Origin of the sequence: Nocardia sp. CDC159 (assembly GCF_023740735.1) — a bacterium.
Classification (GTDB): domain Bacteria; phylum Actinomycetota; class Actinomycetes; order Mycobacteriales; family Mycobacteriaceae; genus Nocardia; species Nocardia pulmonis.
The window spans coordinates 56,177-113,847 of sequence record NZ_JAMRXH010000014.1 but is presented as its reverse complement, the minus strand read 5'-3'; the positions used below and the strand labels follow the sequence as shown (position 1 = coordinate 113,847).

Genomic DNA, 57,671 nt, shown 5'->3' with positions numbered 1-57,671 from the left:
TACGGTCAGGAGGCCAATGAGCGCACCTGGCGGCTCGCCAAGATGAACACCGCGATCCACGGCATCGCCGCCGATCTGTCCACGCGCTGGGCCGATACCTTCTACGAGGACAAGCATCCTGATCTCAAGGCTGACTACGTCCTGGCCAATCCCCCATTCAACATGTCGGACTGGTACCGCCGTACTGACGACCCCCGCTGGCGTTTCGGCACTCCACCCGCTGGAAACGCGAACTTCGCCTGGATACAGCACATAGTCTCCAAGCTTGGTGTCCGCGGCACCGCCGGCGTCGTTCTTGCGAACGGCTCCATGTCTTCAAAGCAGTCGGGCGAGGGGGAGATCCGAACTGCGCTTCTCGACGCAGATCTCGTGGCCTGCATGGTCGCCCTCCCGCCGCAACTGTTCCGGACTACGCAGATCCCTGCGTGCCTTTGGTTCTTCGCCAAAGATAAGAGCGGAAAGAGCGGTCATACCGATCGACAAGGGCAAGTTCTTTTCATCGATGCCCGGAATATGGGATCGATGGTGGACCGCACCGAGCGCATCCTCACCCCCGGGGACATCGCCAGGATAGGCAATGCGTATCACGCCTGGCGTGGCACCAAGAGTGCCCATGAAGCCAGCCTCCAGTATTCCGACGAACTTGGCTTCTGCTACTCCGCTTCGCGCGAGGAACTGCGGCAGCACGATGACATCCTCACCCCTGGGCGCTACGTCGGCGCTGCCGAAACTGCTCCTGCGGACGAAGTGCCTTTGGTAGGCAAAATCGAGCGGCTCACTGGCGAATTACTTGCTCACTTCGAAGAGTCGACACGGCTTGACAAGGTTATCCGCGAGGAGTTGAGGCGGCTTCATGCATAAAGGTGCGAAGACCTTCAAATCGCTCATGCAACAGGGGATTATTGAAATAGGAGATGGGTACCGAGCGAAGCTTGAAGAGCTTGGCGGCGATGGACCCATTTTTCTTAGGGCGGGAAGTCTTACCACCCAGGGATTCTCGTGGGACGGAAATGACAGGTTCCGTGACGATCTCGCCGTAAAAGTAAAGTCGAAAATGGCGCGACGCGGCGATGTTGTAATCACGACGAAGGGGAACAGCACCGGGCGAACTGGATACGTGGATACCGATGCGCCTGAATTTGTGTATTCTCCGCATCTAAGTTACTGGCGAAGTCTGCGATGGGATATTATCCGTCCTGGATATTTGCGGTATTGGGCAAAGTGTGATGAGTTTCTTAATCAGTTGCGTGCCATGGCGCACGGCACCGATATGGCTCCATACCTCAGCCTGGCCGATCAGGCCAGGCTCAATATTTCCATACCGGAAATAAATACCCAACTTGGAATCGAATCGGTCCTCGGCGCTCTTGACGATAAGATCGCGCTCAATCGGAGATTAGCGCACGTATCTCATGATCTGTCGGCCAGCATGTTTGACGATTTCGTCCAGAACGATCTTGAGGCTACTGTCATGCGCCTGGGAGACGTAGCGGGTGTAAACCTAAGGAAGGTTCGACCAAAAGAGGGCGGATTTCTGCGATACATTGATATTTCAAGTGTTTCGGTTGACAATATTGAATGGCCGGAGCGTTCACGGTGGGAGAGTGCTCCAGGACGTGCGCGGCGTGGAGTCTCGCCCGGAGACACTATCTGGTCGACTGTACGACCGAATCGCAAATCGCGAGCTCTAATTCTCGATGATGACCCTGAGATCGTAGTGTCGACGGGATTCGCCGTACTGACCCCTCAGAAAGTTGGTCCCGCCTTCCTTTATGAGGCGTCTCGACGGGAGGAGTTCGTGCGCTACCTGGAAAGCGTCGCAGAGGGCTCTGCCTATCCGGCTGTTCGAGCCGATCGATTTTTAGGTGCACCGGTTTCGGTATTGTCACCGGTGCCTATGGAAAAGTTCGAGAGAGTGGCTATGACTCTTCAGAGGAGGGTTCACGTCGCGCACTCAGAATCGCGAACTCTAGCTCAATTGAGGGACACATTGATGCCCGGGCTCCTGTCGGGTGCGATTCGCGTTCGGGACGCGGAAAAAGTTGTAGAGGAAGCGATATGAGCAAGTATGACGAGGTCAACCTTGAGCACGATGTGCTCGATATCCTCGGTGAGCTTTCATGGGAGCCCCTGGAGGGGAAGTACATCGCCAAGGGTTCGGATGAGCGGGAGTCATGGGAGGAGTTGATCATTCCGCACCGGCTCCGGGAGGCGATCGAGCAGATCAATCCCGACTTGCCGGATGCCTCAGTTCAGGAGGCCGTTGATCGCGTCCTATCGCCGGAGTCAACGAGTTTGGAAGCCGAGAACGCGCGGATCCATGGCTATCTCACCGACGGTATCCGCATCAGCTATCTCGACGAGTTCGGCGTAGAACAGAATCCGACAGTGCGACTGGTCGACCATCTCGATCCGTACCGTAATGACTTTCTCGCAGTGAATCAGGTGACGGTTCGCGACGGCGATGAGCGGTGCCGGTTCGACGTGGTGCTGTATGTCAACGGCCTGCCGTTGGCGTTCATCGAGCTGAAGAAGATGGGCGACCCGTACGCGACGGTCGAGACCGGGCACGGCCAGCTCATGCGGTACACGCGGCAGGTGTGGAAGGCGTTCCGCTGCAACGTGATCTGTCTGTCGTCGGACGGCGTGCTCGCACGCTATGGGACGGCGTTCACGCCGTACAACCACTTCGCGCCGTGGAATGTCGACGATGCGGGTAAGCCGGTTCCTCAGCCCGCTCCCACCTGGGATCAGGCGGAGTTGAGCCTTGCGCTGTACGGACTCTTCGAGCCGCGTCGGTTCATCGAGCTACTCGGTGGCTACGTCGCGTTCTCCCAGGACGACAAGGGTCGGCAGAAGCGGATTGCCAAGCCGCATCAGTATTTCGCTGTGTCGAAGGCGGTTGAAAAGACCATCGAGGCCGTGCGAAGCAACGGCAAGGCCGGCGTGGTGTGGCATACCCAGGGCTCTGGCAAGTCGATGGAGATGGAGCTGTACGCCAATCAGGTGCTTAGACACCCGGCGCTCGGGAACCCCACGATCGTCGTCATCACGGACCGTACCGACCTCGATGATCAGCTCTTCGACGGGTTCAATGCCAGTGAACTGTTACCGGAGAAACCGAGGCAGGTCACCAGTCGCGACGAGCTGCGCACCGGTCTAATCAACCGAAGAACCGGCGGCATCTACTTCACGACGTTGCAGAAGTTCAGCCGCACCAAGCAGGAAAAAGATGCTGGACGCCAGCATCCGCTGCTGTCGGACCGCCGCAATGTGATCGTCATCGTCGACGAGGCACACCGCAGCCACTACGACGACCTCGACGGATACGCCCGCCACCTTCGCGACGCGCTGCCGTACGCCACGATGATCGCGTTCACCGGGACGCCGATCTCGAAGGCCGAGCGTGACACCACGGCGGTGTTCGGTGACTACATCGACATCTACGACCTGACTCGGGCGGTGCGAGACGGTGCAACCGTACCAGTCTTTTACGAAAGTCGGCTCATCCCAGTCAGTCTCCCCTCTGGCGTCGATGCGGAAGAGCTCGACGAGGCAGCCGACAAGGCGACCGAGGGACTCGACGACGCCGAGCGGGCGAGGATGGAGCAGGCCGTCACGGCCCTCAACGCGGTATACGGCGCACCCGACCGGCTCGACAAACTCGCCGCCGACATCGTGGCGCACTGGGAGACCCGGTCGGAGGCGATGAAGGAATTCATTGGGGTATCGGGCAAGGGAATGATCGTGTGCAGCACCCGCGACATCTGCGCCGACCTCTACGAGCAAATCGTCGCGCTGCGCCCCGACTGGCACGGGGAAGGAGCGACCGAAGGAAAAATCAAGGTCGTCTACAGCACCTCCGCCGACGACAAGACGAAGAAGGAACACCTCCTGAAACACCGTCTGCGTCCGTCCGAGCACAAGACGGTGCAGCGCAGGATGAAGGAAGCCGGCGACGATCTTGAGCTGATCATTGTCAAGGACATGCTGCTGACCGGTTTCGACGCACCACCGCTGCACACCCTTTACCTCGACAGGACGATGCGTGGTGCGCAGCTCATGCAGACTCTGGCCCGGGTCAACCGCACCTACAAGAACAAGCAGGACGGGTTGATGGTCGGGTACGCACCCCTCCATGACAACCTGCTCGAGGCTCTCGCGGAGTACACCGACGAGGACCAGCACGAAAAGCCGATGGGCCGCGACACCGACATCGCACTCGCTGCCGTCCACGACACCATCGATGTGCTGTGTCGGTTGTTGTCCGGGTACCCGTGGCGGGACCAGCTCTCTGTCGGTGGACCGACGGCGTATCGGGATGCCGTGTGGGGCGCGGCCAACTACCTTCGCGATCCGCAGCATCCAGACAACCAGGTGGATGACCCCGACGAGCCCACGCTCAAGGAACGGTTTGCCCGGGAAGCCTCACGACTATCGAGGTTTTACGCCCTCTGCCGCACCAGCGGCGAATTGAACGGGCAGCGCGACGACATTGGGTTCTTCCATGAAGTGCGCGTGTGCATGGCGAAGTTCGATGCCGCCGAGCGTCAGTCCGAAGGTAGGCCGATCCCCGCTGACGTGGAGCTGATGCTCAAGCACATCACCGCGGGAGCGATCGAAGCAGGTGAGGTTACCGACCTGTTCTCCGCCGCCGGCCTGGAGCGGCCGAATCTGGCCAACCTCGACGAGTCCTACGTCAAGCATCTGCAGGCCGCACGTAACCCCGCGCTGGCGATCGAGGCGCTGCGACGGCTCGTGCAGCAGGAGATGCGCAAGGTCACCAAACACAATGTTGTGCGCCAGAAGAACTTCTCCGACCGGCTGATCGATCTGATGCGCAAGTACACCAGCCAGAACATCACTGCTGCGGAGGTCATCGCCAAGCTGATCGAGATGGCCCGGGAGATCTCGGCCGACGCCGACCGCGGCAAGCGGTTCGACCCTCCACTGGACGATGCTCAGTTGGCCTTCTACGACGCCGTCGCGGCGAAGGGCACCGTCGCCGCCTTGATGGGCCACGGGGACGCCAGTGAGGGTGAAAAGAAGCTCGCCGCTATCGCGCGCGATCTGGTGCGCACCGTTCGCAATAATCTCTCGCCGGACTGGATCGCCCGCGACGACGTACAGGCGAAGCTGCGCTCGATCATCAAGCGGCTCCTGGCGAAGCACGGCTACCCTCCCGAGGAGGAGCGCGACGCGATCGAGAAGGTCATCCAGCAGCTGGATACCTTTGCGGATGAGTGGGCTCCGGGGGCAGAGTGAGTCGCTGACCTGGGTCCGGATTGCAGGTAGACAGCACCTGAGGCAATCGACCCCAGCGGCACGCGCGGCGTCTGGCGCGCGACTCTGTTCATCGGCTACACTTGCAGCAATCGACCCCCTCCCAAGCCTCTCTACGATGCTCAAATGGGAGGGGCCTCTTTCTTTCCGGGGGGGTCTGTGAAGCCGAGCCTGTCCGTGGAGGAGCAGGTTGAGCTCCTCAGGCGACGTGGTCTCGTCGTCGAGGACGTGTCGGTGTGTTCTGAATTCCTAACCGCGAATAACTACTACAGGTTCTCCGGGTATGCGCGGTACTTCCAGCAGGCTCCACATCTGGGCGACGATGACTTCCGTCCAGGCACGACCTTTCACGAGATCCGGGCGATCTACGAAGCCGACGAAGCGCTGCGGATCACGCTCGCGGCGCCGCTCGCCTGTGTCGAGCTGTTGCTACGGACCCATACAGCACGTGTGATCGCGAATGCCCATGGCCAATGTGGGCGATACCTCGAGGAAGATTTCTACACCGACGTCGGCCAGGGTGAACGAACCGTTGAGTCGTGCTTGCGCGACATCGAGCGGAGCAAGGAGCGCCACATCCTGCGCTTCAAGACCACGGACGCGGGAGCACCAGACTTCAGCGAACTGCCCGTTTGGTCGGCCGTCGAGGCATGGTCGTTCGGCACACTGTCGAAGTGCATCGAGCGCGGGGCGCTGGGTACGCTGGCCGACACCGTCGCGACCAGTCTCGGAGTAGCCAAGGCCGGTTTTGCCTACCGGGTGAGGGCCCTGGTCTACCTCCGTAACCGCTGCGCTCATCACAGCCGACTGTGGCACCACTCCGTCATCGATGCTGGACCCACACCGAACAACGTACGCGTCAAGGCCAAGAAGCAGGCCGGACAGTTCGAGCCGCGCTCGGTGCTGGACGTTGTCGCGTCGCTCGACGACGTGCTGGTCCGCAGCGGGACTGCGAAACCCGTTCTGTCAGTGCTCATCCAGCAACATCCTCGCGACTCCCTATTCTGGCAGGGGCTCGCCCGTCCGCAGAACCCGCGCGACCATAGGGCCTGACCCATGGCATGTCTCGCAGAGAATGACATCATGGCCCTCAACCTGCGGTAGGTAAGGTCGCAAACGGGGCTGCTGCAGCCTCAACTGGGGGTCGGCGCGCAGTGTGAGAAGTATCAGGATCCTTTGTGATCATCCTTCGCCCCAAACGGGAGTGACCAGTTACCACACGCGAAACGCCCAACGGCGCACCACACGCACCGGCGCGCCGCTGGCTACACGCCCGGCACAACGCGCCCCGCGCCACGATCAACGGCGCTGCCATCACGCGCCCACGGCCGACGATTCTGGCATGTCAGCGTTGGACCGCACGAACAGCGGGCTGTTGCTCTCTAACTATCTGACCGGCGCTGGATACGCCGAGCTATCTTGGTATCGGCCGAAATCCGCAGCTCACCACGTGTGTGATTTGTTGTAGATGCTGTACGTGCCACCCCGGGGGCACTGCGAACAGCTGGTAAGCCACCGAACCCGGTATTCGCGGGCGCGGTGGTAGTGCCCTCGGTCCGCGTCATTCATCGCAGTCGTGCTGTTTCGAAGAGCCGTCGAGGACACGTTCGACGTGGGCGAGATAGTCGAGCAGGTCGCCGATTTCGGTCAGCGGGACGCCTGCTCCGGCCAGGGTGCGAACTTGGACCAGTCGCATGAGGTCGGCGGATCGGTAGCGGCGTTGGCCGGAGCTGTCCTGGCGCGGTTCCGCGACCAGGCCCTGCTGGTGGTAGTGGTGCACTGCCGGCACCGTGACACCGGCGAATGCCGCCGCCTGGTCGATGGTGAAACCGTCCCGTGTGGGGGTCGCCGAGACTTGTTGTGCCATCGTCGAATGCCTAACTTCCGGTGTCTGCTCCGCTGGCGCGTTCGATGGCTTCGATCAGCCGTTCGCGTTGGCGATTGCGCCACGATTCCCCCTCGTAGTTGCGCGCGAAGGTCTCGATGAACTCCACCGGGTCCGTTCCGACGATGTCGCGGAGCGGGGTTCGGTCCGCGGCACCCTGTTCGAACAGCTCGGCTAGGTCTTCGAACATCGAAACATCGCTTCCCGCACCGGAACTCATCAGGTACTGCTGGAAGGCGTCGACCGCCGTGCGATAGGGCTCGGCGAGCTGCTTCACGCGAGCCTGGTACAGCCGCCACCGCCGCTTCTCGCCGAGATCGCCGATCACCTTGGAAATGAACATGATTATTTGTCTCCTTCGTTGTGGAGCTGTTCGAGCCGTTCGGAAAGGAAGCCCCAGGTCTTCCAGAACTCGTCGAGATGGTCGCGTCCTCGCGCGTTGAGGGAGTACACCTTGCGCGGCGGGCCCTTTTCGGACGGGATTTTCGCCACGTCGACCAGGTCCTTCTTCTCGAGCCGGACGAGCAGGGCGTAGATGGTGCCCTCGGCGATATCGGTGAAGCCCTGCTCCCGCAGTCGCGCCGTGATCTCGTAGCCGTATGCCGACCGCACGGCCAAGATTGCCAGGACGATGCCTTCCAGCGTGCCCTTGAGGAGTTCGGTCATCTGCTTGCCCATGAATCACCTCCCATCGCTAATCAGTGTTGCTAGCTACTGGTAGATAGTAACACTTAGTAGTGGCGATGCAAGCCTCCGGCTCCGCGGTCACCTTTCCGCCCCGCCATCCGTCAATGCATCGGAACACCGATTCGGATGGAGGAACCACCGCAATGAGCGGAATCGAGGTGTATGGCACGGTCGCAGCCGGATTCGACGCTGTCCGTGCGGAATTCGCGGACGTGGTCGCCGGGGAGGGCGGTGCGCAGTTGGCCGCCTTCGTGCGGGGGCGGCGGGTGGTCGAGCTGTGGGCGGGCGACGAGGTCGGGCCGGATACGTTGACGGGGCTGCATTCGTCCACCAAGGGAGCGTCGGGACTTGTTGTGGCGCTGCTGATTCAGGACGGCGTACTCGACATCGACCGTCCGGTCGCCCACTACTGGCCGCAGTTCGGGGTGGCCGGTAAGCGCGACATCACGGTGCGCGACGTGCTTGTGCATCGGTCCGGAGTCGTCGGGGTCGACGGTGGTTTCGCCGTCGCCGAATTGGCCGACGATCGGGTCGTCGCCGAACGTGTTGCGCGACAGCGGCCTTGCTTCGCGCCTCGCACCGCGCACGGTTACGGCGGGTTCGTCACCTATGCCATCGTCGGCCGGGTGGTGCACCGGATCATCGGTGCGACGATCCAGGAGCTGTTCGAGGAACGCATCCGCGCGCCCTACGGGCTGGATGTGTATCTGGGCCTGCCAGAGGAACTGGACCACCGGTATCTGCCGATCCTGCCGTGGCGGGCGACGCCGGAGATGGAGGCGGCGTTCGAGGCCGCTGTCCCCAATCCGCACAGTCTCGCGGGCATCTCCTACAACCTCGGCCACCGCGGGTTCGGTCCCGCCGATGTCATGACCCTGCCCAACGATGCGACGTTCCGCCGTCTCGGCCAGGCATCGGGCGGTGGGGTGGGCAGCGCCACCGGGCTGGCGTCGATGTATGCCGCGGCCATCTCCGGGCTGGACGGCCGCGCACCGCTGCTGAAACCGGACACCATCGCCGAGATCGCCATGATCCATTCCGGCGGAAGGGATCTGGTGCGCGGCGACACCGCACCCTATGCGGTGGGCTTCGAGGCCAAGGCCCTGATCCACCCATTCCTCGGCGTACACGCCTTCGGCCACACCGGATCCGCGGGTTCGGACGGCTTCGCCGATCCACACAGCGGCCTCACCTACGGCTACACCCGCCGCCGAGCCGCATTCGCATTCAACGCCCCGGAGAACGCGCGGCTGGCCGCCGCACTGCACCGGGCAGCCACCGAATTCATCGGGAACGGGGAGAACTCATGAGCGCGCGGTCCATGTCGCGTCGACGCACCCGGTTGGCCATGGCCGCCCGATGGCTTCCCGGCACGGTGCTGCTGGCCGAAACCGCGGTGGGCGCGTACTGGGATCTCGCGCGGGTCGCGACCGTGCGGGAGGTCCTCGACCAGCTGGGATATCCGAGGTACTTCGCCACCATCCTGGGCACGGCCAAGCTGGCCGCGATCGCCGCGCTGCTCGCACCGGGATATCCCCGGACGAAGGAATGGGCCTACGCCGGACTGGTTTTCGTCTACGGCGGCGCGGCGGCCTCCCATGCCGCGGCGGGAGACGGGCCCGACAAATGGGCGACACCTTTGGTTTTCGTCGCCAGCGCACTGGCCGCTCGCGAATTGCGAAGGCCGTAGGTCGCCGCGGGACAATCGTCGGCGAATACTTGTGGAGAGGTAAAACGTGAACGAGCTCGATGTGCTGGCCGAGCGGTTCGAGAACCATCGCGATCATCTGCGGGCCGTCGCCTATCGGATGCTCGGGTCGATCACCGAGGCCGAGGATGCGGTGCAGGAGGCGTGGCTGCGGTTGGCGGGGGCCGATGCCGCGGGGATCGACAATCTCGGCGGTTGGCTGACGACGGTGGTCGGGCGGGTATGCCTGGACATGTTGCGCTCGCGCCGATCTCGTTCCGAGGAACCGCTGGAGCCGGGTCATCTGCCCGATCCGGTTGTCATCCGCGACGGGGAAGCGGGGCCGGAACAGCAGGCGCTGCTCGCCGATTCGATCGGTATGGCTTTGCTCGTGGTGCTGGAGTCGCTGACTCCCGCGCAGCGGCTGGCATTTGTCCTGCACGATATGTTCGCCCTGCCCTTCGAGCAGATCGCGCCGATCGTGGACCGCACGCCGCAGACCGCCAAGAAGTTGGCCAGTCAGGCGCGCCGCCGCGTCCGCGGCGAGGCGGCGCTGCCCGATCCGGACCTGCCGCGGCAGCGCCGCATGGTCGAGGCGTTTCTGGCCGCCGCGCGCGACGGCGACTTCGATGCCCTGCTGACCCTGCTCGATCCGGATGTGGTGCTTCGTGCCGACGCCGGTGCGGCGGTGCCGGGCGGGATGCGGGTGCTGCGCGGCGCGGCCGTCGTGGCGGGGCAGGCCGAGACCTTCCGGCGCATGGCTCGGCGCTGCGTCAGCCATCCCGTGCTGGTCAATGGCGTTGCCGGGCGGGTCAATACGGCGGACGGCGCGCTGGTGTCGCTCATGAGCTTCACCGTCGTCGGCGAGCGGATCACCGCCATCGACATTCTGTCCGATCCGGACCGCCTCGCCCGGCTCGACCTCGGCGAGATCGTCGGCTGACGGTGCTGGCCCGGACTACAGCCGGGCCAGCTCCCGCTCCAGGTCGTCCAGCCCCAGCGACCCCATCGACAGCGCCGCCATATGCCATGCCTTCAAATCGAATTCGGCTCCCTTGGCGGCCTCGGCCGCGGCGCGGCCGCGCAGCCAGGCGCGCTCGCCGAGTTTGTAGCCGATGGCCTGGGCGGGCCAGCCGAGGTAGCGGACGATCTCGCTGTCCAGCAGGGGGCCGGGCAGGCCGCAGTAGGTGCCGAAGAATTCGCGGGCGGGGCCTGGCAGCATGGTTTCGCCGGGGCGGAAGGGGGAGTGTGCCGGGAATTCGAGTTCCAGGTGCATGCCGATGTCGAGGACGACGCGCAGGGCGCGCAGCATCTGGACGTTCAGGTAGCCGAGCCGATGGCCCGGGTCGGTGAGGTAGCCGAGCTCGTCCATCAGCCGCTCGGCGTACAGCGCCCAGCCCTCCACGTTCGCACTCACCATGCCCAGGCTCACCTGGTACTTCGACAGCTTGTCCGCACAGTAGGTCCACTGGCCGAACTGCAGGTGGTGGCCCGGCACGCCCTCGTGATACCAGGTCGACACGTGCTCCCACTCCGGGAACCGGGTGCGGCCGAAGGCCGGGAGCCAGGTGCGGCCGGGGCGGGAGAAGTCCAGCGACGGCGGGGTGTAGTACGGCGCGGAGGCCGATCCGGGCGGCGCGATCTTCGACTCCACCCGCTCGAGCGGTTCGGCGAGATCGAAATGGGTCCCGTTGAGGTCGGCGATGACGCGATCCATCAACCCCTGCAACCAGATCCGGGCCTCCTCGACCCCCTCGATGGCCGGGCCCTCGGTCGCCAGCCACTGCATCGCCTCGCCGGGTGTGGCGCCGGGCCGGACGCGCTCGGCCTCCTGACGCATCTGCTTTTCCAGGTCGTGGAACTGCTCCCACCCCCACTCGTAGGCCTCGTGCAAATCCAGGTCGGCGCCGTTCCAGTAGCGGGCCAGCAGGCGGTAGCGCCGCTCGCCGACCGCATCGGGCGTACCGGCCGTCGCGGGCAAGTAATCGGTGCGCAGCCAATCGCGAATCTCGGCGATGGCCTTGGCCGCGGCCACCGCACCGGTTTCCAGCTCAGGACGCACCGATTCCGGTGCGGGCGAGATCAATTCGCCGAACCAGCCGCCGGGGCCACCGGCCACCCACTCGTCCAGCTGCTCGATCACCGTGGTGACCTGACGCGGCGCGGCCAGCAGCCCGCGGCTCTTCCCAGCCGTGAGCGATTCGGTGTACTGCTGTACCGCCAGCGGCATGCGCGCCAACCGGGCGCCGATATTGCGCCAGTGGTCCTCGGTTTCGGTGGGCAGCATGGTGAAGATCGAGCGCAGCAGGTGCAGCGGGGATTCCATATTGCGGACCGTGCGCAGGAACTCACCCGAGTCATGGACGGCCAGTTCGGCGGTCAGGCGTTCGCGCAGCAGTGTCGCGCAGCGCTGCTCACCCGGATCGTCGCCCGGTTGGGCGGCGTCGAGTTCGGCCAGCGTCCGACGGGCCAGATCGGCCACGGCGGCCGTACCCGCGGGGGAGTAGTCGGGCAGCCGGTCGTCGGCGGGATCGCCGAGCCCCAGCTCCACCGCGACGAGCGGATTCAACTCGGCTATCGCATCGACGAACCGATCGGCAAGCTTGCGCGCGGAAGACTCGGTAATCATGAAACTCATTGTTGCCGAGGAAGTCTCGCAATGTGATCGGCAATTGATGTTCGGTTCGTCGGAAGGGTTCCGAACAATCCGCCCGGCGCGTTCACTTGCCAATCGGACTGCAAGATAATGCTGGAGGAAGTGGCGTGTCCGAATTTTCTGTACAGGGGCTGGGGATCTCGCAGCTGGTGGGGGAGTTCGGCACTCCGCTGTACGTCTACGACGGTGCGGTCATCGAGCGCACCTACGCCGAGCTGCGGGCGCGGCTGCACGAGGCGATCGACATCTTCTACTCGCTCAAGCCGAATCCGAACGTCAGCATCGTGCGGCTGCTGCACCGCGCGGGCGCGCTGGCCGAGGTCTGCTCCCCGGGCGAGCTGGCCAGTGCGCTGCGCGCGGGCGTCGCACCGGCCGACATCCTCTACACCGGGCCGGGGAAGAGCCGCGTCGATCTGCGCCACCTGGTCGATCTCGACATCCGGGCGGTGATCTGCGAATCCTTCGAGGAGTTGGCCGAACTCGACGAGCTGGCCGCCGCGGCCGGGCGGCGACCGCGGGTGCTGGTGCGGGTCAATCCGGCCTTCGGCGTGCGGGGCGGCCGGCTGACGATGGCCGGTAAGCCCCGCGAATTCGGCATCGACGAGGAACAGGTGCTGGCCGCCACCGATCTCGTCGCGCGCCACCCCCATCTGCGCGTCATCGGAATCCACTGCTTCACCGGCACCCGCATCCTGGATGCCGGTGTCGTGGTGGACAACACCCGCCGCATCCTCGATCTCGCCATCAAGGTGAGCGAACAGCTCGGGATCGAACCGGAGCTGGTCGATATCGGCGGCGGGATCGGGATTCCCTACTTCCCCAACGAGCGCGCGGTCGACCTCGACGCCCTCGCCGCCGGCGTGAACGCCGCGGTCGCGGAGTTCCTGCTGCGATATCCGCGGGTGCGAATCGCCGTGGAGCCGGGGCGTTTCCTGGTCGGGCCCGCCGGTACCTACGCCATTGCCGCCCGTTCGGTGAAGATCTCGCGCGGGCAGCGCTTCGTCATCACCGACGGCGGCACCCATCAACACATGTCGGCCGTCGGCACCGGCACCTACCTCAAGCGCAACTTCCCGATGGCGCTGCTGAGCGATCCGGACCGGGAACCGGCCGGGCCGTGCACGGTCACGGGTCTGCTGCTCACCCCGACCGACATCATCGGCAAGGATGTGGAACTGCCCGAGATCGCCACCGGCGAGGTGCTCGGAGTCTTCCAGTCCGGCGCCTACGGGCCCAGCGCGTCGATCACCTACATGAACGGGCGCGGCTATCCGGCCGAGGTGCTGGTGCACCAGGGCCGGGCGCATCTGATCCGCTCGCGCGACACCGAGGACGACCTGTTCACCCGCCAGCATCTGGTGAACTTCGACGAGGATCCGCTCGTGGCCGAGGTGTACGCCGAGATCAGGCGGATGGCCGGGGGCGAATCCGGTGCGGAGGTCGGCGAGATCTCCCGTGACACACTGCTGTTCGACGATCTGGCCCTGGACTCGCTGTCGATCGTGGAACTGCTGACCCGGCTCGAGGACCGATTCGGGGTGGTCGTCGATCCCCACGAACTCGATCCCGGCACGGTCCGCACGGTCGGGTCGATCACCGACTTCGTCCTCGCGTATCGGCGCGAATCATGAACCACGCGCGGCTGTTACACGAACTGCTGGACGAGCGTGCCCGCACGAGTCCGGACGCCGTCGCCGTCACCGCGGCCGAAATATCGCTGACGCAGGCCGAATTGCGGCAGGCCAGCCTGCGATTGGCCGGATGGCTGACCGCGCTGGGGGTGCGTCGCGGCGATCGGGTCGCGGTACGACTACCGTCGTCGGTGCTGGTTCCTGCTGTGCTGTACGCCGTTTCACGGATCGGCGCGGCATTCTGCGTACTGCACGAACAGGTGCGCGCGCCGGCGCTCGAGCATGTGCTGAGCGATCTCGAACCGGTGGTTTTCCTCACCGGCGATCGAGATGTGCTACCGCACAGCGGAACTGCGGTGCACGGTGCCGGCGACATCGCCCGCGCGGCGGCCGAGCACCCGCCCGCGACCGATGTGACACCCGTGCGGGGCACCGATCCGGTATGCCTGATCTACACCTCGGGCAGCACATCGCGCCCGAAGGCGGTGCTCACCGAGCAGCGCCAGCTGATGTTCGCGGTGCGGGCGATCCATGCCGAAATCGGTTACACCCCGGCCGATATCGTCTTCGTCCCGCTGCCGCTGGCCTTCGACTACGGCCTGTACCAGCTGTTCCTCGGCGCGCTCGGCGGGGCGCACATCCACCTCGGCGCACCCGCCGAGGGCGGTGCCGCGCTGCTGCGGGGGGTGGAACGGGCGCGGGCGACCGTGCTGGCCGCGACGCCCCCGATCGCGGAGACGCTGGTCTGGCTGTTGGACCGGGCGCGGACCCGGCCGGACGCGCTGCGGCTGATCACCACCACCGGTGCGGCCCTGTCCGCGCCCACCGCGCGGGCCCTGCGGGCGGCGCTGCCCGGCGTGCGGTTGCAGATCATGTACGGCCTCACCGAATGCAAGCGGGTGTCCATCATGCCGCCGGACGAGGATCTGCGGCGGCCGGGCGCGTCCGGGCGGGCGCTGCCCGGAACCGAGGTGATTGTGGCCGGTCCGGACGGCGCGGCACTGCCGATCGGCGAGATCGGCGAATTCGTGGTGCGCGGTCCGCATGTGATGGCCGGTTATTGGCGGCGTGCCGCGCTGACCGAGCAGACCTTCGGCACCGCGCCCGACGGCGAGAGATTCCTGCGCACCGGCGATTTCGGTTGGTTGGACGCCGACGGTTATCTGTATGTCGACGGCCGTCGCGACGATGTGTACAAGGAGCGCGGCCACCGGGTCAGCGTGCTCGAGATCGAGGCGGCCGCGCGGGCGGTGCCCGAGGTGCGCTCGGCGGTGGTGGTGCCGCCGGGGGCGGGCGGGAGCGCCGTGCTCGTGGTGTCCGGTCCGGTCGTCCCGGCCGCGTTGCTCGTGCGGTTGCGTGCGCTGATCGAGCCGTACAAGGTGCCGCGCGAATGCGTCGTGCTCGACGAACTGCCACTGACGCCGAATCGGAAGGTGGATCGGCGGGCGGTCGCCGAGCTGGTCCGATCCCGGCAGCGGGAATTCGTCCAGCCCTGAAAATTTCGAGCCCCTATTCGAAGCCCGCGACACGCGAGGAATCGGGTGATCGCCCGCACCGAGGATGTTACCCGTGCTAATTTCACGCCCGTGGCTGCCATGAACCGCCGTAGGCCGGTCCTCTCGGCGGCGGCATCGGTGCTCGTCGCGGCGCTTTCGGTCACGGCGTGCGGCTCCGATACCGCATCGAGGGATTCGGGTTCCCCGTCCAGTGCTGTGGCACAGGACAATACGAAACTGTTTCGCGAGATCTACACCGAGCTCGTGAACACCGATACGTCGCATTCCACCGGCAGCACCACGGTCGCCGCGAATGCGGTGAAGAAGCGCCTGCTCGATGCCGGATTCGCCGATTCCGATGTGCAGATCTTCGAACCGGCGGACCGCAAGGGCAATCTCGTGCTGCGGTTCACCGGCTCCGGACAGCGTAAACCGATGCTGCTCATGGGCCATCTCGACGTGGTCGAGGCCAAGCGCGAGGACGGGTGGTCGACCGATCCCTACAAGCTCACCGAGCAGGACGGCTACTACGTCGCCCGCGGCACCGCCGACGACAAGGCCATGGTGGCCGCGCTGGTCTCGGGCCTGATCCAGCTGAAGCGGGAGGGTTTCCGGCCCAATCGCGATCTCGTGCTGGCCCTGACCGCCGACGAGGAGGCGGGCGACCACAACGGCGCGCAGTGGTTGATGGCCAACAAATTCGATCTGGTGAACGCCGAATACGGCCTCAACGAGGGCGGCGACTCCCTGCTGGTCGACGGCAAACCCGCGTTGCAGAGCGTCCAGGTGGCCGAGAAGACCTATGGCATCTACACCGTGGAGGTGAAGGCGAAGGGCGGGCACAGTTCGGTCCCGACGCCGGAGAATGCCATCTACACCCTCTCGAACGCCCTGAATCGCATTGTGGGACTGCGCTTCCCGGCCTCGGTCAGCGACGCGACCCGCGATTTCTTCGCCCAGCTGGCCAGCAAGCGCAGCGGGCCGGAGGCCGACGACATGCGCGCGGTCGCGGCGGGCAATCCTGGTCCGGAAGTGCTGGACCGGCTCTCGGCGGTGCCGGAGTACAACGCCCAGCTCCGCAGCACCTGCGTGGCGACGATGCTGAAGGCCGGCGAGGCGGAGAACGCGCTGCCGCAGACGGCCAGGGCCACGGTCAACTGCCGCATTCTCCCGCAGGACGATCCGGACGATATCGACCGCCGGTTCCGGGCGGCCCTGGGCGATGTCACGGGCGTGAACATCGCCCGGGAGCTGAATCCGGCGGGCGGCATCTCACCGGTCACCGGCGATGTCATGGGCGCGGTCACGGCATTGACGAAGGAGATGTTCCCGACCGCGGCGGTGAGCACCATGATGTCCACGGGTGCGACCGACAGCAGTTACGCCCGCAGCAAGGGGATTCCGATGTACGGGATCAGCGGGCTGTTCATGGAGCAGTCCGACGCCGAGCGCATGCACGGCGTGAACGAACGGGTCCCGATCTCCTGGCTCGACACCAGCCGGGAGTTCATCTACCGCCTGATCAAGCAGCTCTCGCAATAACTTTCGCTTACAGAGCGCCGCGGATGGTGTCGCGCAGCCAGCGCTGCGCCGGATCGGCGTCCAGACGCGCATGCCAGAACAACCGCACCTCGACCTCGGGCAGTTCCGCCGGAATCGAGAACCAGCGCAGGCCCAGGCCGCTGCCGTACCGTTCGGCCAACCGGCGCGGGACGAGCCCGACGTGATCGCTCGTAGCCACCAGCAGCACGGCGACCGCGTGGGTGGGCACGACCGCGGCGACGCGGCGAACCAGGCCCGCGGCCTCGAGGACGTCGTCGAGCGGTCCGCGGGTGCGTCCCCGGCGCGAGGACGAGACGTGCGGATAACGGCACAGCTGAGCCAGGGTGGGCTGGCGGTGCTTGCCCAGCGGGCTGTCGGCGCGGACGATGCCGACCACCTGTTCGCGATACAGCAGGGTCGTGCGAATGTCGGGGGCCGCGATCTCGCCCGCCCCGATGTCCAGGTCGATCGAGCCGTCGCGCAGTGCCTCGATGCTCTCGGTGCCCTCGGTGACGAAGCGCAGCGTCACGCCCGGCGCCACCGCGGCCGTGGCCTCGACCGCCGCCGCCGCGAGCGTCGCGGCGATGCCGTCGTTGATGCGAATCGTGAAGGTGCGCCGCAGGTCCGCGATGCGGAGCTCGCGGTCGGCGCTGATCAACGCCGCCGCCTCGTCTAGCAGTGAGCGCACTCGCGGCGCGGTGCGCAGTGCGAACGGCGTCGGGGCCATGCCGCGACCGGCGCGCACCAGGATCGGATCGTTCATGGCGCGCCGCAGTCGGCCCAGGGCCCGGCTGGTCGCGGGAATGGACAGTTGCAGCCGCTCGGCCGCGGCGGTGACGCCGCCCTCGGCGAGCAGTGCGTCGAAGACGCGCAGCAGGTTCAGGTCGAGCTCGGACATAGTTGCATAATATGCAAGTATTCATTAACAAAGTTGCGTGGCGCGGAGTAAGCCCACGTCCCTAGCGTCATGGCATGCCAACGAAAACGCTCCTTCACGATCGCGCCGCGCCGCCGATCTCGTATCGCCCCCTGCTCGCGACCATGTGCGCCTGCGTCGCGCTCGTGGTCGGGATGGTCGCCGCGATCAACCTCGCCGTCCCGATGCTCGCCGCCGACGCCCTGCGCCCGTCCGCCTCGGCGCTGGTGTGGATCGTGGACACCTATGTGATCTGCTTCGCCTGCCTGGTGATTCCCGGCGGCGCCGCCGGGGATCGCTTCGGGCGCAAGGGGATTCTGCTCACCGGGCTGCTGCTGTTCGCGGCGGGCGCGCTGCTGTCGGCGGCGGCGCCGAATGTGGCCGTGCTGCTCGCCGGGCGGGCCGTCACCGGTATCGGCGCCGCCGCCGTGCTGCCCAATACCCTGGCCGTCCTGCTGCACGCCGTGCCCGGGGAACGCCGGGCCGGGGCGATCGCGGTCTGGGCATCGATGACCGGAATCGGCGGTGTCGTGGGCAATGTCGGTGGCGGAGCGGTGCTGTCGGGCGGCTCGTGGCGCTGGCTGTTCGTCGCCGCCGTGCCGATCGCACTGGCGCTCGTCGCGCTCGTGGCGTGGATCGCGCCGGTGTCGCCGCGGCACGACCACGGCCTCGATCTGCTGGGCACGCTGCTGCTCATCGGTGCGTCGGTGGCACTGCTGTTCGGCATTGTGCAGGGGCCGGAGGCGGGTTGGGCCAGTGCTGCGGTGATCGGCGGATTCCTCTGCGCGGTGGTGCTTTTCGCGGCGTGGACGCTGGTCGAACTGCGGTCTCCGCATCCGCTGCTGGACCCACGGCTGTTGCGCCTGCCCGAGCTGCGCGGCGCCTGCCTCGGGATGACGGCGATCTTCTTCGGCATGTTCGCGCTGTTCTATGTCAACGCGTCGTTTCTGCAGTACGCCAAGGGATTCGGGGTACTGGCGACGGGCCTGGGGATCGTGCCGCTGACCGTTCCGATCGTTCTCGGCGCACGGCATGTCGGACGGCTGTCCGCACGCATCGGCCTCGACGCCACCGTCGCGCTGGCGTTCGCCTTCGTCGGCTGCGGCCTGCTGGGTCTGTCCACCGGCGGCGCGCGAACACCCTATCCGGCCTACGCGGCCTGGCTGGTCGTCACGGGAATCGGTGTGACCCTGGCACTTCCGACGCTGTCCGGCGCCATCGCCACCGCGCTGCCCCCGGCGCGGGCCGGGGTCGGGGCCGGATTGCAGGCCACCACCCGCGAATTCGGCAGCGCCCTGGGCGTCGCGGTCATCGGCACCATCCTCACCGCTCGCTTCGTCGCCGCGCTGCCGCCCGACATTCGGGCCGACGGCGATCCGCACACCGTCGCCCAGGCGCTGGCCGCCGCGCCGGACCGCGCCGATGCCGTTGTCGCGGCCTTCGTTTCGGCCACCGAGGGCGCGCTGCGGGTGATGGGCGTGGCCGTGCTCGTCCTGGGCGCGCTCGTGGTGGGTCAGTCGCTGCTGCCGCGAGCGCGGCGGTAGGTCAGGCGGCCAGTCGCAGCAGGGCGTAGTGCGCGGTGCCGCCGGGACCGGTGTGGGTGCGGAACAGATCGGCGAGCTGATGTACCAGCAGCAGGCCGCGGCCGCCGAACTGGCCGGGCTGGGGTGGGTGGCGGCCCGCCAGCGGGTCGGTGATGTGGCCGGTGTCGCGGGTCTCGCAGACCAGATGGTCGCCGTGGCGGTACAGGCGCAGCAGGCAGATACCGTCGGCGTGCTCGAGGCTGTTCGTCACCAGCTCGGTCACGATGAGCTCGAGATCGGGGACACGGGCGGGGTCGAGGCCGAGGCGCAGCGCGAGATCGGCGGCCCTGTGCCGGGTCTCGCTCACCTCGGCCGGGGCGGCCGCGACGAAAACCGGTGGCGCGTCGGGCTCGAACAGCGGTTGGTTGTAGCGGTCTACCACCGCGGCGGGCGCGTACTGCGCACTGTCGTAACGCTGCTCGCCTTCCCACACCTCCGGATGGGTCTCGCGGGCGTCGGCCACCGCGACCGGATCCAGCCGGGAGGTGTCGTAGGGGCAGACGATCGTGACGTCGCGCCCGACGAATGCGAAATTGATCAGCGCCTCGTGCTGTGCGCACGCCGGATATTCCAGCTCGCTGCGCCCGGCCCAGATCGGCTCGCCCACGATCCGCACGTGCCGGTCGGGGTGGGCGTCGGCGAACTCGCGCAGCACCCCGGCGATGATCCGGCCGGGATTGCGCCCGGCCTCGCTCATATCGATGAGGGTGATGTGCTCGGCCGCCCCGCCGAGCGCCGACCGCAACAGCCGTAATCGGTCGGGGGGCACCGCGACGGCCACCGGCCCGTCCCCCTCGGTGACGAACGGTACGAGCCCGTCGAGATACTCCGTATCTGTCCGGTAGAACAGGGCCGGATGAACGAACGAACGGGTCATACCGCTTCCTCTACTACCTGCACTTCCGATAACTCCAGGAGCTCCACCAGTCGGGAGACCCCGGGCCACCGGGTCCGCAGCACCAGATCGGCATCGCGGTCGGCGGCGTATTCGGCCAGATCGAGCAGGCTGTTGTGATCCAGAAATTGCAGGTCCAACGCGTCGATCAGCAAACGATCGCCCGTGGGCGCCGGTTGGGCCCGGCGCAGCGTTGTGCGGAACAGCGCCCGGCTGGACGCGTCCAGCTCACCGCCGAGGACGGCGGAGTGCGCGGCGGAGCCGAACAACCGGAAGTCGGTGGTGGTATTGGCATTCGGATGCAGGCACGCCAGCTGGGCCAGCGCCACCGGGCGCACCTCGCGGCGCCGATAGGCGCACATGGCCGAAAACGGTTGCGTCGCCATGTAGCGGTCCACCAGATGTTCGTAGCGGGTGAACGCGGCCAGCTGTGCGGGCGTGCGGACCAGGGCGGTGGCGTCGGCGGCTACCCGCAGACCGGTGAAACCGGCGGCCAGTGCTGCCTCGGTGGCCGCGGCATAGGTGCACACCTGGTCGATGGGATCGACGACGGTGCCGGACGGATAGAGGGCGTCCACCGACAGCACCCGGGTGCCGCCCTCGCGCGACGCGGCCGCCCAGCCGTCGATATCGGCCAGGTCGTCGGCGGTCGCCTCCGAGGCGACGTACCAGACCTGACAGCCCAGACGCAGCCCCTCGCCGAGGAACTCACGCGCGCGCTCGCGGAACTCCTCGGGACGATCGAAGGCCCAGCAGACATGGTCGTGGGCCCCCATTCCCTGCGCCCGCTGGATCAGCCCCGACCTTCGCACGGCACCGAGTCTAACCCTCGGACGCGATGCTGTCCGAGGGGCATTGCCGCAGGTCCACGGGCGTGCCGGTGGTACGCCGGAACAAAGTCAGCCCGCCGCCTGGGCGCGCAGCGCGTCGAAGAACCACCAGGCCCCCACCGCCGCAACGGGAATCCCGATCACCACATTGCCGACCACCGCCCCGATGGCACCTGCCGCGGCGGCGGTGACCAGGCAGCCGCCCAGAAAGCCGGGCACCGCGAGGACGCCGATGGTCGGCACGGCCGCTGCCGCCCCAACCAGCGCGCCGCCCGCGATACAGCCGATCACCGCGCCGACGGCGGTGCCGAGCAGGGTGCCCAGTGCGACGCCGAGGCCGAGCTGGGTCGCGAAGTTCATGACCGAGGTGTTGAACGCGGGCGACTGCGGATCGATGGCGATCTCGCCGGCGCGCGGATTCGGCGCGAGGACGGCGTGTTTCGGATCGGTGTCGGGGGTGAGGGTGACGGTGGTGGCGTCGATCGCCGCGCCGATCGGGTAAACCGCGTCGTCGCGCCGATAGCTCAGCGGCACCGACACCGCCGTCGCGCCGGATGGATCGAGCAGTTCCAGGCGGCCGTCGCGGGCGACGAAACCGCCCTTGTCCACGGTGAGTACCACGGACCGGTCGGCCAGGCGCAGCGAATAGCCGATCGACTCCGGCGCCGGATCGGCGGCCGCCCGCCCGGCGGCTCCGCCCACCGCCGCCACCGCGCAGGTCGTTATCACCGCGAACGTCAGGGCCCTCATCATCACGATCACTTTCTCTCGGCGAGACGGCACGAGCGTGCCGTGGGTGAAGGTCGGCGCGGGGATGGGCGAAGTTCCGGCAGTGAGGCGGATCACCGCGCCGCCGCGCAGCCGCTGAAACGCGCGGGCGGTCGCGTCAGCGTCGCGTCAGGGCCCGGGCCGACATTGCTCAACCATGGCCGGGAACTATGAACAACTGCTGGCATCGCCCGCGGCCGATCCGGTCGCCGAATCCGAGCGATCGGGATCGGTCGCCACCGACCCGCGATTTCCCTTGCTACGAAGCGATATTCGCGACGCCGGACTGCTGGACTCGCGGCGACGCCACTATCTGATCAAGATCTCGGTCAATCTCGCGCTGCTGACGGCCTGCTGGACCGCGTTCGCCGCGCTCGGCCCCTCGTGGTGGCAGCTGGCCCTCGCGCCCGCGCTGGCCTTCTGCTTCGTACAGATCGGACTGGTCGGTCACGATATCGGCCATCGTCAGCTCACCCGGGACCGGCGCACGATGGACGTGCTCGGCTATCTGCACTGGAATCTGCTGCTGGGCGCGAGTTTCGACTGGTGGGTCAACCATCACGATCGCCACCACAGCGAACCCAACCACCTCGACCGCGATCCGGATATCGTGCGCCGCAAGGCGATTTTCGCGGCGGAACAGGCCGCCCGGCCGATGAGCGCCGCGCGGCGGGTGATCATTCGATACCAGGACAAGATCTTCTTCCCGATGGCGGCGCTGGAATCGCTGGGGCTGCGGGTGCTGAGCATTCGCGCCATCGCCAGCGGTTCGGTGCGGCGGCCGTGGACCGAGGGCGCCCTGCTCGGGCTGCATCTGGCGGGCTATCTCACCGCCGTATTCCTGGTCTTGCGACCGGGGCAGGCGGTGGCGTTCATCGTGGTGCACCATCTGGTGACCGGGCTGTACAGCGGTTCGATCTTCGCGCCGAATCACAAGGGCATGCCGGTGCGTTCGGATGCCGAGCGGCTGGACTGGATGACCCGCCAGGTGGTGACCGCCCGCAATATCCGCGGCGGCCGCATCGTGGACTATCTGTACGGCGGCCTGAACTACCAGATCGAACATCACCTGTTCCCGTCCATGCCGCAGCCCAATCTGCGCCTGGCCCGGCCGGTGGTGCGGGCACACTGCCGGGCCGCGGGCCTGGACTACTACGAAACCTCGGTCGTGCGCGCCTATGCCGAGATCCGCACGCATCTATGGCGTGTGAGTCGCCAGGCCCGGGCGCGCGACTGATCCGGCGGAGGCGAGCTCCTCGGTGAGCCCGTGGCGACGGTGCCAGCGGGCCAACGGGCCCGGGGCCCACCAGTTCCACGAGCCCGCCAGCCGCATCACCGCGGGTACCAACAGGATTCGAATCAGGAACGCGTCCAGCAGCACGGTCACCACCAGCCCCACGCCCAGCGCGCGCATGAACGAGACCTGTGCCGTCGTGATGGCCGCGAAGACGATGGCCATGACGGTGGCCGCCGCGGTGACGATCCGGCCGGTGCGGGCCAGGCCGAGGGCGACCGCGCGCCGATTGTCCCCGGTGGCGAGCCATTCCTCGCGCATGCGCGACAGCACGAAGATCTCGTAGTCCATCGACAGCCCGTAGGCGATGCAGAGCAGCAGCGGCGGCATGGTGGCATTGGTGTGCCCGGTGGCGACGGTGCCGAGCCCGCCCAGGTGCCCGTCCTGGAAGATCCACACCATCGCGCCGAGCGCGGCGGTGAGCGACAGCAGATTCATCAGCAATGCCTTGATCGGCAGCAGCACGCTGCCGGTGAACAGGAACATCAGCACACAGGTGGCGAATGCGATCAGGGCGAGGATGATCGGCACGCGGTCGGTGACACCGCGCACATTGTCCAGATCGCGCTGCGCCAGCCCACCGAACAGCGTCTCGGCCGGGGCGGCAACGTCTTTCAGTGCGCGCAGCTGCCCCTTGGCCGCGTCGGAGAATGGATCGAGCGTGGTGCCGACGCTCAGATAGACCGCGTCGCCGCGCCGGGCCGAATCCACGGTCGCGGTGCCGAGCCGTGCTCCGCCGGAATAGATTCCGTCCGGCGCGGCCACACCCGTCACCCGCGGTACCCGCGACAGCCGCGCGGCGTAGGCGCTCACCGCGTCGTCCCCGGGCGCGGACGGCAGCACGATGTAGACGGTGCCCTGACTGTCCTGCCCGGGGAATTGGCCGCGCAGGATGTCGCCGGTCTGGCGCGACCAGGCCGAGGTCGGCAGGTTGCGATCGTCGGGATAGCCCAGCTTCGCCCCGAGGAACGGCAGACCGACCAAGACGAACAGCGCGGTCACCGCCAGCACGGTCGAAACGGCGTGGCGCATAGCGAAATTCGCGGTGCGATACCAGCGGGTGGTCGCGGGCGCGCGGGGCGCGGTCGCCTGCCCGATTCGATCGCCGAGCAGCACGATCAGCACGGGCGCCAGCACCAGCGCGCCGACGAGACTGCAGGCGACCCCCGCGATACCGGCGTAGGCCAGCGAGCGCAGGAAGTACATGGGGAGCACGAGCATGCTCGCCACCACACAGCCCAGCGTCAGCGCGGAGTAGACCACGGTGCGGCCCGCGGTCGTCAGGGTGCGGATCAGCGCCCGCTCGCCCGGCGCTCCGGCGGCCCGTTCCTCGCGGTAGCGGTTGAGGATGAACAGGGTGTAGTCGACGGCCAGCGCCAGGCACAGCGCCGTCGCCAAATTCACGGCGAACACCGCGACATCGGTGTAGGCGTGGAGAATTCGCAGGGCCGCGGCCGTGCCGACGATGGCGAACGCGGCCACCGCCAGCGGCACCAGGGCCGCGATCAACCCGCCGAAGATCCAGATCAGGGCGAGAAAGGTGAACGGGGTGGCGATGATCTCCAGCCTGATCAGATCGATCTGGGACTGGCGATTGATCTCGTACTGCGCCAGCGCCTGACCGCCCGCGTGCACCGTCACGCCGTGCGCGGCGCCGACCAGCGGTGCGGCGAGTTCGTGGGCGCGCGCGGGCGCCTGCCGATCGTCACCGGTGACCCGCGCGGCCACCAGGGCGGTGCGATGGTCCGCGCCGACCAGGACGGGGGCGACCGTGGCGGGGGCGCTCCAGTACGAAACCACCTGTGTCGCATGTGCTGAGGCACGCAATGCCTCGACCACCGCCAGCCCGCGGGCCCGAGCCGCGGGGCTGTCGGCACCCGCGTCGGAGCTCACCGTGAACACCAGCGAGGATCCGCCCGCCCCGAACGTCTCGTCCAAAACCCGGGCGGCGCGGGCGGATTCCGAGCCCGGCACGTCGTACCCGCCCGCGGGCAGCATGGTGCTCACCGGCAGGCCGTACGCCCCGGCGGCCACCACGAATACCGCCAGCCACGCCAGCACCCGGCGCGGAGCGCGCAGAACCAGGTCAGCGATCCGAGCCAGCAACACAAACGCCTCCGATCCGGTTGGGCGGCACATGCTTCGAGGAATGGTCAGTGGTGCGCGCCGAGCAGGTCCGCGACCGGGTGGGAGCGGCGCCGCAGCGCCCGGGCGCCGCGGCGGCGCGCCTCGGCGAGGCGACCCGAACCGGTGACATCGCGGGCGATGGCGCGGGCGTCGCGGGCCAGATCGGGCAGCTGTCCGGACGGGACGCGATAGCCGAGGAAGTACAGTCCGGGCGCGTGCCCGAGGGGGCGGCCCCCGTGCGTCAGCGGTCGGCCGCCCACCTCGGCCAGCACGCCCAGATGGCCCACCAGCCCGACCAGGTCCGGGCGCTGGCCGGTGGCCGCGATCACCGCGTCGGGGCGGATGGTCGTCCCATCGGCGAGCACCACCATGTCGCGGGCGAAAGCCGTGACCGCCGAGACGATCCCGATCGCACCGCCGCTCACCGCCGAGACCAGGCCGCGGTCGATCGTGCCCGCGGTGTGCCCGGTGCGTGCCAGCGCGGTGGCGATCCCGTGGCGCGGGGGTGCGAAGCCCAGTGCCGTGAGATCGCCCCACTGCAGGCGATGCAGGAGCAGGCTGGCCCGGTCGACGAGGGGTTCCGGCAGTGGCCAGTGCTTGGCGGCCTGGCTCAGCAGCGAGGTCAGCGGGCTGAGCCGAAACAGCAACGGCGGATTGCGGATCGCCATCCGCACCCGGGCGGCGCCGGAGCGGGCCAGTTCGACGGCGATATCGATGCCCGACGGCCCGCAGCCCACCACCAACACGTCGCGATCGCGGTAGGGTCGCGGTCCCCGATAGTCGCGGGCGTGGGTGAGTTGCCGTGTGTAGGTCTCCCGTCCGGGCCAGTTCGGCAGGTGCGGCCGCTGGTGCAGTCCGGTCGCCACCACCACGTGCGCGGTCCGGATGGCACCGGAGCTGGTGCGCACGGTCCAGTGGTCGCCGGTGCGGTCTATGCGCTCGGCCACCGTGCCGTAGCGCACATCCGGGTCGAGTGCGCGCACGTAGCGCCCGGCGTAGTCGAGGAAGTCCGCGCGGCCGGGCCACGGCCCGTATGCCGCGGGAAGTCGCATTCCCGGAAGCGAACTCAGTGGCCGCCAGGAATTCATCCGCAGCGACGGGTAGTAGCCGTGCCAGGTGTGGAACGGCCGATCGGACCGTTCGAGTATCAGCGGGCGCACCCCGGCCTCGGTCAGGGTCCAGGCCGCCGCGAGCCCGGCCGGACCGGCACCGATCACCACGGGGGTTTGCGGGTCGGTCATCCCGACATGACAGCGTGGAGATCTGAAATTCCGCTGACGCACGCGTGTCGTTGCTGGTCGATAGCCGTCCAAGGGTATCAACACCGCTGGCAAATGATTTTGATCGGAAATTCCTAATATCAACCGGCCACGCACAATTCGCAACGGTGTGTCGCTCGGAAATCGTACTTCTGCTGCTAGGGTCTAGCGCGACCTCGAACTCGTCGAACCTCCATGCACATCTGCGAAGGAAGGTTGAATGTTCACGATGCGTAAAAGGCGGCATCGGCACGGTTTTGCATTGACCGCGGTTGCGGTCGCTCAGGTTGCACTTGCCGCCATTGCCACCGCCTCCCCCGAATGCCCCTGTGCACCGGACGGTCCCGGGGCGGCGCCCGCGGGATTCGTTTCCGACAATCCGGATATGTATACCGGCCCGGTCGACCCGTTGTTGCCGTTCCCGATTCCACCGACCGCGCCGGAGTTCGACCCGTTCTATCATCCGCCGGCCGAACGGTTCGTCGATCTGAAGCCCGGGCAGATCATTGCCGCGCGCAAGGTCAATTTGGCGGGCTGGGGCGTTTTCGGGCCGCTGGATGTCGACGCCTGGCAGCTGTCGTTCCGCTCGAACAACAGTCGCGGCGTGCCGATTCCGGCGGTGACGACGGTGGTGCGGCCGAAGATCGGACCCAACGCGCCGGATCGGAAGCTGTTCTCCTTCCAGGTGCCGGAGGACTCCCTCGCCGAGCACTGCGCGCCCTCCTACAATTTCCAGCTGGCGTCGGTCCCGGCCAACTACATGGGCCAGATCGAACCCTTCGCCGAATTCATTCAGCCGTTCCAGCAGGCGCTGCGGCAGGGCTGGGACATCAACATTCCCGATTTCCAGGGTCCCTACTCGGCTTTCGCGGCCGGTCCGCTGAGCGGGCAGATCACCCTCGACAGCATTCGTGCCGCCGAGAACTTCTACCCGCTCGATCTCAACGGGCGGCACACGCCGGTGACCATGCAGGGCCATCTGGGCGGCGCCATCCCGACCCAGTTCGCCGCGGAACTGCGCCAGTCCTACGCGCCCGATCTGAATATCGTGGGCGCGGCCGTCGGCGGTCCGCCGACGGATCTGGAGGGGATGATCAACTACCACATCAACGACGGCGCGTCCCCGACCATGTTCGACGGTCTGATCGGTCTGTCCCGCGAATATCCCGAGCTGGACGACTATCTGAACAAGAATTTGGACGGCTTCGGTCAGGTGATGCGTGCCTGGCACAGCACCTGGTGCATGGGCTGGTCGAACACCATCGTGCCGATTCAGAACGTGCAGGGCTCGCTGCCGCCGAACTTCTTCCAGGAGCCGCTGGTCCGGCGGATCCTCGACGAGAACCGGATGGGCAACACCATGCCGGACATGCCGATGTACTACTACACCCCGTTCCTGGACTGGGTGGTCCCCGTCCGGATGCCGAACGAACTGGTGGACAACTACTGCCGGGAAAATCCGGATGCGAGCATCCACTATGTGCGCGACCACGCCAGTGAATCCATCACCCTGCCGTACTTCGCGCAGCCGTCGGTGGACCGCTGGCTCACCGAGCGGATGGACGGCATACCCGCTCAGCGAGGGTGTACCACGGTGGACGTCGCGACCATGGCGACACCGAACAATGCGAGCGCCGAACACGGCGGCAACTGAGTAGGTGAACGAAAACAGCCCGGCCGAGTTCGCTCGGCCGGGCCGTTTGTCATCTGGGGTACTACACCAATACCGCGCGCAGCCTATCGCTGGGCTGAATACCCAACTCGCTGTCCAGAATTCGCCGCAGATTACGGAACGCCTCCACCGCCTCGGCCCGGCGGCCCGAGCTCTTCAGCGCGATGAGCAGCATTTCCCATAGTCGCTCGTTGAACGGATCGGCGGCGATGAAGGTCTTGGAGTTGACGATCACCTTCTGGTAGTTCTCCAGGGCGATCCACGAATCCAGCAGGGCCTCGCGGGCGACGGCGCGCAGCTGATGCAGCTGATCGGCGTGCGCCGCCACCACCGGCCCATCCGAGACGTCGGCGAGGGCGTCGCCGCGCCACAGTTTCAGCGAGTCCTCCAGCATCGCCGCCACCACCGAACGGGCCGAGGTGCCCAATGCCAGCGCATGATCGACCTGCTCGGAGAATCGGTGGGCGTCCACGCAGGCGTGGTCGATATTGAGCCGATAGTTCGATGCGGCGGTTTCCAGTAGATCCGGTGCGAGATTGTTTGCGCCGAACCACTTTCGCAATCGTGCGATATGCGCGTGCAGCGCATTGACCGCATCCGTGGTTCCGGACAGTTGCAGTTCCTCGATGAGTTCGTCGCGGCGCATCCACTCACCCGGCCGAATCGCAAGAATTGCCACGATACTGCGCAACTTCCTGCCCGACAGGGGGGCCTCAACTCCGTCCAGTGCGATCTGCACCGGACCGAGCACCGAAATATTGGTTGTCGCCATACATCGCCCCATCATCCAGTACGTGCTGAAGCCGTTACTGCACCGAGACCCCTTCGCCTGCGAATGCTAGCACCGCTGGTTTTCTACGGCGTGCAACGACGACTCGCGTGTGAGTCGGAATGAACGGGCCTTGGGAGTGCGAGTCGCCCACCAATAGCTGGTTCCGGTTCCGGGCCAGCACTGCCGATTGTTACCGGTGTGATCGAGGAACCAGCTGGCGCAGCCGCCCGAATTCCATACCGAACGGGAGAGTTTGGCGTGCAAGCGCTCGTTGAAGCCCCGCTGCACCTCGGGGCGCACCTCGATGCGGGTCGCGCCGCCCCGTCGCAGCAGATGCAGGCATTTGACGATGTAGCGGATCTGCGCCTCGATCACGAACAGGATCGACTGCGCGCCGCCACCGGAGTTCGGCCCCATCACCAGGAACAGGTTGGGGAAGCCGGACACGCTCATGCCCAGATACGCCTGCACGCCGTCGCGCCAGGCCTGCTGAATGGTGATCCCGTCGCGGCCGACGATATGTTCTCGGGCGCAGCGGTTGTCGGTGTCGAAGCCGGTGGCCAGCACGATCAGGTCGGCCTCGTGCAGGACGCCGTCGGCGGTGCGGACGCCGCCCGACTCGAAGGCCGCGATCGCGGCGGTGACCAGATCGACGTCGGGCCGGGCGAGGGTCGGGTAGTAGTCGCTGGTCAGCAGGATCCGCTTACAGCCGATGGTGTAGTCGGGAATCAGCTTGGCCCGCAGGGCCGGATCGGGCACCTGCTTGCGCAGCGTCCGCAGCGCCGCCCAGCGCAACACCGGCAGCAGCCGTGGATGCAGGAATCCGGCCACCGGGATCTCGTGCGTCCAGAAGGCGATATTGCGATACAGCGCCCGCAGGCCGGGCACCCGCGTCAGCAGGCGGCGCTCCCGGTCGCCGATCGTCCGGTTGAGCTTGGGCAGCACCCAGTGCGGGGTGCGCTGGAAGACCTCGACGTGTGCGGCCTGCCCGGCGATGGCCGGAACCAGTTGTACCGCACTGGCTCCCGTGCCGATCACCGCCACCCGCTTGTCGGTCACATCGATCGAGGAGTCCCATTCGGCGGTGTGCACGATCGGACCGCTGAACCGGTCGCGCCCGGGAAACTCGGGAATGTTCGGTCGGTGCAGCGCGCCGTGGCACAGTACGACGACGCGTGGGCAGTAGAGCTCGCCGCCGCGGGTGCGCACCCACCAGCGGTCCACGGCGTCGTCGAATTCGTAGGACACCACCTCGGAGTCGAAGCGCAGATGCGGCTCGAGGGCGAAATCCTTCACCACCCGGCGGGCGTAGTCGAGGATTTCCGGCTGTTCGGCGTAGAGCTTGCTCCAGCCGGTGTGCGGGGCGAAGGAATAGGAGTACATCATCGACATGACGTCACAGGCGCAGCCGGGATAGGTGTTGGACCGCCAGGTGCCGCCGACCTCGCTCGCCTTCTCCAGGATGACGAAGTCGTCGATGCCCGCCTGCCGCAGGCCGACACCCATGCCCAGCCCGGCCAGGCCGGCGCCGACGATCAGGACATCGGGATAGCTGAAAGCCGAGTCATCGCAGTCCATATCGCGCAAGACCTTCATCGGTCACCTCGTTTCGGGGTCGTGGTGGGAGTGCGTCGGGCGGTGGATCGGGGATAAGGACGTGCAGCGCCCGCGGCAGCACGTGCAGGCCGTAGCCGGTGTGCGTGCGCGGCATCAGTTCGCCGTCGTGCTCGACCAGCAGCGGCTCGCCGTCGGTGCGTTGCAGGCGAATTCGGCCACCGCGGCCGTAGTGCACGCCGGGCAGCTCGTCGACCGCGCCGGTGAACGCCGCACGGAACAGTTCGGGCAGATCGACCGCGGCCGTGGCCACACAGACGTCGAGGCGGCCGTCGTCGAGCACCGAATGCGGCAGTAACCGGAAATCCCCGCCGCGGTGGCGCATGCCGCCGATGTTCGCGACCACGATGCGGTCCTCGACCAGTACCTGGTCGTCGACGATCACCCGGGCGGGGAACGGATCGTAGGCCGCCGCGGCGGCGACGGTCGCGCGCAACAGCAGATCGCGCCCACTGCCCGGCAGTTCGGCGGCGGCCAGCAGGGTGGCGGGCAGCAGCCCGGCCGCGGCGCCGAGCAGTACGGGCGCGTCGAATTCCTCGAGGCGGGCCAGATCGATGGCCCGCCAGGCGGGTCGGGGCACCAGGGCCGTGCGCACGACCTCCGCCCAGTCGCGTTGTCCCCAGAGTCCGCGGTAGCTGGAATTGCCGGTGCCGCCCGGCGCGATCAACAGGGCGGGCGCCTGTCCGACGAGTTCGTCCAGCGCCGCGAGCGCGGCGGCCACCTGTCCGGCGGTGCCGTCCCCGCCCACGGCGACCACCACATCCGGCCAGTCGGCCAGCACCTGTTCGACCACAACGGCCACGGTCGCCGCCGCCGCGGGCCGCGTCATGCGCACGGTGACCGTGCTGGCCTCCGCGAGCGTGCGCACGATCGCCCGCGGATTCCCGCCCGCCGCCGGATTGACGATCGCGAGGACGGTGAGCGGGCCGCTCACAGCGCGTTGGTCGCCCGCAGCAGGCTCCAGACCGCTGCGGGGGTGAGTCGTCGGTCGACGGCGAGATATTCGGGAAAGACCAGTGCCGGTTGCCATTTCAGCTTGTATTCGAGTTGGCTGCGGGACGGGTAGACGCGGTCGCCGTGGTCGGCGAGCAGCCGGATCGCGCGCGCGGTGATCCGGCTCGCGGTCGGCAGTTCGAGGGCGGGGTCAAGACCGGTGAAGGGGGTGAAGCCGAAGTGCAGCCAGGCGGCGCCCTCTCGGCGGAAGGCGCGCATGGCATTGAAGTTCACCGCCTCCATGACCCCGGGCACCGCCTCGGGAACGCGGCGGCTCAGATCGTGCAGCCAGCCGCGATGGGCGCCGTAGACCGGACTGTAGGAGACGTAGCCGACCGGTCGCCCGCCGATCGTCGCGAGGAACAGTCGCCGTAACCGCTGTGCGGGACCGCCGATCTCACCGACCAGCAAGCGCAGCGGCTTGGCGCGCGGCCCCTTCGCGCGCAGCCAGCGCTGGTCGATCTCGGCCAGCGCCGCTCGGTGCCGCGCCGCATCGACCTGTTCGATCACGAGCCCGGCCCGCTGCGCCCGGGAAATCTTGTTGCGCAGCCGTACGAAGCGCTTGCCCGCCAATTCGGTCTGATCGAGCGCCACCGCATAGGACGCGCCGATCTGGTTGACCGGCATGCCGAGATCGGCGTACAGGGCGGCATCGGCATGGGGCAACTGCACGGCCACCACCCTTTTCCGGGCGTCGGCCGCATGGCCCAGGAATCTGCGCAGCAGCTCCGCCCGCCGTTCCGGCGCGGCGAAGGGGCCGCCGAATTGGATCAGGTATCGCCCCCAGGTCCGATAGCAGATGAAGCCGCTGTGGTCACCGGCGGTGAACACCGCGTTGTCGTGATTGAGGGCCAAGAAGGCGCTCGGGTTGTCGGCATACCTCTGGAGAACATCAATGCGGGCATCCGTCCAGCGCGGCGTGACATCCGATGAAACCACCTTCGAGCGGCCCTTTCGGCGAGGTGTGCGACAGTGGCAGTAGCCTCGCAGGCGCGCCTGACGGGCGGCTGATCCGGGCGAATTGGCATGTCAGCAATAGGTCAGCAACATTTCAGTGCCGCCCGGCAGGCTCGCGGTCACGATGACGACGGCGCAGCGTACGCAGGTACTCACATATCCCAGCCAGGTGGGCGGCGAGGACATCGACAGCGGCACCTGGGTGCACGTGCTGTCCGCGCGCGCGATCTTGGAGGACTCGTTCACGAGCCTGCGGCTCAAACGCGACCTCGATCGCGGCGCGGTGCCGCTGTCGGCGGCGCCGCCGGGCGTGGTGGTCGGCCGCGTCGCGGTCGCCGACGATCGAATCGCCGCGCGGGCGCTGGCGATGGCCGCCGAGGCCGCCGCGCGCTGGCGGGCGGCCCCGGTCGCCGATCGGGTGGAATTCCTGGCCCGATCCCGGGAACTGTTGCTGGACAGGGCAGACGAGATCGTCCGGATGCTCACCCTGGAGGGACATCCGCTCGAGCTGGCGCGCTGGGAGTTCGACGGGTTCCTGCAGGCCACCGAGCGCGCCACCCGCGAATTCCTGCGCGGGCAGCTGTGCGCCGAGTACCGCACCGGCGACGGTCGCCTGCGCCTGATCCGCCGCTGCGCCGACGGGGTGGTGTGTGTGCATCCGCCCGCGAACGCGCCGATGTCGAGCGCGCTGCTGGCCGCCACCGCGGTGGTCGCGGGCAATGCGATCGTGGTGCGCGCCCCGCGCGCGGCACCGCTCGGGGTGACCTACGCGCTGCGCGAGATCGTGGCCCCGGCGTTGGCCGCGGTCGGCGCCCCGCCCGGCACGGTGAATTCGCTGTGCGCGGATCCGGAGCGGCTGCTGCGGCAGTGGCTGCAGAGCCCGAAGGTCGACGACATCATGTACTTCGGCGGCGTCGCCTCCGGCCTGGAGCTGGAAAAACGTTGCGTCGCCGCGGGGAAGAAGCCGATCCTCGAGCTGGCGGGCAACGATGTGGTGCTGGTCTGGCGCGACGCCGATCTCGACGCGGCGGCCCGCGCGGTGACCGAGAGCTTCTTCGGTTCCGGACAGCTGTGCATGATCCCGAATCAGGTGCTCGTCCATCCCGCGGTAGCCGACGAACTGCTCGCCCGGGTGGTCGCGCTGGCCGAGGCGATGCGGCCGGGATATCCGGATGCCGAGGGCGTGGTGCTGGCCCCGGTGCTGCGGCACGACCGGTTCCATGCCGTCCTCGCCGACGCCGTCGACCGCGGCGCGACCGTCGTCACGGGCGGGACCAGCATGCATTTGGACGGCTCGGCCGATGCCGCCGGATTCTTTCTGCGCCCCACCGTCCTTCGGGTCGACGGGCTGAGCGCGGCCCGCGAATTGCTCGCCGTGCGAGAGGAGACCTTCTTCCCCCTGATTCCGGTGATCGTGCCCGAACCCGGCGACGACGAGCACCTGCTGACGGCCTGCCTGGAATTCGTCGACACCAACCGCTACGGACTACGGAACTCGCTGTGGGCCACCGACTCCCGGGTCATCGACCGCTATGTGGCGAATGTGCGCAACGGCGGCCTGCTCAAGGTCAACGAATCCCATATCGCCTTCACCGCGCCGCTGCCCTCGCACGGCGGCACCGGGGTCACCGGCGGCGTCTTCGGCGAGGCCAACTATCCCGCGCTGCGCGCCTCGCATCTGCAGGGCGTCGCGATCTCCACGGGCGGTCAGCCCTACGGGTATCGGTAGGGCCGCGGTGCGAAGCCTCGACGAAGCCAGGGCGGTCTGCGAAAGGCGGCTGCCCGGACTGTATTCGGCGCTGGCCGACGTGCCGCTGCCCGAACTCGAACAGCCCGGCAATCCCGGATTGGAGCTGTTCCGCAAGTTCGGCGGTCCGGGGCTGGTGATACCCGCGGCCTACGGCGGGTGCGGCGTCGATCCGCTGGAGGCGGTGGCGGTGGTGCGCGCGCTGGCATCGGTCGCGCCGTCGCTGTCGGTCGCCACCGCCATGCACCACTTCTCGGTCGCCACCCTGTTCACCCTCGCCGACAGCCTGCGCGCCGCGGGTACCGAATGGGCCGTCCTGCAGGGCATCGCGGACCAGAATCTGCTCGTCGCTTCGGGTTTCGCCGAGGGGCGGCCCGGACAGGGCATCCTGTCGCCGACCGTGACCGCCGCTCCCGTGGCGGGCGGCTACCGCATCAGCGGCTCGAAACGCCCCTGCAGCATGGCGTCCTCGATGGATCTGCTGTCGGCCAGTGCGGCGGTGCCGGGCCGCGCCGAACCATTGATGCTGTTGATTCCGGCCGCCGCCGAGGGTATTTCGGTGCATCCGTTCTGGTCCACCCCGATCCTGGCCGGGGCCGAGAGCGAGGAGGTGCGGCTGGCGGAGGTCTTCGTCGACGAGCGGCTGGCTGTCACCGCCGGGGTGGACGCCCACGGTGTGCTCGACGAATTGCAGACCGTCGGCTTCCTGTGGTTCGAACTGCTGATCTGCGCCTGCTATCTCGGCATGGCCAGCGCACTGGTGGAGCGCGCCTTCCGGGCGGGGCGGGCGAGCCGGGAGACGCTGTCGGACTTGGGAATCCGGCTCGAGAGCGCGGCCCTGCTGCTGGAGCCGGTGGCACGGCTGCTGATCGAGGGCCGTTGCGACAACGCCGCCCTGGCCAAGACCGTGCTCGCCCGCTTCGCCGTGCAGGACGCCATCGGCGAGGCGGCCGCCCGGGCCATGGCGGCCCTCGGCGGCATGGCCTTCGTCACCACGCCGGAGGTCGCCTACCTGGCGACCGCGAGTCGCTGTCTGGCCTTCCACCCGCCCACGCGGGCGGCCTGTGGCGACGCGCTTGCCGAAAGCCTGTCCGGCGCACCATTTCTCATCGACTGAAGGGGATCCATGACGCTAGAGCAGAGCGATACCAGCGCCGAATGGGTGGCGCGGGCGTATCGCGACAACCTCAGCTCCGGCCGGGCGCGCATCGCCGAGTTGCTGGGCGGACAGGTGGAGGTCGAATCGCGGGGCGCGTGGGTCACCACGGCCGACGGCGAGGAATATCTGAACGCGGGCGGATACGGCGTCTTCATCACCGGCGCGCGGCATCCGGCCGTGGTGGCCGAGGTGCAACACCAGCTGCATAGGCACCCGATCGGCACGCGAATGTTCCTGGAGCCCACCGCGGCTCGCGCCGCCCGGATGTTGGCCGGGGTCGCCCCCGCGGGGCTGGAACGCGTGCACTTCTGCGGTTCGGGGGCGGAGGCGACCGAGACCGCCATCAAGATCGCCCGCCTGTCCGGGCACCGGCATCTGATCTCCATGCACGGCGGATATCACGGCAAGACGCTGGGTGCGCTGTCGGTGACGGCGAAAAGCCTGTTCCAGGACCCGTTTCGACCGCTGCTGCCGGATGTGACCCATATTCCCTACAACGACGTCCCCGCCCTGCACGCCGCGCTGGAGCGGTACGCGGGCACCGCGTGCGTGATCGTCGAACCGGTGCAGGGGGAGGCGGGCGTCGTCGCGCCCACGCCCGGCTATCTGCACAGTGTGCGGGTGTTGTGCTCGGAGTTCGGGGCGCTGCTGGTGGTCGACGAGATTCAGACCGGACTGGGCCGGTTGGGGGCCTGGTGGGGATCGAACCTCGAGGGCGTGCAGCCGGACATCCTGCTGTCCGGCAAGGCACTCGGCGGCGGAGTGCTGCCCGTCGCGGCGGCCATCGCGACCGAGAAGGCCTACGCGGTGCTCGATCGCGACCCGTTCCTGCACACCTCGACCTTCTCCGCCGCGCCGCTGGCCATGGCCGCGGTGTGCGGTGCCCTCACCGCCATCGAGGACGACGGCCTGGTGGAGCGGTCCGCCCAGCTGGGAGCCGAATTGCTCTGCGCGATCGACGATATCGCCCACGATGCGCTGGGTGTGCAGATCCGCGAGGTGCGCGGGCGGGGGCTGCTGATCGGCATCGAATTCGTGGATCCGGCGCTGGCGGGCGAGCTACTCATCGAACTGGTCCGCCACCACGTCATCCCCAGCCATTCGCTCAATTGCGAACGGGTGCTGCGGCTCACGCCTCCGGCGGTGCTGGATCGGGCCGAGGTGGGCTTTCTGCTGGAGCGCTTCACCCAGGCGGTGACGGCGCTGGCCGAACGTTACCCACACAGCGAGAGGTGAGCGAATGCGTGCAGTCCAGCTGACGGTCGGATCCGCCACCTGCGTGGCGGCCGACGCCTATGCGCGAATCGCCGAATTCGAGCGCTATCCGGAGCTGGTGGCCGAGGTGCGCTCGGTGGTGGTTCACGAAACCCGCGACGGCGCACCGCTGTCCAGCGACTGGGAGGTGTGCTTCCGCAACGGGCCGCTGCGCTGGTCGGAGGTGGACTACTTCCAGCCCGAGCAGCGCCGCATCGTCTTCGAGCAGACGACCGGCGACTTCGACGTCTTCCGCGGTACCTGGCGGGTGGACAGTGTAGGGACGGGTTGTGCCGTGCACTTCGAGGCCGCCTTCGATTTCGGCATTCCGAGCCTGGCGGGCATCCTCGAGCCGGTCGCGGAGAAGGTGCTCAAGGAGGGCATCGCGCTGGCGCTGTTCCAACTGCTCGGCGACGCGCGGGTGGTCGACGATCCCGCCGTGGCCGCCGCGGTCACGGCCAAACTGGCGAGCCAGCCGCTATGACGCTCTCGGTGGAGGCGATCGGCCGGGCCGTCGGCAGCACCGCCGAACTGGCGACCTGGGCGCGCACCGTGCGCTACGAGAACATTCCCGCGACCACCCTCGCCCTGGCGCGCAGCCAGCTCATCTCGACTCTGGCGACCGTGCGGGCCTCGCTGTCGCATCCGCTCGGGCGCGCCCTGGTCGCGACGTTCGGCGCCCCGCTGCGCGGCGAACCCAAACAGTCCGCGGCCGCGCTGGCGGGCCTGGCCACCTGCCTGGACTTCGACGATGTGTCCTTCGTCGGACATCTGTCGGCGTCGTGTGCGACCGTGCCGGTGGCCTATGCGCGTCCGCTGGGCATGGACGGGCGCGAACTGCTGACGACCATCGTGGTGGCCAACGAATGCGCGGCCCGGCTCACGGCCGCGACGATTCTCGGGCCGTTCTTCCGGGCGCAGGCCAACACCCACTGCCACCTGGTCGGGGCGGCCACCGCACTGCTGCACGCGCGCCGGGCCCCGGCGATCGAATGGGCCTCGGCGCTAGGGCTGGCGCTGGGGATGGTGCCCACCCCGCTGCACCGCGCCGTGCTCGGCAGCGACCTCAAGCCGCTCACCGCCGCGCTGCCGGTGCGCTCGGCGCTGGACGCCTGCGATGCCGCCGCACACGGCATGCGCTGCACCACCGAACTGCTCGACGGCGGCGACGGCCTGCTGGCGCAGTTGTCCGCGGTGCCGCTGCCGGATCTGCTGGTGGCCGGGCTCGGGCGGCGCTGGCATACGGATACGGTGGGGTTCAAGCGTTTTCCCGGCAGCGCCTACGCGCAGGCGGCCTACGAATGCGCCGAACGGCTCAGCGCGCGGCTGCACGAGCGCGAGCTGTCCTCGATCCGCCGCATCGTCGTGCACGGCTGCCTGCTGACCTATCTGCTCGACCGCAAGGTGCGGCCGTTCCTGGACGGCCGCCGAACCCCGGTCGCCGCGGCCAATTTCGCGCTCGGCTACGGGCTGGCGACCATCCTGCTGACCGGCAGGCTGGGCCCCGAGGATCTGGGCCCGGGTGCGCTGGACGACGAGCGGCGCTGGCGGCTGGCCGACAAGGTGAGCGTGGAACACGACACCGCCCTCACCGAGCAGATGCTGCGGGCCACCGCCCCGCTGGGCGAGGCGCTGCGCTGGGCCGGGCCGCGCGCGGCCACCTGGCCCGAACTGCAGGCGTGGGCGGGTGAGGAGCTGCCGCGCCGGTTGGCCGAACTCGGCCTGCCCGAGGCGACTTTCGAGCAGGCGACCATGTCCATCGGCGCGCGGGTGGTGATCGAGCTGGCCGACGGGCGCCGGTTGACCGAGCAGTGCGACCGGCCGATCGGCATGACCGGCCCGGCGACCCGGCAGCATCATCAGGTGATCGCGGGCGCGAAATTCCTCGGCGTCGGTGGGGGCGCGGAGACGCTGTCGCGGCTGGAGCGCATCGAGACCCTCGATCATGAGCAAACAGTGCGCACGCTCGCTGTCGCACTGTGCCAACCCTGCGCGCGCTGAGGGGTACTGCGACACTCGCGCGAACAGCGGCTGCTTACAGAGCGTTTGGCTAACGATTGGTTAATATTTGCGAATGGCCCACCACGCCGAGCCGCCCGATCCCACACCGGGCAGTAGTGGCGACGATCAGCACCGCCGCAGCGTGCGGCGGCTGCAGCGGCATCTGTGGTGGATGCTGTCACTGGTGGTGACGGTCCTGCTCGCGGGCGGCACCGTGCATTCCTGGTTCAAGGCCGATCGGCCGGATTTTTCCGAGGCCGTCATCGGCACGGTCGCGGTGAACTCCGAACAGGTGGACGCGGCCGTGGCACAGCAGTGGAAACCGGGCGACACCTACTACCGGATTCCGACCGGCGTGCTGATGCTGTCGCTGGAATTCGTGAATCCGTACGCGGTCAAGGCGACCGGCATGATCTGGCAGCGCCTGGATGCCTCGCTGCCGCCGGATATCGTGCACGGCGTGCTGCTGCCCGAGGGTGACAATCCCCGCACCGTGACCCCGGCGTTCAATTTCGACGATCGCGGCACCCGCATCGAGGTGTGGTCGTTCAACGGCATCTTCCGCCAGCAGTTCGACTATCGCAACTATCCACTGGATCGTCAGGACGTGTGGCTGCGCATGCGGTCGGCCGATCTGCACAAGCCGGTGCAGCTCGTACCCGACTTCGAGGCATTCCCGAAGCCGTGGGAACCCGCGAAGCTGGCCGGGCTGGATCCCGGTCTGGTGCTCGGCAATTGGCATGCCGACTACACGGTCTTCAGCTTCGAGCACCGCGAATTCGGTCTGCAACACAATCGCATGGCCTATCAGGCCTCGGATCTGTATTTCAATCTCGGCATCGATCGCAGCCTGGTGGGGCCGCTGATCGGCCGCATCGTGCCGGTGTTGCTGCTGGCGCTGCTGATGTTCCTGTCGCTGTTCGTCATCACGACCGATCCCGATCGGCGCACCATATCCGGCTTCACGGCCTTCGCGATCATCGGTTTCTCGGTGTCCACCGTGCTGGTCGTCGCGGTCAACGACAATGCCGCGCGCACCGAAACCGGTTCGGCCGGAATCTCTTATATCGAATTCTGGTATTTCGCGCTGTACGCGATGACGCTGCTGGTGGCGTTCAATGCCACCATGCTGCTCACCGGTGGTCTGCGCAGATTCGTGGCGTGGCGGGAGAATCTGCTCCCGAAGCTGGTGTTCTGGCCGGTCTTCACCGGGCTGATGTTCATCGCGACGGTGGCGTTCCTCGGGCCCTGAGTCCTACTCGGGGGCCCGAGGAACCGTCGGCTACCGGCCGAGCGCCCGTGCCAGCTGGCGCTTGTTCATCTTCGACCGGCCCGGTATGCCGCGCCTGCGCGCCATATTGTAGAGCTGGTCGCGGGTCAATTCGCTCGCCGACGAACGGTTCGCGGAACGTGACCGGTGTTGTTTTCCAGCCATGTCAAACCTCCTTGTCCGACATATCCGCCGGTTCACACCGAACCGGCGGGCCCAACACTCATCAGTTGCCGACCCGGCCGCTCGGTGAGCGTCCAATCGGCGGGTAGACCCCTCACACGCCCGTCCGAACCCTCGGCCTCGATGGTGATCGTGGCCGGGCCCAGCCGTAGATCGGCGAGGACGAGTCGACCCCAGCGCTCGGGCAACAGCGGAGCGAGCGCGATTTCGCTTCCCGGGACATCGGGTTCGAGTCCCAGGAACGAGCGGACCAGCAGCAGCGGCGTGGCCGACGCCCAGGCCTGCGGGGAGCAGGAGGTGGGATACGGAATGGGCGTGCGGAATTGCTCGCGGGGGAAACCGCAGAACAATTCGGGCAACCGGCCGTCGAAGGCGAGGGCGGCGTCGAGCAGGCCCTCGCCCAGTCGTTCGGCCAGTTCGGTCGCACCGGGCAGATGCCGGTAGCGCAGCAGGCCAGCGATCGCGATGGCCGTATCGTGCGGCCAGATCGAGCCGTTGTGATAGCTCATCGGGTTGTAGGCGCCCATGCCCTTGGCCAGGGTGCGCAATCCGAAGCCGTCGCTCATGGCCGGATCGGCCAGCCACTCGATCAGCTGGGCCGCCCGGTCGTCGGGGACGATGCCGGTCCACAGGCAGTGCGCCACATTGCTGGTGAGCGCGTCCACCCGGCGCTTGTGGCCGTCCAGAGCCAGGGCGTACCAACCGGATTCGGGAATCCAGAAGGCCTCGTCGAACTGCTTGCGCAGATCGGCGGCCTGGCCGCGCAGCCGTTCGGCGGTGGCGATGTCGCCGCGGGACTCGGCGATGGCGGCGCGGGCCAGTCGCGCGGCATATACGTAGCCCTGCACCTCGCACAGCGCGATCGGCGTCTCGGCCAGATGTCCGGTGGCGTCGTTGATGGCGTCGAAGCTGTCCTTCCAACCCTGATTGGCCAGGCCCCGATCGGTCTTGCGCTGATATTCGACGAAGCCGTCGCCGTCGCGGTCGCCGAAGTGGTCGATCCAGCCGAGCGCGCGGTCGGCGGCGGGCAACAGCTCCTCGACGACCGCGGCGTCCGCTCCCCAGCGGCGGCATTCGTCGAGCAGCATGACGAACAGCGGTGTGGCGTCGACGGTCCCGTAATAGACGCTGCCGCCGAGCACCCGCTCTCCGGCCGGGCCGCGGCGCATCTCGTGCATGATCCGGCCCGGTTCCTCCTCGGTGACCGGATCGACCGTGCTGCCCTGCAGTTCGGCCAGCTGGCGCAGGGTGCCCACGGCGAGGTCGCTGTCCAGCAGCAGCGCCATCCACGAGGTGATCAGGCTGTCGCGGCCGAACAGGGTCATGAACCAGGGCGCGCCCGCGGCCACGTACGCCTGCGGTCCGCCCTGGGAATCCTCCACGCGCAACGAGCCTTCGATACGCAGCGCGCCCAGGTCGCTCTCGGTGTGGCGCAGGATGTGGGCGAGTCCGGCGTCGGAGGCGGTCAGATTGGTGGCCGAGGCGCGCCACGCCTTCATTCGCCGCGCCGGATTGTCGTCCTCGGTGATCGCCATGCGCACCGGGTGATGGCCGACGACCGGCTGGGCCAGCAGCGTGGTGCGCCATTCACCGTGCGCCGGGACCACCGCGTGCCAGGTGCACGCACCCGGCACGACCTGGGGCTCACCGGTCGCGGTGAGCAGCAGGCCGCGGCCGTTGTCGCCGTGGTCGGTGAGCCGCAGCTGCTCGCCCACGACGACGGCGTCGGCGCTGCCCAGATGCGTGCGCCCCTCCTTGACCGCGAACAGATCGGCGAAGTCGGCGTCGGCGTGCAGGCTAATGGTGAGCGCGGTGTCCTCGTTGCCGAGGTTGTGCACGGAGACGATCTCGGTCAGCCCCTCACCGATGAGCCGCCGCCGTTCGATCATCACCGTGCTGTCGGCCAGTCCCGCGCGCGGCGGCAGCCGCAGCACGAAGCGCGCCTTGAACGCCTCGCTCGCCAGCACGGTCAGCGGCTCGAGCGCATGCCCGTCGACCCGCAGCTCCCACCGCGACAGCACCCGCGCGTCCCGGTAGTACAGCCCCTGCGGCCCGCCCGGCCGGATGTCCCCGAGCGGATCGGACAGGCAGAACGTGCTCGCCTCGACCAGCGTGATGGGCTGCCCGCCCACCCCGATCGGCGGCCCGGCATTGAATATCCGCGGTGCCGTCACCGCACGCACCGACCCGAAGTCGAATCACCATCGGACAGGGTCCTGCTCATCGCATTCCTCCTCCGCGCCCACCGCAGCGGAAACCGATATGAAGTGATCCCATCGATACTCCAACACCGGCGCGCATCTGTCGAGAAAACAGCGAACTTTCCGCAAATAAGCAGCACCCATCCGGCCTCTGACCGGCTACGAACATGAGGAGAGTCCGGTACTACCGGCCGGAACTGTTCGATCCTGGGCGGCGGTCGAGCGTTGAATCCGGCATTTCGGTCTTTCCACTCGGTAGGGTCCGGGTCGAGATCGGGTTCTTCGTCACTGCTATGGGAAGGATTGCGATGCAAGGCAAGTGCGGGGTGTGGACCGGGGCGCTCGCGGTCGGGGTATTGAGCGCGACCGCGGTGGGCTACAGCGCGATGGAGGCGCCGCATTCGGTGGCGCAGGACAATGGTGACACGACGCTGAACTGCACGATCCCCAAGGGCACCGAGGTCACGTTCGAGCGTGAGGTGCCGGAGCATGAGGAGGGGGAAGAGTACTCGGGTCTGTATGTGCTGACCCTGAAGGACAACGTCGAGTTGAAGGGCGATTCCGGCTGCGGCGTCCTGGAGAAGACCGAATTCAAGGTACCGGACGAGATCGGCGAGCCCGACCTGGACAGTGACGGCCTGTGCAAATTGTCGATTCAGGATTTCGACGATCCGGACGTCAATGGCGAGCCCAAGTTCAAAAACGGCATTGGCGCGGTCCTGCTCGATCTCGGCGGCGAGAAGCCGTCGACTTTCGCGGCCGTGGCCGATACCACGGAGCACGTGCAAAAGAGTCAGCAGGACAAGAAGGCCACCATCAAAGGGGAGTTCCGTGGCTTGGAAGGCACATGTGAGGCCGGAGGACTCGGAAAAGACAACCAGAAAGTGACTCTCAGACTCGACCAAGGCACCGTCAAGTTCGAGCCGAAGAAGACCAAGAAGTAGTCGCGGGGACTTTCGGGCATGCCGCGCACCGATGGCAGCCGGGGCGTCCTGCCCCGGCTGGCCGTTTTCATGGCCCGCCATCGCCGCCGAGTCTTCGCGGGATGGCTCATCGCCGTGGTGGCCGGGCTGATCGGATTGCCGCATCTGCTGGGGTCGCTGCTGGCTCCGCCGATCGAGGTCACCGGGTCCGAATCGCGGCTCGTGAGCCGGATGCTGGCCGACGGGCTGCCGACCCTCGGGGACGAGCCGATGATCGCCGTGCTGCATTCGGACGCTCGTAAGGCGTCGGATCCGTCGTTCCGCAAAGCGATCGATGCGGGCATGGACGCGCTCGCGGACGAGCGGGCGGTCTCCGGTGTGCTGCTGTTACCTGTCGCGGGGGATCCCGGGCGGGAGATTTCGCTGCCCGAGACCTTCGAGCCGTTGCGCCCGCTGTTCCACGACGAGCACACGGCCTACGTGTACGTCGGCACGACCGGTGAGGATCGAGCCCGGCAGGAGCTTGCGCCCGCGCTGCAGGAGGCCGCGGATCGGGCGGCCCGGCGGGCGTCCGGGGGTGAGGTGCGGGCGTATCTGGTGGGGATCTCGGCCTTCGGGGAGTTGGTGCAGGAGGTCGAGATTCGCGATCTGATGCGGATCGAGCTCGTCGCGTTGCCGCTGGCGGTAGCGGTGTTGTGGTGGGGATTGCGCAGGCCGGTCGCGGCGATGGTGCCGGTGGTCGTCGCCGTGGCGTCGGTGATCACCACGCTCGGCCTGTTCGCCGCGTCCACGAGGATTTTCACCATCGACGGGATGCTGCTGGTCGGGGTGAACGCGCTGGGGCTCGGCATTGGAATCGATTACGCGCTGTTCGTGATGAACCGGTTCCGCGAGGAGCTGGTGGGCGGGGCGGAGCCATTGCGGGCGATCGCGACGGCGAGCGCGACCGCCGGGCGGACGGTGCTGTATTCGGCGCTCATCCTGATGTCGGCGTATGTGACGCTGTTCCTGGTTCGATGGCATGTCTTCCTACAGGTGGCGATCGGGTGCATGGCGGTGGTCGTCGTCGTGGCGATCGCCTCGCTCACGCTGCTGCCCGCATTGCTCTGCGCACTCGGCCCGGCGCTCGAGTGGCGGGGGCCGGGCCGCTCGCGGCCGGTGGCGGACGACGAATCGCGGCGGCTCACGCGGTGGGCGGAACATCTGATGCGCCAGCCATGGCCGTACGCCATTGCCGTGACGGCCCTGCTGCTCTGTGCCGCCCTCCCGACCGGCTCGATGCGGACGGGGATCGACCTGGAACGCGGGGCCCTGGCCGGAACCGCCTATCACACCGGCTTCACCATCGGCGAGCGCGACGTGCCCGGGACGACCGGATCGGTGTTCGTCGCCCTCGAACAACCCGAAGGGCAGCCCCTGCCCGACACCCGGGTGCTCGCGGATGCCCTGCGCGCCGACCCGGCCGTCGCGGCGGTCACCTCGATCGACAACGGCGATCGGCTCACGGCACTGCTCGTCCTCTCGAGGCACGCCATCGACACACCCGAGGTGGGAGATCTCGTGTGGCGCATACGAGATCGGATCGTGCCCGCCGCCGCACCGCCCGGTGTAGCGGTCCTCGTCGGTGGGCCGGGGGCGCATGTGGCCGACATTCTCGCCGAAACCGCCGCCAAGCTGTGGTGGGTGATTGGATGTGTGCTCGCGCTGCTGTTCGTGCTGCTGGTCGCCGTGCTGCGCAGCCTGGTGCTGCCGTTGAAGGCGATCCTCATGAGCCTGTTGGCGACCGGTGCGTCCTACGGGTTGACCGTTCTGGTGTTTCAGCGCGACGGACATCCGATCTGGCCGCAAGTGCCGTTGATCGCCTTCGTCATGCTGTTCGGGTTGTCGACGGATTACGAACTGTTCCTGGTGCGTCGGATCCAGGAGGAGTATCTGCGCACGGGGGACAATCGGCGGTCGGTCGTGATCGGGTTGCGCAGCACCGCCCGGCCGATCTCACTGGCCGCGGCGATCCTGGCCGTGGGCTACGGGAGCCTGCTCGTGTCGAGTATCAACGGTCTGCGCGAATTCGGATTCGCTGTCGCGGTCGCGCTGATCATCGATGCCACTCTCATCCGGCTCGTGCTGGTTCCCGCGCTCATGCAGATCATGGGACGGTGGAACTGGTGGCTTCCCGGCGGTAGGCCAGGCAGGCCGCCGAATGGTCGTACGCGCCCAGGAACAGAATCGTGTGAGCCGCCTCCAGGCAGCCCCGGCGCTCGGCGTGCACGTAGGCATGTACCGGTGCCGCCGAATACGGACGATCCGGTGCGGGTGCCCCGATGACGGCCGACCGGGTCAACTCGAGCGTATCAGCCAGGCGCACAACGAAATCGGGGGTATGGGTGGGGGAGAGCAGGACGGCTCGCCCGCGCCGGAAATCCTCGGGTGAGAGGCCCTGTTCGGTCATGCAGCGCTCGACGGCGGTGACGGCCTCGTCGAGGGCGTCTCCGGTGGGTCGCATTCGCCCGTGGGCACGGCCGTCCGATCCGACCGCGTCGAGTGGCAGCCAGCTCGACGGCCGCACCGGTCCGGTGGGGTCGACGGTGTGCAGACTGCCGAAACCCGCTGTGCTGGAGGAATTTCCGAGCAGCATGGCCGCGCCGCCGAAGGTCGGCGGGTAGCCGTCGACGACGCGGGCCAGCGGCGGCCGCACATCCCCCGCCACCAGTAGGACGTAGCGCACATCTCCGGTCACCAGAAAGCATTCGGCGACGGTCATGGCATGCAGCAGGCCGATGGCGCCGTGCTGCAGGTCGAAGGAGAAGACCGGGATCTGCCCGGGCGCATATGCCAGCCCGAGTCCGAGGCGCTGCTGGATCAGCGCGGCCGCCGCGGGTTCGCTGGCGTTGTCGTCGCGGAAGACTCCCGAGCTCACCAGCATGCCTACCGCGGACACATCGATTCCGGCGCGCCGCAAGCACTCTCGGGCGGCACGGGCGGCGACCTCGAGGTAGCTCGCGGTATCCGAATCGGTGTTCACCGCGGCCGCCAGGATCGACGTGGGCACGATCAAACCTCCAGACGGGAGATGGTGGCGGCGCAGAACCCACCGACGACGCCGGACGCCTGCGGAAGCATCAGGATCTTCGAGCCCTTCGGGATCCGCTGTTGCCGCAGATGTTCGTGCAGCACGAGGAAATGTGACGTCGATGCCGTATTGCCGTACTCGTGCAGGATATTGAGTACCTTCGGTCGAGTTCCGAAGGCCTTGCGGGCCAGGCGGTGGATGTAGGCGATCGCCGGAGCGCTGAACTGGTGGTAGATGCAGAAGTCGAAACCCTCGCCGCGCGCGGTGCGCCCGGACGTCTGCGCGAAGGCCACCAATCGGTCGATCACCTGCTGATAGACCGCGTCGTTCTGCATCGCGCGGGTGTCGGTGTAGAGCGCGATGCCATTGGTCCGGTCGCTGGGCATGCCGATGCAGATATCCGCCCCGGCCGCCATGGTCATCAGTTCGATGTAGTGAATCTCGTCGTCATCGTCGCCGCGGTCGTCGATTATCACGGCCATTCCGGCATCCCCGACGGTCAGCGCCGCCAGCTGGGAATCGTGGCGGGACTTTATTTCTCGCACCGCGGTCTCGGTGATGATCGTGAGCTGCTCGCCGCTGACCACCATGCCGTTGCGGACGATGCCCGCCTTGATCATGCGGTCCAGGACCAGCACACCGGTCATCATGCCCGCGGAGGCATTGCAGACATCGAAATGCCGGGCCTTGTTGGCGCCGATCGCATTTCCCAGCATCAGCGCGAAGGCCGGTGCCGCGGAGTGGATTCCGGGGCCGGTCGTTCGCGTGATGGAGGCCGAGATGATGATGTCCAATTCGTCGGCGGCGTAGTCCGAATGCCGCAGACAGTCCTCCATGGCGCGCCGCGCCAGCACGAACGACGATTCGTAATGGTCCGGACGGGAATCGTAGACGCGCCGATTCCGCACGCCGGACAGGCGTTCCAGCGGAGGGAATCCGCGGATGCGCAGCCGCGAGATCAGTTCCTTCGTGGAGACCACGGTCTCGGGGGTGTAGCGGCCGATCGATTCGAATCGGGTACGACGCACAGCCCTGCCTTCGACAACTCGGTGGTGGGTGATTCGACGAGCAGAACATCACGGCAGGCCGTCGAGCGAGCCCGCGTCGATCAGGAACGCTGCGGTAGCGTAACCGGATCCTCGTAGCTACTGGGAGGATCGACCTGGGAGTGCGGTACCGGTGGGCGCGTCGGGAGGTAGTCCGCGGGCACGCCGCCCCGCTCGATGATCTCGGCGTAGGCCCCGACGGCGTCGGTGGCCCTGCGAGTCAGGGTGCGGTCGGTGGTGACGTCGACCCGGTACAGGCCGAAACGCGGTGCGTAGGAACCCCATTCGTAGTTGTCGGTGAGGCTCCAGTAGTTGTAGCCGATGACGTCGAAGCCCGCCATGCGGGCACGCTGCAGCCAGTAGACGACGTCGCGCAGATAGTCGGCACGGCCGTAGTCGTCGGGGCGGGGGCGGCCGTTCTCGGTGGCCATGCCGTTCTCGGCGATGTAGATCTTCTTGCCGGGGAACTTGCGCGCGTAGCGCCGGATGGCGTAGTAGATGCCCTCCGCCTGCAGCGGCAGGTCCCACAGGCCGGTGGGGGCGGCCGCCACCTGGGAGCGCGGGCGGGGCCGGGTGGTGGCATCGGTCTCGGCGCCGAAATAGTAGTCGAGGGAGACGAAGTCGAGCCGATCCGCGATGAGTCCGAACATGCGGTCGTTGACGCTGGCGTCGGATTTGGCGACGAAGCCGACATTGCTGGTGACCAGGGCGTCGGCCCGCTTGGCGTGGATGTGGTCGTAGATCCGGTTGTGCGCCTCGGCGAATCGGTCCTCCATCTCGTGGAAGCGCCGATCCCACTCCGGGCCGTCGAGGGGTGGGGTGTGATGGTTCAACTCCTGCACGACATAGGCGATCGGCTCGTTGATGGTCACCCACAGTGGATTTCGCGAATCGTAGCGGTCGACCACCCGCCGCATGTTCGCCAGCCAGTTCTCGACCATGCCCGGATCGGCCCAGCCGCCGCGCTCGGCCTGCCAGCCCGGATACACCCAGTGGTCCAGGGTTATCATCGGGCGCATGCCGGAGGAGACGACGAGATCGATCACCCGGTCGTAGAAGGCGAATCCGTGCTCGTCCCACTGCTCCGGGTGCGGCTGCACCCGGGCCCACTCGAGGCCGAGCCGAAAGACCTTGATGCCCAAGGCCACTGCCGCGGCGATATCCATCGGGTAGCGGTTGTAGAAATCGATCGAGTTCCCGATCGGCTCGTGCCCGAATTCGGTGATGTACCGGGTCCAATTGCTGTCGGGGGTGTTCCCCTCGCTCTGGAATCCGGAAGTTGCTACGCCCCAGAGGAAATCACTGCCCAGCGGATCGACCCGGCTCGGCGGTTCGGAGGCCTGTGCGGGTATGGCGGCGCTCACACCTACGACCATAGCGCTGCGCAGCGCCCCGGCCAACCAAATGCCGGATGGAACGAACAATGCCGGTTTCATGGGACATGCGCGATTCGGTTTCCATCCCATCCGGAACGAACCCCGCTCCGAATGCATGGGTGGCGCTCGGCTCCGGCCGAGGCTGCCTGATGAAATGTCCGTTCTACTACGAGGAGAAGTTGGCCATGGGTCTTCTTACAGCTGTTGTCGCCCTTCTCGGTGGCGTGGTCGAGTCTTTGGTGGACGGTGTGGGAGGCCTGGCCGCCGCGCTGTTCTGACCGGACTCCGGTTCGGGGGCGGTTCCGAGCCGCCCAGCTTCGTCCGCCCCGGACCGGATTCGTGACCGATGGTCGAGATGCGTAAGGCGCTGCGAGGGGTCGATTATTCGTGTCGAGGAGTTGGGTGTCGGGGATCCGGCGTGGGGCGGCCGCGGCGCTGGTCGTGCCGACGATCGGAATGGCGGCGGGCGTGAGTCGCGCCGAGCCGGAGGCGATCGCGGTGCCCGCGCAGGGGTGTCCGGGGTTGTATGTGCTCGCGGTGCAGGGGACGGGACAGTCGGCGCCGGACGCGCCGGTATCGCTGGATTCGGGGATGTTGGCCGCGGTGCTGGAGCCGGTGCTGAGCACGGCGCGCGGGCTGGTGGCGCGGGCGTATGTGCCCTATGAGGCCGCCTTCGGCGGCGCGGTGCCGGGCGGGCTGGTGCCCTATTCGGTGTCGGTGACCGGCGGCCTGGATCATCTGCGGCAGATGGCGGCGGCGGTGGCGCGGCAGTGCCCCGGAAGCGAATTGGCGCTGGTGGGATATTCCCAAGGGGCGCATGTGGTTTCGATGTTCGCGCAGGAGGTCGGTCAGGGCCGGGCGGAGATTCCCGCCGACCGGGTCGCGGCCGTGGCCTTGATCGCCGATCCGACGCGGCGGCCGGGGGCGCCGCTGTTTCCGGGCGATCCGGGACGTCGGGTACCGGCCCCGGCGCCGGGCACGGCCGGCGCGGAAGTCGCACGGCTGCAACCATTTCCGCAACCCCGACTGGCCGGAGGCGGCATCGGCCCGGATCAGGACATCGCCGCCGATTTCGGCGCGCTGAGCGGCCGGGTGGCATCGCTGTGCATGCCGGGCGATCTCGCCTGCGACGCACCGGCGGACCTGCCGATGCTGCGCACGATCGTCAATATCGCGGGGCAGGCCGATCTCGATCCGGCCGATCCGATGGCCGCGTTCCACTCCATTCTGCGGGCGCTGCAGGACGCGGCGGTCAAGACGGCCGTCGAGGTCGCCGATCGCGATCTGGCGGGGCAGTCGCTGGGCACGCTGTCGCTGTCGTCGGGCAAGACGCTGAGCCAGCGGCTCGCCGAAATGTCCGATCCGCGAACCCAACCCGCGGATCCGCAGGCGCGGCGCACCCTGTTGAAGCTCGGGACGAGCGCGCTCAATACGGTCCTCGCGCTCACCGGCACGATGCTGACCCAGGACGAGGTCGCCTACATCGCCGCCGCCGCCGACCCGCTCGACGGATTGCACCGGCTCGCCGACATATTCGTGGCCGCGGTGCGCCGCCCGGTGCCGAAAGGCCCCGCGTTCCATCTGTTCACGCAGCTGTTCGACGCGGTCGCCCAGCTGCTCGACGACACCCTCGCGGCGCTGGATCCGGAGATCTGGGCGCGCTACCTGGATACCGGCCGCCAGCACGGCGCCTACGTATTCGCCTCCGCCGGTGAGCGTTCGGCGGTGCAGTTCGTCTCCGAGTGGTTCGCTGCCCTGGCCCGCGATCTGTCCGGCCCGCGGCTACCCGCGGCCGCTACCGACGGCGCCCCGGCCGCGAAACCGCCGATGGCACAGCCGCTCTCGACACCCGCGCCGCGTGCGGCGGAAGGTACCGGCAGCGCCGCGCCGCCGGCAGCCGGGAGCGCGACGGCCACGCTGCCCGGCCATCGCGATATCGCGTGGTGGCGATCGATCACGACCGATCGCGAACAGGACCGGTACTTCCGGTGGCTGCTGCTGTTCATCGCCACCGCCGTGGCCACCCACCTGCTGGCCTGGGTGTGGACCCCGCGCCAGCGCTTCCTCATCGGCGAAGCAACTCGTCGGCGGCGCGGCGGAACAGGCGGACGCCGTTCGAATCGCCCAGGCGCAGCGCGATATTGGCGGCGTTGAGCATGCTGTCGAGTTGGAAGGCGGCGAGTTCGGGGTCGACCTCGGTGAGTTCGCCTGCCACCACGGCGTTTTCCAGATCGTGGGCGAGCAGCTCGCGCCAGTAACCGCGCTGCCGGACCAGCGCGTCGCGCACCGGTCCGGGACGACTGTCGAATTCGGCCAGGGTGGCGGTCCAGAAGCAGCCGCCCGGGAAGACCGGTCGCTCGACGTAGGAGATCCAGTTCTCGAGCAGCGCGCGCAGCCGGGGCAGGCCCGCGGGAACATCCCGGGCGGGGTCCACGACCTCCTCGACGAACACCGCGCGCGCGGTCTCGACGGTGGCCAGCTGCAGCTGTTCCTTGGTGCGGAACAGGGTTTGGATGCCTGCCTTGCTGATGCCCAGATCGTCGGCCAGCCGCCCGAAGCTCACCCCGTCCAGCCCGTCGACCGAGGCGATGTCGACCGCCCGCCGGGTGATCGCCAGGCGCGAGCGCGCGCCGCGTCGCAGGCGGCGATCGGAGATCTCGGCCTCGGTCACGGCCGGGCCGCCACGGGTTTCGGAGCGGCCGAGCGCCGCGCGGCGACGGCGAACAGCGCCACCAGCAGCACGCTCAGCCACACGTAGGTGTCACCGATCAGGTGTTGCCAAGGGGTCCAGGAATATTCGCGATTGTTGTCGCCCGGCTCCCAGTTCTGCGGCCCGATGACGAATACCACCGTGGTGGCCAGGACCACCGCGTACCACAGCAGCGCCGAGCGCCCGGTGCGCCGCGCGGCCGCGCCCACCCCGGCCAGCATCGCCGGTGCGACCCACACCCAGTGGTGCGACCACGAGATCGGCGAGACCAGCAGTGTGAAGACCGCGTTGAACGCCAGCATCAGCGCCGGATTGTCGTTCGCCCGGCGCATGGCCGTGACGACCAGCGCCAGCACCAGCGCGCCGAGCAGCAGCCACAGCGCGGTGAACACCGGTTCGGGCACCTGGAAGCGCGCGAGCACACCCTGGATCGACTGATTGGTGTGGAAGGCCGAACCGCTGAGCCCGGAGACATTGCCCATCCCGCCGAACCAGTAGCGCGTGGATTCGTGCGGCATGACCGCGAAGGCCAACAGGGTCGCCGCGGCGCCCGTGACCGCGGCCGTGATCGCCGCGCGGTAGTCCTTGCGCACCAGGAAGTAGATGACGAAGGCGGCCGGGGTCAGCTTGATCGCGGCGGCGATGCCGATGAGCATGCCGCGCCGCCACTTCGGCCGCAACGCCAGGCAGTCCGCGGCCACCAGCACCATGAGCAGCAGGTTGACCTGGCCGAAGTCCAGGGTGGAGTGGACCGGTTCGAGCAGCAGCCCCACCGGGATCGCGCACGCCGCCGCCCACAGCACCAGTTCGGTATTGCCGTCCCAGAGCCGTCGCGCGGTCAGATAGATGGTGACCGCCAGCGCCAGCGTGGAGACCACGAAGAAGGCGAGCGCGGCCGGATGCCAGGACAGCAGCGCGAACGGACCGAGCGCCAGCGCCGCGAACGGGGGATAGATGAACGGCAGACTGATGCCCATGCTCGTCTTGGGCAGCGAGCCGTACATGTCGGCGCCGTGCCACCACGCCTGCACCCCGAGGCGATAGACCTGCAGGTCGATGAACTCTCGCTCGATCGGGGTCAGCGGCCAGCTCGGGTGGGTCAGCCAGAAGACGGCGATCGCCAGCAACAGCGGCGGGACCAGCCACAGCGGTCGACCGAGGGGACGAGCCGAGGACTTCGTCGGAGCGGAGGTGGAGACACTAACCATCCAGCACGAGATTACCGATGTTCGGCGCCCGGTCGAAGTCCGGGGCGGAAACTCCCGCGCCGATCTTACTGGGCACGAGTCCAGCTCATGATCGGGGGTGGCCCGTTTGTAGCATGAGACGCGTTATGGCTGCTACCACCCGTGAGCAGCGGCGCTCGTCGAATGCCGAGGCCCCGCTGACCCTCACCACCGCTCCGCCGCGGAGTCTGTCCTTCGCGGATCAGGCCGCCTTCTGGGTCAATCTCGGCGTGAGCCTGATCGGCTTCACCGGGGCCTTCTATGTGCTGCACCCCGCCGGGCATCCGCAACTGCCCGTGGCCGCGGCGCTCGTCGCGACCGTGCTGGGGACGATCGTGGGTACCGCGATGGTCGCGGCCGCGGGCGCCGTGGGCGCGCGCACCGGGGCGCCCGCGATGGCGAACTTCCGGGGGCTGTTCGGGACGCGGCTGTCGTATGCGCCGACCGTCGCCAATATCGTGCAGTGCATCGGATGGGCCGTCTACGAGCTGACCGTGATCGCGGGCGGGGTGCAGGCGCTGACCCACGGGCGGCTCCCGCATGCGGCGGTGATCGTCGCGGGCGGAATCCTGTGCACCGCAATGGCGATCTGGCCGCTGTCGGTGCTGCATATCCTGCGCAAGTACGTCACCGTCGCGGTCGCCGTCGCGATGCTGTATTTCACCGTCCAGTTCCTGCGGCATCCGCTGCCGCAGCCCGCCGACACCTCCTGGAGCGGATTCTTCCCGGCCGTGGACACCGCGCTCGCGGTGGCCGTGTCGTTCCTGCCGCTGGCCGCGGACTACACCCGGCACGCGCGTTCGGCGCGCGCGGCCTCGGGCGCCACGTTGCTCGGCTATTCGGCCGGGCAGATCTGGTGCTATCTGCTGGGCGTGATCGCCCTGATCCAGGTCGGCGGCGATCCGGAACGGATCTTCGACACCTTCCTGGGCGTGGCCGCCGGATGGGCGTTCTTCGCGATACTGGTGCTGCGCGAATCGGACCAGTCGTTCGCGAACGTATATTCCACGGCCATGTCGCTGCAGAATCTGCTGCCGCGGGTGGACCGACGAATTCTGGCCGCCGCCGTCGGTGTGGTGGCGACCGTGCTGGCGCTCGGCGTGCACGACTTCACCGGCTTCTCCAATTTCCTGCTCCTGATCGGCTCGGTCTTCGTGCCGCTGTGCGCGGTCATGGTGGTCGACTATTTCCTCGGCCGGGGACGGCAGGGCTGGGATCTGTCGGAGCGGGCGCCCGCGCGGCCGCTCATGCTGTTGCCGTGGCTGCTGGGGTTCGCGGTCTATCAGCTGTTCAATCCTGGTTCGGTGGCCTGGTGGGCGCGGTTGTGGGAGCGGGTGCGGGACGGGATCGGGCTGCGTCCGGACTGGTGGTCGTCGGCCTCGCTGTTCTCGTTCCTGGTCGCGGCGCTGGCGACGGCCGTGCTGGTGCGGATCGAGCGGAGGCGTGCTGCCTGAGGACGAGCCCGGTGACCTGGTCTTCGGCATGGGGACCAGCCCGATGGCCGAATCCGATTGGCCGCCACTGACACTCGCCGAGGTCGATGGCGCGGTCGAGATCGAGTGGCGTAGCCCCCGGCCGCTGTCGTCGACGGCGCGGCTGCGGCTGGCCGACGGGCGGCGGGTGGTGGTCAAACGGATGGCGCTGGCGTTGCGCGATGCCGCGGCGCTGGCCGAGGAGCACGCCTTCGCCGACCACCTGCGGTCCAGGGGTGTGCCGATACCGGCCGTGCGGTCGTGGACGCGGGCCGAATTCGCCTACGAGATGCACGATCTCGGCGTGGGGGCGGACCGCTATCGCGGCGTGTTCTCCTGGACGCCCTATCTCAGCCTCGCCCATGCCGCCTCCGCCGGTCGGATGCTGGCCCGACTGCACCGCGCGGCCGAGGGTTTCGACGCGCCCGCCCGGCCGCCCCGGCCGCTGACCGCCGCCCTGTGTACCGATCCGATCGCGACCGTGGCGACCTACGCCGCCGCCCGCCCCGCCGTCGCGGACTTCCTGGCCGAGCGGTCGTGGCGCGACGAATTGGCCTGGCCGCCAATCGATCTCGGCGACCTCGCGCCGCTGTGGACGCACAACGATTGGCACGGCACCAATCTGCTGTGGTCCGGCGACGAGATCACCGCGGTCTTCGATTTCGGCCTGGCCAATCGCACCACCGCCGTCTTCGACCTGGCCGTGGCGATCGAGCGCTTCGCGGTGGACTGGCTCGCGTTGCGCGACGGGGGCCCCGCTCGGGTGCACGCCGAACAGCTCGCGGCCTTCCTGCGCGCCTACCTCGAAACCCGCCCGCTCACCCCCGCCGAGTGCCGCGCGCTGCCGCGGCTGTTCCCGCTCGCGCATATCGCCTACGAGCTGTCGGAGATCGACTACTTCCTGGCGGTGCCACCGCGGCCGAACCGGGACAACGCCGAGCTCGCCTATCGCGAATACCTCGTCGGCCATCTGCACTGGGTCCGCACCGCCGCGGGCCGGGACTTCCTCCAGCTTCTTGGGCAATTGACCAGGTGAGCGAGCCCACACCGTCCGTTTCGATGGTGCCGTCCGGAACTTCAGACCGTCCTTCCCGGCAAATTTGTTGATCATGTCCAGATTTGCCGGACAAACCGGGCGTACGGTCGGCTCCGCTCGCATATTCTTGTCGCGGTTACCCGGAGACCTAGATCACTCGGTCGGCTGCTATGTTTGCTCGCTGCTAGTGCTCGCCGCGGGTCGAGCGGGGGACAGCTACGACAGAGGAGTATGAGGTTGGCTATCCCAGGTTCAGAACAGGGCACGACCCGAGGTGAGTCGCCCGGCCGATGGGGCGGACTGTTCCGCACCAAGTCGGTGGAGCAGTCCATCCGCGACACCGACGAACCGGACGCGAAGCTGCGCAAGGATCTGACGGCGTGGGATCTCACCATCTTCGGTGTGGCCGTGGTGGTCGGCGCGGGCATCTTCACCCTCACCGCGCGCACGGCCGGTAACGTGGCCGGGCCCTCGGTGTCGCTGGCCTTCGTCTTCGCCGCCATCGCCTGCGGCCTGACCGCGCTGTGCTACGCGGAATTCGCCTCGACCGTGCCGGTCGCGGGCAGCGCTTACACCTTCTCCTACGCGACCTTCGGTGAGCTGGCCGCCTGGATCATCGGTTGGGACCTCATCCTGGAGTTCGCGCTCGCCGCGGCCGTGGTGGCCAAGGGCTGGTCGCAGTATCTGGGCCAGGTCATCGGCACCACCCCGGTCGCGCACTTCGGATCGATCACCTTCGACTGGGGTTCGGTACTGCTGCTGGCGGTGCTCGGCGTGCTGCTGGCCGTGGGCACCAAGGTGTCCTCGCGGGTGTCGGCGGTCGCGGTGGCCATCAAGCTGGCGGTGATCGCGCTGGTGATCGTGGTGGGCCTCACCTACTTCAAGGCCGAGAACCTCTCGCCCTACATTCCGCCGTCCAAGCCGGGCGAGGGTGGTTCGGGCGTGCATCAGACGCTGTTCTCCTGGCTGACCGGCGCCGGGCACAGCACCTTCGGCTGGTACGGCCTGCTGGCCGCGGCGAGCCTGGTGTTCTTCGCGTTCATCGGCTTCGACGTGGTCGCCACCACCGCCGAGGAGACCAAGAACCCGCAGCGCAATGTCCCGCGCGGCATTCTCGGCTCGCTGCTCATCGTGACCGTGCTGTACGTGGCGGTATCGCTGGTGCTGACCGGCATGGTGCCCTACACCGAACTGCAGAGCGGCGACGCCACGCTCGCGACCGCCTTCGCGATCCACGGGGTGACCTGGGCGAAGAACATCATCTCGATCGGCGCGCTGGCCGGTCTGACGACGGTGGTCATGGTGATGTACCTGGGGCAGACCCGGGTGCTGTTCGCCATGTCGCGCGACGGGTTGCTGCCGCGCGGGCTGGCGCACACCGGCAGCAAGGGCACGCCGGTGCGGCTCACCGTCATCGTCGGCGTGATCTGCGCGCTGCTGGCCGGATTCGTGGAGTTCGGCACGCTCGAGGAGATGGTCAACATCGGCACGCTGTTCGCCTTCGTGCTGGTCTCGATCGGCGTGATCATCCTGCGCCGGACGCGGCCCGAACTGCCGCGCGGATTCCGGGTGCCGCTGGTGCCGCTGATCCCGATCCTCGCCGTGCTGGCCTGCCTGTGGCTGATGCTGAACCTCTCGGTGGAGACCTGGCTGCGGTTCGTGGTCTGGATGGCGATCGGCCTGGTGTTGTATTTCGCCTATGGCGCGCGGAAGTCGGTGCTACGCAAGGGAACTCAGTAGTATCGACGCTTACTCCGGCGCGCTCTGCGCGGGAACCTGGGGCGCTGTCTCGGCCGCCGCGTGGGCGGACCGGGCCAGCGCCCTCGCGCGATCGAGCTGCTCGATAATCGTTTCCCAGTAGGCGTATCCCGCGTCCAGCCGACCGCCGCGGTCCTGATCGTGATGGATGCGCAGCAGGGTGCGGGTGGCCTCGGCGGTGTAGGCCGCCGCGGCCAGCGGCGGCGGGACCTGGTCGGCGGAGTCGTAGAGCTGGGCGATCCGGTCGGTGAGCCAGTAGGCCTCGAAGTGTGCCTGCGCCGAGGCGTCCTCATCGCGCAGCCGGACGGCTCCCGGCCCCGCCGCGCGGGCCCGGTCGGCCAGGCTGGCCAGATCGGGCGCATCGCTGAGCGCCCGGCGCAGCTCCGCGCCCAGCAACCGGTACAGCAGGCCCGCGAGCATGGCGTGTTCCACGCCCGGGGTGTCGGCGCCGCTCAGCTCACGGCGCCATACCTGCGCCGCGACCTGCTCCACCTCGGCACGCAGAATTGCCAGTGCCGCCCGTAACTGCCCTATCGTGACCATAGGTGCTCGTTTCTCTGCCGTCCCTGACAGGTGGACAAGACGGACGACCGTCTTGCCGAAGAGCAAGGCTACCTTCTAGCAAATGCATTCCCATGGCATCGCCACCGCCGATTTTTCGGGGTGTCGCCCAAACGGAGCCGCCCCCTCCG

Annotated in this window: 46 protein-coding genes (1 of these 46 cut by a window edge); 26 read left to right on the top strand and 20 right to left on the bottom strand. The window is 67.8% G+C overall.

The window, feature by feature from the left end:
- The 4 genes from NDR87_RS27035 to NDR87_RS27020 all read left to right on the top strand — a co-directional run.
- On the top strand, nt 1-861 hold the 3' portion of the coding sequence (locus tag NDR87_RS27035) for a class I SAM-dependent DNA methyltransferase (protein ID WP_251915951.1). It extends 753 nt beyond the left edge of the window; the window shows 861 of its 1,614 coding nt (coding positions 754-1,614); its start codon lies off the left edge, out of view; it ends in the stop codon at nt 859-861.
- Nucleotides 854-2,062, top strand: a complete 1,209-nt coding sequence (locus NDR87_RS27030) for a hypothetical protein (protein ID WP_251915949.1) — start codon at nt 854-856, stop codon at nt 2,060-2,062. The genes NDR87_RS27035 and NDR87_RS27030 overlap by 8 nt, the downstream gene beginning before the upstream one ends.
- The gene (locus tag NDR87_RS27025; RefSeq protein ID WP_251915947.1) at nt 2,059-5,265 is read left to right on the top strand and encodes a type I restriction endonuclease subunit R; all 3,207 of its coding nucleotides are present in this window, start codon (nt 2,059-2,061) and stop codon (nt 5,263-5,265) included. Before NDR87_RS27030 ends, NDR87_RS27025 begins: the two co-directional genes overlap by 4 nt.
- A gap of 177 nt (nt 5,266-5,442) precedes the next feature.
- Nucleotides 5,443-6,336, top strand: coding sequence for an Abi family protein (locus NDR87_RS27020; RefSeq protein ID WP_251915945.1), 894 nt, complete (start codon nt 5,443-5,445; stop codon nt 6,334-6,336).
- Nucleotides 6,337-6,844: 508 nt separating this feature from the next.
- Here the strand turns inward: NDR87_RS27020 and NDR87_RS27015 are convergent.
- From NDR87_RS27015 to NDR87_RS27005, 3 genes are read right to left on the bottom strand one after another with little or no spacing between them, the layout of a single operon-like run.
- Nucleotides 6,845-7,150, bottom strand: coding sequence for a MerR family transcriptional regulator (locus NDR87_RS27015; protein ID WP_251915942.1), 306 nt, complete (start codon nt 7,148-7,150; stop codon nt 6,845-6,847).
- A gap of 10 nt (nt 7,151-7,160) precedes the next feature.
- Nucleotides 7,161-7,511 (bottom strand): DUF1048 domain-containing protein, encoded by a 351-nt coding sequence (locus NDR87_RS27010; RefSeq protein WP_251915940.1) that lies wholly within the window; start codon nt 7,509-7,511, stop codon nt 7,161-7,163.
- Nucleotides 7,512-7,513: 2 nt separating this feature from the next.
- Nucleotides 7,514-7,846: a PadR family transcriptional regulator gene (locus tag NDR87_RS27005; protein ID WP_251915937.1), complete on the bottom strand. Its 333-nt coding sequence runs from the start codon at nt 7,844-7,846 to the stop codon at nt 7,514-7,516.
- Nucleotides 7,847-7,998: 152 nt separating this feature from the next.
- Between NDR87_RS27005 and NDR87_RS27000 the strand changes: the two genes are divergently transcribed.
- The 3 genes from NDR87_RS27000 to NDR87_RS26990 are packed head-to-tail and all read left to right on the top strand — an operon-like array spanning nt 7,999 to nt 10,485.
- Nucleotides 7,999-9,165: a serine hydrolase gene (locus NDR87_RS27000; protein WP_251915935.1), complete on the top strand. Its 1,167-nt coding sequence runs from the start codon at nt 7,999-8,001 to the stop codon at nt 9,163-9,165.
- Nucleotides 9,162-9,545: a DoxX family protein gene (locus NDR87_RS26995; RefSeq protein WP_251915933.1), complete on the top strand. Its 384-nt coding sequence runs from the start codon at nt 9,162-9,164 to the stop codon at nt 9,543-9,545. Before NDR87_RS27000 ends, NDR87_RS26995 begins: the two co-directional genes overlap by 4 nt.
- Nucleotides 9,546-9,591: 46 nt before the next feature.
- Entirely contained in the window at nt 9,592-10,485 is an 894-nt protein-coding gene (locus NDR87_RS26990) for a sigma-70 family RNA polymerase sigma factor (RefSeq protein ID WP_251915931.1), read from the top strand.
- 15 nt (nt 10,486-10,500) lie between these two features.
- On the opposite strand, the gene NDR87_RS26985 is transcribed toward NDR87_RS26990, so the two are convergent.
- Nucleotides 10,501-12,171: a DUF885 domain-containing protein gene (locus NDR87_RS26985; RefSeq protein ID WP_251915929.1), complete on the bottom strand. Its 1,671-nt coding sequence runs from the start codon at nt 12,169-12,171 to the stop codon at nt 10,501-10,503.
- Between the two features lie 134 nt (nt 12,172-12,305).
- Between NDR87_RS26985 and lysA the strand changes: the two genes are divergently transcribed.
- The 3 genes from lysA to NDR87_RS26970 all read left to right on the top strand — a co-directional run bounded on the left by lysA (nt 12,306) and on the right by NDR87_RS26970 (nt 16,867).
- Nucleotides 12,306-13,829, top strand: a complete 1,524-nt coding sequence (lysA, locus tag NDR87_RS26980; protein WP_251915927.1) for a diaminopimelate decarboxylase — start codon at nt 12,306-12,308, stop codon at nt 13,827-13,829.
- The gene (locus NDR87_RS26975; RefSeq protein WP_251915924.1) at nt 13,826-15,325 is read left to right on the top strand and encodes a class I adenylate-forming enzyme family protein; all 1,500 of its coding nucleotides are present in this window, start codon (nt 13,826-13,828) and stop codon (nt 15,323-15,325) included. Before lysA ends, NDR87_RS26975 begins: the two co-directional genes overlap by 4 nt.
- Nucleotides 15,326-15,424: 99 nt before the next feature.
- On the top strand, nt 15,425-16,867 hold the full coding sequence (locus NDR87_RS26970) for a M20/M25/M40 family metallo-hydrolase (RefSeq protein ID WP_251916125.1): 1,443 nt from the start codon (nt 15,425-15,427) through the stop codon (nt 16,865-16,867).
- 7 nt (nt 16,868-16,874) lie between these two features.
- Here the strand turns inward: NDR87_RS26970 and NDR87_RS26965 are convergent, their stop codons facing one another.
- Complete coding sequence (locus NDR87_RS26965; RefSeq protein ID WP_251915922.1) at nt 16,875-17,765, bottom strand: LysR family transcriptional regulator; 891 nt, start codon at nt 17,763-17,765, stop codon at nt 16,875-16,877.
- Nucleotides 17,766-17,839: 74 nt separating this feature from the next.
- Here NDR87_RS26965 and NDR87_RS26960 point away from each other — a divergent pair, with 74 nt between their 5' ends.
- Nucleotides 17,840-19,327, top strand: a complete 1,488-nt coding sequence (locus NDR87_RS26960) for an MFS transporter (RefSeq protein ID WP_251915921.1) — start codon at nt 17,840-17,842, stop codon at nt 19,325-19,327.
- 1 nt (nt 19,328) lies between these two features.
- On the opposite strand, the gene NDR87_RS26955 is transcribed toward NDR87_RS26960, so the two are convergent.
- From NDR87_RS26955 to NDR87_RS26945, 3 genes are all read right to left on the bottom strand, one after another.
- Nucleotides 19,329-20,243, bottom strand: coding sequence for a sensor histidine kinase (locus NDR87_RS26955; RefSeq protein ID WP_251915919.1), 915 nt, complete (start codon nt 20,241-20,243; stop codon nt 19,329-19,331).
- Nucleotides 20,240-21,073: an MEDS domain-containing protein gene (locus NDR87_RS26950; RefSeq protein ID WP_251915917.1), complete on the bottom strand. Its 834-nt coding sequence runs from the start codon at nt 21,071-21,073 to the stop codon at nt 20,240-20,242. The genes NDR87_RS26955 and NDR87_RS26950 overlap by 4 nt, the downstream gene beginning before the upstream one ends.
- An 87-nt stretch (nt 21,074-21,160) precedes the next feature.
- Entirely contained in the window at nt 21,161-21,844 is a 684-nt protein-coding gene (locus tag NDR87_RS26945) for a hypothetical protein (RefSeq protein WP_251915915.1), read from the bottom strand.
- A gap of 172 nt (nt 21,845-22,016) precedes the next feature.
- Here NDR87_RS26945 and NDR87_RS26940 point away from each other — a divergent pair, with 172 nt between their 5' ends.
- The gene (locus tag NDR87_RS26940) at nt 22,017-23,096 is read left to right on the top strand and encodes an acyl-CoA desaturase (RefSeq protein ID WP_251915913.1); all 1,080 of its coding nucleotides are present in this window, start codon (nt 22,017-22,019) and stop codon (nt 23,094-23,096) included.
- Here NDR87_RS26940 and NDR87_RS26935 read toward each other — a convergent pair.
- Nucleotides 23,058-25,292, bottom strand: coding sequence for an MMPL family transporter (locus tag NDR87_RS26935; protein ID WP_251941233.1), 2,235 nt, complete (start codon nt 25,290-25,292; stop codon nt 23,058-23,060). The two genes, NDR87_RS26940 and NDR87_RS26935, sit on opposite strands and share 39 nt — an antisense overlap.
- 14 nt (nt 25,293-25,306) lie before the next feature.
- The gene (locus NDR87_RS26930) at nt 25,307-26,521 is read right to left on the bottom strand and encodes an NAD(P)/FAD-dependent oxidoreductase (protein ID WP_251915912.1); all 1,215 of its coding nucleotides are present in this window, start codon (nt 26,519-26,521) and stop codon (nt 25,307-25,309) included.
- 238 nt (nt 26,522-26,759) lie between these two features.
- Here NDR87_RS26930 and NDR87_RS26925 point away from each other — a divergent pair, with 238 nt between their 5' ends.
- A complete protein-coding gene (locus NDR87_RS26925; RefSeq protein ID WP_251915910.1) occupies nt 26,760-28,193 on the top strand; it encodes a lipase family protein in 1,434 nt (477 codons plus the stop codon).
- A gap of 61 nt (nt 28,194-28,254) precedes the next feature.
- On the opposite strand, the gene NDR87_RS26920 is transcribed toward NDR87_RS26925, so the two are convergent.
- The 4 genes from NDR87_RS26920 to NDR87_RS26905 all read right to left on the bottom strand — a co-directional run bounded on the left by NDR87_RS26920 (nt 28,255) and on the right by NDR87_RS26905 (nt 32,529).
- Entirely contained in the window at nt 28,255-28,983 is a 729-nt protein-coding gene (locus NDR87_RS26920) for a BTAD domain-containing putative transcriptional regulator (protein WP_251915908.1), read from the bottom strand.
- Between the two features lie 66 nt (nt 28,984-29,049).
- Nucleotides 29,050-30,579 carry an NAD(P)/FAD-dependent oxidoreductase gene (locus NDR87_RS26915; protein WP_251915907.1) on the bottom strand — a complete coding sequence of 510 codons (1,530 nt, stop codon included), beginning with the start codon at nt 30,577-30,579 and terminating at the stop codon, nt 29,050-29,052.
- Nucleotides 30,548-31,531 (bottom strand): diacylglycerol kinase family protein, encoded by a 984-nt coding sequence (locus NDR87_RS26910; RefSeq protein ID WP_251915904.1) that lies wholly within the window; start codon nt 31,529-31,531, stop codon nt 30,548-30,550. Before NDR87_RS26910 ends, NDR87_RS26915 begins: the two co-directional genes overlap by 32 nt.
- On the bottom strand, nt 31,528-32,529 hold the full coding sequence (locus NDR87_RS26905; RefSeq protein ID WP_251915902.1) for a DUF2156 domain-containing protein: 1,002 nt from the start codon (nt 32,527-32,529) through the stop codon (nt 31,528-31,530). Before NDR87_RS26905 ends, NDR87_RS26910 begins: the two co-directional genes overlap by 4 nt.
- A gap of 142 nt (nt 32,530-32,671) precedes the next feature.
- Here NDR87_RS26905 and NDR87_RS26900 point away from each other — a divergent pair, with 142 nt between their 5' ends.
- The 6 genes from NDR87_RS26900 to NDR87_RS26875 all read left to right on the top strand — a co-directional run bounded on the left by NDR87_RS26900 (nt 32,672) and on the right by NDR87_RS26875 (nt 39,960).
- The gene (locus NDR87_RS26900; protein ID WP_251915900.1) at nt 32,672-34,276 is read left to right on the top strand and encodes an aldehyde dehydrogenase; all 1,605 of its coding nucleotides are present in this window, start codon (nt 32,672-32,674) and stop codon (nt 34,274-34,276) included.
- Between the two features lie 7 nt (nt 34,277-34,283).
- Nucleotides 34,284-35,411, top strand: a complete 1,128-nt coding sequence (locus NDR87_RS26895; protein WP_251915898.1) for an acyl-CoA dehydrogenase family protein — start codon at nt 34,284-34,286, stop codon at nt 35,409-35,411.
- A 9-nt stretch (nt 35,412-35,420) separates the two neighbouring features.
- Nucleotides 35,421-36,689, top strand: coding sequence for an aspartate aminotransferase family protein (locus NDR87_RS26890; protein WP_251915896.1), 1,269 nt, complete (start codon nt 35,421-35,423; stop codon nt 36,687-36,689).
- A 4-nt stretch (nt 36,690-36,693) separates the two neighbouring features.
- Complete coding sequence (locus NDR87_RS26885; protein ID WP_251915894.1) at nt 36,694-37,191, top strand: type II toxin-antitoxin system RatA family toxin; 498 nt, start codon at nt 36,694-36,696, stop codon at nt 37,189-37,191.
- Entirely contained in the window at nt 37,188-38,708 is a 1,521-nt protein-coding gene (locus NDR87_RS26880; RefSeq protein WP_251915892.1) for an MmgE/PrpD family protein, read from the top strand. Before NDR87_RS26885 ends, NDR87_RS26880 begins: the two co-directional genes overlap by 4 nt.
- 73 nt (nt 38,709-38,781) lie before the next feature.
- Nucleotides 38,782-39,960, top strand: coding sequence for a hypothetical protein (locus NDR87_RS26875; protein WP_251915890.1), 1,179 nt, complete (start codon nt 38,782-38,784; stop codon nt 39,958-39,960).
- A 215-nt stretch (nt 39,961-40,175) separates the two neighbouring features.
- Here NDR87_RS26875 and NDR87_RS26870 read toward each other — a convergent pair whose 3' ends face one another.
- Nucleotides 40,176-42,335, bottom strand: a complete 2,160-nt coding sequence (locus tag NDR87_RS26870) for a glycogen debranching N-terminal domain-containing protein (protein ID WP_251915887.1) — start codon at nt 42,333-42,335, stop codon at nt 40,176-40,178.
- A gap of 335 nt (nt 42,336-42,670) precedes the next feature.
- On the opposite strand from NDR87_RS26870, the gene NDR87_RS26865 reads away from it, so the two are divergent.
- Both NDR87_RS26865 and NDR87_RS26860 read left to right on the top strand, forming a co-directional pair.
- Nucleotides 42,671-43,306 (top strand): hypothetical protein, encoded by a 636-nt coding sequence (locus NDR87_RS26865; RefSeq protein ID WP_251915885.1) that lies wholly within the window; start codon nt 42,671-42,673, stop codon nt 43,304-43,306.
- Between the two features lie 18 nt (nt 43,307-43,324).
- Nucleotides 43,325-45,610, top strand: coding sequence for an MMPL family transporter (locus tag NDR87_RS26860; protein ID WP_251915883.1), 2,286 nt, complete (start codon nt 43,325-43,327; stop codon nt 45,608-45,610).
- 726 nt (nt 45,611-46,336) lie between these two features.
- On the opposite strand, the gene NDR87_RS26855 is transcribed toward NDR87_RS26860, so the two are convergent.
- Together NDR87_RS26855 and NDR87_RS26850 are read right to left on the bottom strand one after the other, a co-directional pair.
- Nucleotides 46,337-47,383 carry a 3-oxoacyl-[acyl-carrier-protein] synthase III C-terminal domain-containing protein gene (locus tag NDR87_RS26855; RefSeq protein WP_251915881.1) on the bottom strand — a complete coding sequence of 349 codons (1,047 nt, stop codon included), beginning with the start codon at nt 47,381-47,383 and terminating at the stop codon, nt 46,337-46,339.
- An 80-nt stretch (nt 47,384-47,463) separates the two neighbouring features.
- On the bottom strand, nt 47,464-48,765 hold the full coding sequence (locus NDR87_RS26850) for a family 1 glycosylhydrolase (protein ID WP_251915879.1): 1,302 nt from the start codon (nt 48,763-48,765) through the stop codon (nt 47,464-47,466).
- 59 nt (nt 48,766-48,824) lie between these two features.
- Between NDR87_RS26850 and NDR87_RS26845 the strand changes: the two genes are divergently transcribed.
- Both NDR87_RS26845 and NDR87_RS26840 read left to right on the top strand, forming a co-directional pair.
- Entirely contained in the window at nt 48,825-49,055 is a 231-nt protein-coding gene (locus tag NDR87_RS26845; RefSeq protein ID WP_251915877.1) for a hypothetical protein, read from the top strand.
- Between the two features lie 124 nt (nt 49,056-49,179).
- On the top strand, nt 49,180-50,931 hold the full coding sequence (locus NDR87_RS26840) for a cutinase family protein (protein WP_251915875.1): 1,752 nt from the start codon (nt 49,180-49,182) through the stop codon (nt 50,929-50,931).
- On the opposite strand, the gene NDR87_RS26835 is transcribed toward NDR87_RS26840, so the two are convergent.
- Both NDR87_RS26835 and NDR87_RS26830 read right to left on the bottom strand, forming a co-directional pair.
- Nucleotides 50,843-51,448, bottom strand: coding sequence for a TetR/AcrR family transcriptional regulator (locus NDR87_RS26835; protein WP_251915873.1), 606 nt, complete (start codon nt 51,446-51,448; stop codon nt 50,843-50,845). The genes NDR87_RS26840 and NDR87_RS26835 overlap by 89 nt on opposite strands.
- Complete coding sequence (locus tag NDR87_RS26830; protein ID WP_251915871.1) at nt 51,445-52,695, bottom strand: glycosyltransferase 87 family protein; 1,251 nt, start codon at nt 52,693-52,695, stop codon at nt 51,445-51,447. The genes NDR87_RS26835 and NDR87_RS26830 overlap by 4 nt, the downstream gene beginning before the upstream one ends.
- A gap of 125 nt (nt 52,696-52,820) precedes the next feature.
- Here NDR87_RS26830 and NDR87_RS26825 point away from each other — a divergent pair, with 125 nt between their 5' ends.
- The 3 genes from NDR87_RS26825 to NDR87_RS26815 all read left to right on the top strand — a co-directional run bounded on the left by NDR87_RS26825 (nt 52,821) and on the right by NDR87_RS26815 (nt 56,961).
- Nucleotides 52,821-54,167, top strand: a complete 1,347-nt coding sequence (locus NDR87_RS26825) for a cytosine permease (RefSeq protein WP_251915869.1) — start codon at nt 52,821-52,823, stop codon at nt 54,165-54,167.
- Nucleotides 54,157-55,221 (top strand): phosphotransferase, encoded by a 1,065-nt coding sequence (locus tag NDR87_RS26820; protein ID WP_251915867.1) that lies wholly within the window; start codon nt 54,157-54,159, stop codon nt 55,219-55,221. Before NDR87_RS26825 ends, NDR87_RS26820 begins: the two co-directional genes overlap by 11 nt.
- Nucleotides 55,222-55,464: 243 nt before the next feature.
- Complete coding sequence (locus NDR87_RS26815; RefSeq protein WP_251916121.1) at nt 55,465-56,961, top strand: amino acid permease; 1,497 nt, start codon at nt 55,465-55,467, stop codon at nt 56,959-56,961.
- Nucleotides 56,962-56,970: 9 nt separating this feature from the next.
- On the opposite strand, the gene NDR87_RS26810 is transcribed toward NDR87_RS26815, so the two are convergent.
- Entirely contained in the window at nt 56,971-57,522 is a 552-nt protein-coding gene (locus tag NDR87_RS26810) for a hypothetical protein (RefSeq protein ID WP_251915864.1), read from the bottom strand.
- Nucleotides 57,523-57,671: the final 149 nt, after the last annotated feature.

Coding starts and splice junctions, on each gene's coding strand:
- NDR87_RS26955 (WP_251915919.1), bottom strand. CDS start 20,243: ATGACCCGTTCGTTCGTTCATCCGGCCCTGTTCTACCGGACAGATACG.
- NDR87_RS27025 (WP_251915947.1), top strand. CDS start 2,059: ATGAGCAAGTATGACGAGGTCAACCTTGAGCACGATGTGCTCGATATC.
- NDR87_RS26825 (WP_251915869.1), top strand. CDS start 52,821: ATGGCTGCTACCACCCGTGAGCAGCGGCGCTCGTCGAATGCCGAGGCC.
- NDR87_RS26860 (WP_251915883.1), top strand. CDS start 43,325: ATGCCGCGCACCGATGGCAGCCGGGGCGTCCTGCCCCGGCTGGCCGTT.
- NDR87_RS26925 (WP_251915910.1), top strand. CDS start 26,760: ATGTTCACGATGCGTAAAAGGCGGCATCGGCACGGTTTTGCATTGACC.
- NDR87_RS26985 (WP_251915929.1), bottom strand. CDS start 12,171: ATGATTACCGAGTCTTCCGCGCGCAAGCTTGCCGATCGGTTCGTCGAT.
- NDR87_RS26920 (WP_251915908.1), bottom strand. CDS start 28,983: ATGGCGACAACCAATATTTCGGTGCTCGGTCCGGTGCAGATCGCACTG.
- NDR87_RS26930 (WP_251915912.1), bottom strand. CDS start 26,521: ATGACCGACCCGCAAACCCCCGTGGTGATCGGTGCCGGTCCGGCCGGG.
- NDR87_RS26810 (WP_251915864.1), bottom strand. CDS start 57,522: ATGGTCACGATAGGGCAGTTACGGGCGGCACTGGCAATTCTGCGTGCC.
- NDR87_RS26935 (WP_251941233.1), bottom strand. CDS start 25,292: ATGTGCCGCCCAACCGGATCGGAGGCGTTTGTGTTGCTGGCTCGGATC.
- NDR87_RS26890 (WP_251915896.1), top strand. CDS start 35,421: ATGACGCTAGAGCAGAGCGATACCAGCGCCGAATGGGTGGCGCGGGCG.
- NDR87_RS26960 (WP_251915921.1), top strand. CDS start 17,840: ATGCCAACGAAAACGCTCCTTCACGATCGCGCCGCGCCGCCGATCTCG.
- NDR87_RS26995 (WP_251915933.1), top strand. CDS start 9,162: ATGAGCGCGCGGTCCATGTCGCGTCGACGCACCCGGTTGGCCATGGCC.
- NDR87_RS26830 (WP_251915871.1), bottom strand. CDS start 52,695: ATGGTTAGTGTCTCCACCTCCGCTCCGACGAAGTCCTCGGCTCGTCCC.
- NDR87_RS27015 (WP_251915942.1), bottom strand. CDS start 7,150: ATGGCACAACAAGTCTCGGCGACCCCCACACGGGACGGTTTCACCATC.
- NDR87_RS27010 (WP_251915940.1), bottom strand. CDS start 7,511: ATGTTCATTTCCAAGGTGATCGGCGATCTCGGCGAGAAGCGGCGGTGG.
- NDR87_RS27000 (WP_251915935.1), top strand. CDS start 7,999: ATGAGCGGAATCGAGGTGTATGGCACGGTCGCAGCCGGATTCGACGCT.
- NDR87_RS26865 (WP_251915885.1), top strand. CDS start 42,671: ATGCAAGGCAAGTGCGGGGTGTGGACCGGGGCGCTCGCGGTCGGGGTA.
- NDR87_RS26845 (WP_251915877.1), top strand. CDS start 48,825: ATGCCGGTTTCATGGGACATGCGCGATTCGGTTTCCATCCCATCCGGA.
- NDR87_RS26945 (WP_251915915.1), bottom strand. CDS start 21,844: ATGATGAGGGCCCTGACGTTCGCGGTGATAACGACCTGCGCGGTGGCG.
- NDR87_RS26970 (WP_251916125.1), top strand. CDS start 15,425: ATGAACCGCCGTAGGCCGGTCCTCTCGGCGGCGGCATCGGTGCTCGTC.
- NDR87_RS26880 (WP_251915892.1), top strand. CDS start 37,188: ATGACGCTCTCGGTGGAGGCGATCGGCCGGGCCGTCGGCAGCACCGCC.
- NDR87_RS26900 (WP_251915900.1), top strand. CDS start 32,672: ATGACGACGGCGCAGCGTACGCAGGTACTCACATATCCCAGCCAGGTG.
- NDR87_RS26915 (WP_251915907.1), bottom strand. CDS start 30,579: ATGAAGGTCTTGCGCGATATGGACTGCGATGACTCGGCTTTCAGCTAT.
- NDR87_RS26885 (WP_251915894.1), top strand. CDS start 36,694: ATGCGTGCAGTCCAGCTGACGGTCGGATCCGCCACCTGCGTGGCGGCC.
- NDR87_RS27030 (WP_251915949.1), top strand. CDS start 854: ATGCATAAAGGTGCGAAGACCTTCAAATCGCTCATGCAACAGGGGATT.
- NDR87_RS26940 (WP_251915913.1), top strand. CDS start 22,017: ATGGCCGGGAACTATGAACAACTGCTGGCATCGCCCGCGGCCGATCCG.
- NDR87_RS26965 (WP_251915922.1), bottom strand. CDS start 17,765: ATGTCCGAGCTCGACCTGAACCTGCTGCGCGTCTTCGACGCACTGCTC.
- NDR87_RS26875 (WP_251915890.1), top strand. CDS start 38,782: ATGGCCCACCACGCCGAGCCGCCCGATCCCACACCGGGCAGTAGTGGC.
- NDR87_RS27005 (WP_251915937.1), bottom strand. CDS start 7,846: ATGGGCAAGCAGATGACCGAACTCCTCAAGGGCACGCTGGAAGGCATC.
- NDR87_RS26975 (WP_251915924.1), top strand. CDS start 13,826: ATGAACCACGCGCGGCTGTTACACGAACTGCTGGACGAGCGTGCCCGC.